The sequence below is a fragment of the Ruegeria profundi genome (assembly GCF_001507545.1).
Taxonomy (GTDB): domain Bacteria; phylum Pseudomonadota; class Alphaproteobacteria; order Rhodobacterales; family Rhodobacteraceae; genus Ruegeria; species Ruegeria profundi.
Genome location: NZ_LQBP01000015.1, coordinates 1 through 49,361, shown reverse-complemented (window position 1 = coordinate 49,361; position 49,361 = coordinate 1). Strand labels below are relative to the sequence as shown.

Below are 49,361 nucleotides of genomic sequence, written 5' to 3'. Positions count from 1 at the left end.
CCAATCGTCAGGCAGACGCGCCCATCTACAAAATCTCTGTGCCCCAATCAGTGCCCAGCGAACGCCACCAGCGCCAATACCGCGAGAGCGGTTTCGTCCTCGTCCGCAACTCGGACCTAGACCATTTTTCGAAGAAGGTCTGCTTAAGACGGGTAAGCAGACATTAGCCAACAAAGGCGCTGATCAGCGACTTGCAACGACCGCTTTCGTTGGCACCGGACGTTCAGAAAAATTCGGCGAAGGCCCGAGATGCGGGACGAAGCCGTTGCTCGCTGCACCTGCAACCAGGTCAGATCCGAATTTCGGGACTGCGCAGAAAGCAGACTTTGCAAAGATCGAAATATCGACTCTATCAGCCATTTCATACTACTCAGCGACCACGGCATAGATTTCGACCGGCTCCCTAATGCCCTTGATCTTTGCCTCTCCCCGGCTTTCTGCTTCAAACTCACCTTCAATTGCAGCCCAGGTTCGAGGGGAAACAAGGATCTCATCGTTGTCCGCCATGTCGCAAAGCCGTGCAGCTGTGTTGATCGACGTCCCGGAGGCAGTGTAGTCGAAGCGGCCTTCGGAGCCGACGATACCGACCGTGGCATAGCCGTAAGAGATCCCGATGCCGAAGCCAAGCCGGTGGCCCAGTTTCTTCCAGTCGGCGCAAAGTCTTCGCATCTTTCGGCGCATTGCCACGGCTAAACGCACTGCGTCGCCTGCCGGATCATCAACAGTGATTGGATCGTTAAAAATAACCATTATCCCATCGCCGGCCCGCTGATCTACACCACCGCCATACTCGTCGATCAACATGGACATCTCCTGATGGTAGGTCTGAAGAACGTCGATGGTTTCTTCAGGCTCAGCGCTTTCACAAAAGGCTGTGAACCCACGCAGATCACAGAAAAGGGTCGCAACAAGCGCACGATGCGAAGTGAGCAGACTTTCGTCGCCAGAAGTCACGACAGCATCGGCGACAGCAGAGGGAAGAAAGCGTTTCAATCGGCCCATGCGCTCGATCTCTTCGACTTGTTGATCGACGCGCTCGCCCAATTCTGCGTTCAAAGCCTCTAGGTTTCTAAATTGGTTGGTGTTTTCGATTGCAATCACCGCTTGGGCAGCGAAGGTTTCAACGAGCTTGATCTGATCATCGGTAAATGGCGCGACTTCGAGCTTATAGAGCGCAATGACCCCTATCGCCTTATTTTCTTGGTGCAGTGGCACTTGCAAAACTGTGCGCATTCCTTCGAGATCCAAGGCTACTTTGATTTGGGGGACATGTTCGGACAAGGATTTGGCCTCGCGAAGATCTGGAATATGTAGAACTCGCTTTTCCTTTACCGCACGCACAGCATAGCTTGCTTCATTGTCAAGCCGATGCGGCGTCTTCCTGAGGTGATCAATAAACGCTGATTGCGCTGCATTGTTCGCTGCGACCACGAGATGTTCGTCATTCTGGTCACGTAAAAGCAGAATTGCGTGCGGCGCTGAGCAAAGTCGCGCTGCGTTTTCCAATATCGCGCTAAAGACCGGCTGTGCGTCCGAACGGCTTTGACTGATGACGCTCAAGACCTCTCCAGTGGCCGCTTCGCGCTCAAGCCGCGATTGGATCTCCCTAAATTGCCGCACATTCTCAATGGCGATGACGGCTTGTGCAGCAAAGGTTTCCACTAACTCAATTTCATCGGTGGTAAAGGCATTAACTTCGCGTCGAAAAAGCGTGATGCAACCAATTGCTTTGCCATTTAGAATAAGTGGAACACCCACGATGGTCCGCATGCCTTCCATTTCAACCATCGCGACCCGGCCAGGGTCACCTTGCCGGTAAAGTTCCGTGTCCACCAAATCTTCAACCTCGACGACAGAGGCCGCCCGCATCGATTGGGCCGGGACCAAGTTACTGTCCGAAAAACGGGTTGTCTGCCCTACGCTTAAATGACGCAATCCTTCTCCATAGTGCGCTTCTAACGTCCAATAACTACGGTCATCATTGAGGACGACCAGATTGGCCGAAGGCGCGTTTGCAAGGCCTGCTGCATTTTTTATGATCGTTTCGAATACAGGCGTAGGATCAGTCCGAGAGGCGCTAATCAAGTGCAGAATGTCACGGATCGCCGTTTCGCGTTCGCGCAAAATCGCAACTTCGGCCCTCACATTTTCTAAATCGGCAGTCACTGTAACCTCTGATCTTCTGCAACGAAGTCGCCATCAATCAATAACACATTTTGCGTCGCCGCTCGTGCTGCCTAGTTAACATTCTACGGGCGTCGTTGCTCTTGCTTAGCTCGCTATCCACGGTGAGGTCTTGGATGGCCAGTTTTAGCAGGTCTCAGCTTATGCAGAACCCAGCAATGAAGGTCTTCTATGGGCTGCCTGCGGCCGAATGCGCTCGCAGCGTTTAAGCCGCATTGCGGTGGCGGCTTCGGGCTCGACTCGGTCATCCGAGCATTTTTCTCAAGTGACTGGTAAGTGCCGCTGAGCGCTCGTTCGTCACAGAAAAAAGAACTTTCAGCCGTGAATGACAGCATCGCACGTTATCAGGCAGTACCCAATCAATGGATCAATTTCTGCAGTATTTTGTCTGCTCGGATCAGGTCGTTGACGGCCTTACGTGATTCTTCGGTCTCTCGCGATCGTTTTCCATGCTTCCATGATGGATGGCTCGGTCCAGCAGCGTGTCCACCGCCTGCACCATGAACTCGGCAAACACACCAACCTCGAACCGCCGGTGCTTTGCATCGTCGGCCCGTGGACTTCGCTGTGGCAGTACATCTCGGCGCATCTCTGAGCCGTTTTGTTGGGTCCATGAGGTTGTCGTCACTTTTTGACACCACCCCGCCCCCCGTTGTGGACATTGCCGACTATAGCCTGACCACCTTCCTTAACCTCAACGCGCTCGACCCGAACTGTCTGATCTGCCTTTGACCTATACTTTTTCAGTGTCTCAACCTGGCCTGTGAACGTTCTCGCTAGCTTGTTTAGCGCCCGTTCCGCCGCATCCTGTTGCTGAATGGTTTCAACGTGATTGAGCCTGCGCGCCATCATCATCGTAGCCTGATGGATCGCCCCCATCTGTATCGCGAGCATTGTTTCGATTTCGTCCTGTGGCTGCACACCTCTTACGACGGACAAAACAAAGTTCGAGGACGCCTCGGAAATTGGGCTACCCTGTTTTCCGAGAGCGGCCACTTGTTCCAGTACACCTTCGAAGAACCTCGTATCGACTGTACCAAGCTCGTGCATTGCCAAAGCAGTAGCGTCGGATGGTTCCTTATCCTGATGTCCGACTGTCAGGTTTCGCTTCTCCTCATCGAATTCGAATTTCAGATCGGGTGCTCGTACCTGGTTTTGGTACTTTTCTTGTACAGCCAAAACGGCGGTTGTTTCCGCCTCGGTGAGTTCTTGGTGTCTGGGCTGCAATTCGTTGTCACTGTCATTATGTGCTTTGCTCATGTCCGCCTCTCGTAGCAGGGAGTGGTTAGTATTAGTGTTCCGATTCAGAACCGAAGGACCGACGAGAAATCGGCCTGACGGGTTCTGATTTGGAACCAAGGATGGTCTTTGGGTTCTCAAACGGAACCACAGAAGATGCTGACGGGTCCGTCTCAGAACCGCGTTTTATTTTTTTGGACTGCCAGAACCGCCAGTCGTTGGTGGCGGCTTTCTTGCCGGATCGGGTTTGCGTCGCCTTGGTCGTCAACCGCCATTCGTGGGCGCGACGGTGATACCAGTTTCCTTCCTGCTCCAGCACTAGGAAGCCTTTGTGCTGCAGATCCTCGAACGCGCGCTGAACCGTGGCCTTGCCCAAGCCCAGGATATCTGCCGCTTCGTTCATCGACAGAAACACCTTGCCGTTGTTGCCACCGTTGTAGCGGGTGTGAAGCTCCAGCCAGAGCTTCACTGCAGGTCCAGACAGGGCACGCCACGCCGGGGATTTCAGGATCGCATAGGGCAGCTTAACGTATTGGCCCTCATCCGACCTTTTACCCTTGGGAGATCGACGCCTACTCATCGCAACACCTCCGCTGGAAATGCGCGGACAATACATCCAGTTCGGTTATGTTACAGCCGATATGCGCCCGGACGAGTCGGGTCAGGCCAGATTTGGACACACAGTACCCGAGTGTGTCCCAGGCCGCTCCCCCGGCCGGAAACTGGGGTCTCTGCCGCTGAAACAGCCATTGGATGCCATCCCTGCAGACGGCGACGCGGTAGACACCATGGCGAAACAGCTCTCCGCTATAGTTCTCAGCGGTTTCCCGATGATCGGCTCGGGTAATTGGGCCAGTTACAGGCCCCTTGTTGTGACTTTTGTTGCGCGGTGTGGAGTAGGAGAAATCAGCCATGCTCGATCTGTCCTTTCCGTACGATCACCCGTTCGACTGATTGGCTTAGGGGCGACCAGTAATACCGGCGCTCGTTTGGTTTTCTTGATTCGGCCCGCTTTGAGTTGTAGTTTCTTACTATTGTCATGTACTCTGTCCTCGCTTGCGCGAAGGGACGAAACACGATAAATTCCGCATACAGACTTGCTATAATGTGAAAACGAAATCGCCCGTGCCCAATGTCGTCCCATTGGCGCGGGTTTTCGTTTAAACGCTCTGAGTTTCGCCCGTGATCCAGGCATCAATTTGATGCGTGTCCACGAACGCGGCACGACCAACGGTGTGCTTGGTAATCGCACCCCTTTTAACCGCACGGTCAAAGGTGGACCGACTTAGTGAATACCGCTGAATAGCGTCTGTGAGACGGATCAGGTTTTTGGATTTAGTGTTAGGTTCTGCCATATGAGATACCTCTTAACTGGCAGAAGGCTCGGATAGATTTAACTACATTCCGGGTGGCTAACCTGTCAGCGAAGCACGCTCAAACCGTTCGCTAAATGCGAAACTTTAGCTGTTGCGTTTGTCACGACAGGTTCCATATAGTGTGGAATGTGACGAAAGTTGTTTGTCGCATGCGGGAGACTATTACGGACCAACCGAATTTAACTGACGGCGTAATCCGTTTGTCTTCCTGAGTGCATTTTATTCCGGGCCTTCTACTCGTTGGTTTCGGTTTGAGTAGATGGGACGCCGGAATTGTAGGAGAGGATGGCGTCCCTCTGCGGGTATTTACACTCATGAGCCATCATGACCCGTAATAAGTGGTCTACTCATAGTAGAGCCACCACATAAGCACCGCAACATCTTGATGCACCTTCTATGCGATTGACCGTGCGGGGATAAGTATACGTACGTTTGCGGGGACTAATTCCGGATAGCTCTATGTATAAGTTGTGGATAAATGAACCGGAATCACGCATTCCCTGTACCTCGAATCAGAACAACCTTGGCCTCTTTGCCGGTCACATGTGCCGCCCAGCGCTCAACCAGTAACAAGCGTTCATCAAAGTAGTCGGATCTCTGGTAGGCCCGTGAAACGGTTGATCCGACCTTGTGGCCTATCGCGGTTTCCTTGATTTCATAGTCTGTATTGGTTGCCTCATCGGCCCAAGTCCTAAAGCTAGCCCGAAACCCGTGAGGTCGTGCATCAAGTTTTAAACGCTCCATATGGCGCGCCATACTGGCGTCACTGATGACTCCTTTTCGGACACCGGGGAATAAATATCCATCACGGGCGGTTTCGATGGCCTTTTCCACGATCCACTGCGCCTCTTTTGACAGGGGTACTCGGAAATCGTCGGTCTTACCGCGTGGCCCCTTCACCAGTTCTGCGGGTACCGTCCAGATGTTGCCCTTTATCTGATCCACATGTGCAAACCGGATAGGCTTGGACCGTAATCCGGTCAGGATTAGAAGTTGCAGGGCGAGATGAACGATGCCGCCGCCTTCGAGGCTCTGATAGAAAGCAGGGATATCCCGCCAGTCCATCGATGGGATGTTCTTAGCCTTGTGGACCTGCTTACCCAGCAGTTCGCGGGCGTCCTCGATGGCGTGGCGGTCAATCTCGTATTTCTGGGCGCTGGCGTAACTCAGGCAGGCTTTGAGCCGGGTTATTGCTTTTCTGGCCACGTCTGTCTTGGTGTGCCAAATCGGGCGGAGTGCGTCGGCTATAACAGTGCCGGTGATATCCTCAACCGGCTTTTCGCCCAGTGCTGGGAGTATGTGTGTCTTAATCGGGCTATACCAGCGTCCTGCCTCCCCATCACCTTTAAGCTGGGCCTTGCGGGCTTCAAACGCCTGTGGCGCGATGTTCTTCAACAGGCGTTTTTCGCGGGCCTTGGGGTCGTTGGCCACCTGATCCGCTGCCGCCTGCGCCTTCTCAGCGTTGCGAACCTCAATCGGGTTGCCACCGCGCTTGACGATCCCGCGATGGGCGTCAGCCATTTCACGCGCCTGGGCCAGTGTAACGCTGGGGAATCCTCCCAAACCCATTTCCTTGCGTTTGCCTGAGATAGTGAACCTAAACACCCACTGGTCACCAGACGCCAGCCGATACAGGTACAGGCCGCCGCCGTCACTATGCTTGCCGGGTCCGGCAGACCGAACTTTCGCGGCGCTCAGTTTGTATAGTGATCCGGCCATATCCCCTCACAGCAACTTATATCCCCCGTTTTATCCCCTGTTTTTTCTGCGGTATCAAGACGCCTTGTGAGGCATAATGAGGGGTACACGCTCTAATACCTCTGATATTATTTGATAAAAATATCATCACTGATGCACTATGAGGCATTGAGATAAAGTGTTCAGTGCCTCTCCTGGGCACCAAATTTCCGTTCGATCTTTGAGCAAGTTCTAAAAGTCTGAATGGATTGGTGAGTTACGGAATTCAAACTCCTTTACTTCTAATGAATTCAAGAAATTTGCTAAAAACGAACTTTATGTGGGCTCGTTTTTTGTAGCCAACTCTCAATTTATCTAAATATCACAGGGTCTTGCAGAATAGTATTGAGAACCCGAACACTTCATCCAGAGTGCGATCTAGTATTCGGCGCTGATCCGCACATTGATTGAGTTTCGCTTTTCCAGTTCAATTTCCGAAATTCGCTTCGCGTAGCCTACAGCAGCCGCACTGTTTCGAGACTGAACCAACGCAGCCAACAAGGCGCTAACCTTCTCATCTGGGTCTTAAACCCGGATTCCCGGCCATCTTACTTTTATCTGGCGCGGGTCGGTTCACTCTCTGCCTCAGCTAAAGACGCTGCCTCGTCCTCGCCAACGGCAAGGACGGCGGTCTCGGGCGTGACGCCACGGGCCGGAGCGCTGACACGAAACGCTGTTTTCTCACTCTCAGGCACGGCGGATTTGGCAAAGATGCGCCAGATAGTGAACGCGATCATCAGGCAATGCGCGGCAACCGTCGTCATGAACAGCCCCTGCGGCCCAACGCCAGCCATGGCCACACCAGCGATCAACGGGCCAATAATCGAACCCAGGCCAAAAACCATCAGCAAACCACCTGAAACCTGGATCGAGGTGCCCGCAGGCGCATGGTCATTCGCGTGGGCGACGATAACCGGGTACATCGCAAAAATCGCTGCACCAAACGCGCCGACAAGAACAAGGTTCATGAACCGGGACTCCGGTACCAGGATGACGAATGCCAAATCGGATGCAAGGGCCAGTACAGCCGTGAAAAGCAGGACCTTCCGTCGGTCCATGCGGTCGCTGATAAATCCGATTGGCAACTGAGCCAGGGCTCCGGCCAGAACCGGGATACTCGCAAACAACGCAATGGCAGTAAGCGACAGACCCACGCGGTCTGCATAGACGGCAGCCAACGTGCCGAAAGCCGCATTCGAAATCCCGACAAGAAAAACCGCTGCGACCGCAACGGGTGAGTTTCGCCACAGCGCGGGCAGGTCTAGCCTTACGGATGTCAGCGGTGCGGGCGAAGCCGAGGTGGACAAGGCGGTTGGAATAAGAGCCAGGCAATACACGATTGCTCCGATCGCAAAAAAGACAAATCCCGTTGCGTCGCCTAGGGAAATAGCCATTTGTCCGGCTGTAACTGCCCCTAAATTCACCATCGTATACACGCCGAAAATCGTTCCGCGGTTGTTCGGCGCAACCCGGTCATTCAACCACGATTCAACGATCATCGCGGCGCCGGCAAAACAAAATCCAGAAATTGCGCGGGTCGGTATCCATGCCCATGCGTTGATGAATATGGCTTGAAACAGGATCGTTACTGCAGCCAGCGCGCACATTACACCAAAGGTGCGTATATGACCGACGGCCCCGACCAGCCTTGGGACGACAAGACATCCGCCAACATAGCCGATGGCCCATCCCGTTCCCAAAAGACCAAGAGCGCTTGGGGAAAAGCCCTCCATTGATCCCCTAACCGGGAGGATGAGGCCGTGCACGCCACCCGCGAACAAAAGAAGACCCGATCCAAAAAGCAAGGATGAGATGGGAAAAAGATGTCGGACCATGCTGTGCAGATTAACGGGCAACGGGCCGTTGAGAAACATGAAAACGTTCCAAAGGGCACCTGTTGGCAATGTTTAAACTTTGAAAAAATACTCTTGTATTTTCACTGTGTCGATCAACCGACGCCTCATGACATCAGCAAGATTGCGGTGAGTCAGAAGCTGGAAAGAAGCAACTAAAAACGCTGGTGGCAAAGCGCTCTGAATGATACGCGATGAGCCAGAAGGATCTCCCATTTTGATGCGTTGTAGGGGCCAAAGTGCAAAGTGCGGAGGTATACGTCGGAAGTCCGTGAATGTCCTATTCTCAGTCTGACCTTTGCAAATGCGGCACCAGGTCAATGAAAGGCAGGACCTGAAACTGCCGACAAATAGTGCCTAGGTGGTCTTCTCACCGCTTAAAAGGCGGTGAGAGACCGTCGTGCGCGCGATCTAGATAGCTTTTCAACTATGAAGTTGCTTGGGTTCTAACCAGCTGGATTGCGAGCAATTTCTTTGTACCCAACGGCGCAACGTCAGGATGCCACAACAGCTTTTAGCATCCAAACCGCCTCTTCGTGTTTGACCATGCGTGCATTCATCAGGTCTTCGGTCGCTCCATCGCCGTGTCGAGACGCAAGCGCCGCCGTTTCTCGCAGGTTGCGCACGATTGTTTCGTTATCTGCAATCAGTTGTTTGATCATACCATGAGCGTCTTTGACGGTCTCTTCTTCCGCCAGCGTCGCTTGGCTTATCATGTCAGTGAATGAAATCGGCGCAACATGACCCAACGCGCGGATACGTTCCGCCAAGTCATCAACAGCCTCAAAAAGATCACGGTACTGGCGCTCGGTCAGCTCATGTATCGGTAAAAACAGCGGACCTACGACATTCCAATGGCACCCTTGGGTTTTCACCATCAGCAGCATGCTGTCGGCCAGCACTTCAGTGACGGCATTGGCGATCCAAGTGTTTTTGCCGATGCCCGTATCATGGGTTTGGTCTTGCGCTTCGGGTTTCAGAACTTGATACGTCATATTCAATCCTTTTTGTTGACCAGCTGTCGTCAACATGGATGTGGATACTATTAAAATCAAATAAAAACATATGCTTAACAGACGTATACGCCATCAGCCACCCAGGTTCATGAGGCGCCATGAACAAGGTGTCGAACAGCGCTGACGCATGCGGTTGTAGAAATGGAGATGCCCTGTCATACATATTTGGAGTAAGTGACGTATGTAATTGAGGGTGTTTCAGTGTCTGACCAATCCAGGCCGCCGAAAAGAACTGAAAAACTCCAGCTGATGCTAGACTTGGAAGAGCTGAAAGCGATCGATGACTGGCGGTTTGAAAACCGCCTGCCATCCAGAGCGGCCGCAATCCGCGAGCTTATCCGCAGGGGGCTCATCTCGCAGGAGTTTGATGAACCTCCGACTGATGCAGCGTCAGGTGAGTTCCGTGTCACGGATGACTAAGGCAAAACGTTTTGCCTGACCTTTGCAAACTGCTTTCTCAAAAGCTGAAACTGGTCAACGGGTCGTTCACTGACCTTCACTAACAATTGCGTATCGCTTTGGCTTCAGGCGTTTGGCCGATCCGAGGGTTTGCGAGCCATGCCCCTGAGCACCGCCAGTTCAAGCTCATCCTCTTCATGGATGCGCGCAAGGATTTCCTTGCTGCTCACCACAGTTAACGGATCGCCGCGCTGCGTAATCACAAGATTGCGGACCTCGTGCTTGGCCATCAGGTTCAGAGCGGTGGACAGCTTAGCGCCAGTCGGACAGGCAACCGGGTTTTCGGTCATCCAATCATTTACGGTTTGCTCGTAAAAGGACGAGCCGGAATCCGCAAGGCACAGAAGGATATCATGATCCGTGATAATTCCGGCCAGTTGCCCATCCTCAATAACAGCCAACGCGTTGACTTCGAGAAGGGCCATCGTCACGGCTGCATCAAAAACGGTTGTGTCGGTATCACAGAAGGGGCGACGCTTGAATTTCTGCGCGTCAACTATGCTGGCGATGGACATGGCTATGCCTCATTTGAGAGTTCTCGGTTCATGGCACCATTTCTGAATAACACGGGACGACATCCCGCGCCCCGTGTCATTCTAAACGATCGTGTACTGTTTTTGGCTCACCAACGCCTCCCACGCGGCAAGCGCAATCAAAACCGAACCGGACACCCACGCATTGGCCGCAGCCACATGGTGTCCGGTGAAACCCAGCACCGTTGGCACAGCAATCAAAACACCCCCTGTCGCCACGACCGGAGCCACCCGCATGAAAAGGTGGCCTTGGGTAGCTCTGCTGCACATGAGCAGGATGCCAAAACCGAAGATCATGAAAACAAGCATTTCCCGATCAGCCAAACCCCGTAGCAGAACCTCTTGGCTGAACAGAAGAAATGGAGACATGACCAACCAGATACCCAACGCTGCAAGCATCCACCTGTAGGGTGGGATTGGCTTTCTCATAGCTTGATCGCCCCTGGCTTACTGATCGGTGATGAACGCGGGCAGAAGGTCGGTCTCAACGGCGACCAGCAATTCGACTTCGTTGATGAAACCATCCGCATTCGCGTCTATATCAAGGAAAATATCCTCGGTTATCTGAGGATACTTCGTCTGCAGCTCTGCCAAAGAGGCAAGCCCGTCGCCATCCATATCGGGATCGGCAGGTACGGCGAACGCAGGCAGCGCGAACAGCGGTGAGAGCAGATAACAATTGAAACTCGACCCATTTTTGGTCTCCGGGAAACATGGGCAGCTTGCCCGTTTCAGGGTTGGTGTAGCGCGCTGGTGTCAGTGCATCACAGGGTGTTCAGGTTGCAACGGCTCCGCAGGTCGGGATCTCCACTACAAAATGAACTCCGTTGATTGGTGTTCCGATCTGGTGGGGGCACTTTTGCGCTACGCCGGCACTATGACACAGTCGTATCGTATTGAATAACGAATTTATGTCGTCGATAATATCGGATATTCAAATAGGTGAACCGTGGATATAGAGCTTGCCCGAACATTTCTGGCCGTTGTTGAAACAGGCACCTTTTTTGATGCGGCAAACAAGGTGCATGTCACGCAATCGACGGTCAGTATGCGCATTCGAACGCTCGAGCAACAGCTGGGACAAGCGGTATTCGAACGTGGCAAATCGGGCGCAACCCTAACACCGGCAGGGCGGCATTTTATGAAACATGCTCAGGTCCTTGTGCGTACCTGGACGCAGGCAAAACTGGATGCGGGCCTACCCGTGACAATGGCCGCCGCGCTAGAAATCGGGGCCGCTCCTAGCCTTTGGGACGGGTACCTTATCGATGCCTTACCCGATCTAATGGCAGCACTGCCAGATGTCGCGATACGGGCATCGGCTGCATCCCCTCAAACCCTTTCACGCGAAATTGCAGAGGGCGGCCTTGATCTTGCTATCATGTACCGCCCGCGCAAAGCCTCCGGCCTCTCTGCCCTTCAACTTTTTCAGGATGAGTTTGTCCTGGTGAGTAGTGGACCACATGCACTGCCCACCGAACTGGGTGAAGCATACGTTCTGATAGATTGGGGTCCGGAATTCCGGGCTGACCATTTGCTGAATTTTCCCGAACTTGATGCGCCACGCCTGCAATTGGGGATCGGCACGCTTGGCCTGCAGTACCTGAGGTCTGTGCCCTCGGCCGGTTATTTTCCGCGACGTGTTGTTGAACCGGCACTGAGTGAAGGCTGGTTAAGCCTGATCGAGGAAGCGCCCCGATTTGCATATGCTGCCTACGCGGTATTCGACGAGGGCGAGGAAGAAGGATTTCCGGGACAAGCCGCAAGAAGGCTTCTCCACGCTGCAAAAGCGTTTGAAAACGCATCACGTACGGTTCGGCGGATCACTGACTAGGAACGTCAGACTGGTTCGATGCGTGAACAGCATCGGCCAAACCGGGCGTATTCTGCAGCCTTCAATCTAGCATTCGGGAAAAGGGCCCGATCAATGCCGGCCCGCATGCGCACGACACCCGTGGTGCGCTAAACCGTCGCTATTTTCGGTTCCTCACCGGACTTCTCAACAGCGCTCGCTATCTGCTGTCAGATCAATAATCGGGAGACTGCTATGAAAACGACATTGCTCGCTATCGCACTCAGTGTGGCATCTGCCGCACCTGCGCTTGCTGACATCATCGAGATCGAGATGTTGAACAAGAACGAGGACGGAGACCGAATGGTCTTCAGCCAGGAACTGATCCGTGCCGAAGTCGGTGACATTATCCGTTTCGTTCCAACTGACAAGTCACACAACGCTCAATCCGTAAAAGACGCGCTTCCCGAAGGACAGGAACCGTTCCGAGGACGCGTGAACCAGGCAATTGAGTACGAAGTAACAGAAACCGGCCTTACTGCTGTTGTGTGCTTGCCGCATCAGGCCATGGGTATGGTCGCATTGGTTGTAGTCGGGGATGACCTGTCAAATGCCGATGACATCCTGAACGCACGCGTGCCCGGAAAAGGTGGTGATAAGCTTGAGGCACTGGTGGAAGAAGCAAAGTCTTTGATCACCACCGACGAAAGCAGCACTGATCAAAGCAGCTAAAGAAATGGCACAAATGGCAGCGGGACGCACAGGTCCTGCTGCACGATGGACGGAGAACCCAAAACAGTTATCAGCAACGTAAGGAAGGAATGACATGCCGAGCGACATGACGGTAAACTCAAACTCATCGAAACGTCAGGGACTTGCACAAGTGGTCTATACGATTGGGCGGCGCAAGGGCCGTGTGCCCGGCTTCGATTGGAGTGATCGCATCGCGCACTGGACAATCCGCATCCCACTTGCGGGGCTACTGTTCTATTACGGCCAACAAAAGTTTCCGTCCGTGTTCACGTCACCGGGGGATTTTGGCGTACCGGCTGCATTGTACATCCTTGCCGCATTTGCGGAAATACTTGGCGCTGCCGCACTGATCGTGGGTGGTGTAATCGAAACGTTCAGACCGCAACTGGGTAAGTTCCGGCTCGCTGGCGATGCCCTGACCCGTATTGGCGGCTTTGCAGGTGTGGCGGCTGTTACCGGGGTCATCATTTATTTCTACTGGGGTGCGCTTACAATCGCTGACCTTCAGGTGATGGCGTTGGGGCTGTCAGCATTCATGCTTCTGCGCGGCAACAAATACGGGCGCAAAGCCACACAGCGCGCCTGATGAAGCCAGCATATCCCTAAACAGCTATATCCAAAGTCCGACGTGCACGCCGCGTCGGGCCTTCTGTAAGGTGACGGTCACCTCTCAGAGCATGAGATCTCTGCGGGTTTTCGCGCGGGGTACCGCTTGATGCAAAGATCAGTGCAATACAGCAAGCAGAGAAGCACCTACCCTGCGCAACGGTCGTATCATGTGGCTTCCAACCACCGGATCAGGGCTGCTGTCGTATCATCGGGTTTTTCCAAAGTAGGCAGGTGCCCGGCCTCTTCGATGATTTCCAATGTGCTGTTGGGCAGCAATTCATGCATCAACCTGTGCCGCTCGACCGGGCACAGGCCATCCTCGCGCCCACACAGAACCAGTGCGGGACCGGTATAGGTTTTCAGAGTCTCACTCTGGTCGGGGCGATCCATCAAAGCGCGGGATTGGTGCAGGAATACATCGGCGCCAAGATCCATCGCCATGGCCATGCACAGGTCAAGGATGGCATCCCGATCTGGGCCATCGGCCAGATAGTTGGGCTTCATCTCATCCCGCATCACTTGGCGCAGTTGGCCCGCCTTCACCGCAGCCATCTGCGGCCCGCGACGCGCCTTGACCTGCGTCTTTTCGGCCAGCGGGTTGGTGTCTAGCAGGGCCAAACGCTCAACCCGCTCTGGTGCCTGCCGCACCACCTCCATCGCCACGATGCCACCCATGGAAAGACCCGCCAGCGCGAAAACCGGGGGCGCATGGGACAAGACGTAAGCCGCCATCGCCTGCACGCTGTCCTGCGCCGCAAGTGGAAAGGTCATCAATGGCCGCGAACCCGACAAAGCGGCGATCTGCGGCTGAAACAACCGCGCATCGCACATCATTCCGGGTAGAAGAACCAGCGGAGTCATGCCCGGGCCAGCTTTGCGCCCTCGGACAATGCTGTCAGCTTGGCATAAGCGATATCCGGATCAACCGCACCAAAACCCGCAAAGGTACCAAAGCCGCAATCACTGCCTGCAATCACCCGGTCAGCGCCAGCGATATCGGTGAACCGTTCAATCCGCTGCGCCACCAGTTCGGGATGCTCAACAAAGTTCGTCGTGGTATCGACGACACCGGGAACCAGAACCTTGTCGTCTGGAATCTCGCCCTTGCGGTCACGGAACACCGTCCACTCATGCGCATGGCGTGGGTTCGAGGTTTCGAACAACACATAGCGAGACTTTGTGTTCATCAGCGTCGTGAACACCTTGTCCATGGCAATGTCGCAGCAATGCGGGCCTTCGTAATTTCCCCAACATATGTGCACCCGCACCCGATCCTGCGGTACATTCTGCAACGCATGGTTCAGCGCCACAACGTGCATATCGGCGATCTTGACGAATTCCTCGTCTGTCAGATCATTGAACAGCATATGGCGCGACAGCGCAAGGTCGGGACAATCCAACTGGATATCCAGACCGGCGGCCACGATGGTTTCGTATTCATCCTTCATCGCATCCGCCAACGCGGCCAGATAAGCCTCACGCGTTGGGTAGAAATCGTTTTGCAGGAAAAGCGAAATCACGCCTGGGGATGCCGCGTTCATGAATCCGCGCTCGGCCCCGTGCTGCGCCATGGCGGCCTTGAGGTTGGCAATATCCTTCTCAAGCTCTCCCTGCCCTTTCGAGCGCACCTCGCCGGTGCATTGGGGCCGCGCGTATTTTGGTGTGCCACCGTCATCGGCCAGCCGTTTCAGAAAGCCGGGAAACATCTTCAGATCAGCCGGGGCATTGCGCGGGCTGTCGCCTGAAAATCCGGTATAGCGATCCTTGACATAGGTGGCGTAGGAAATCTTTGACGTCTCGCCATCACTGACGATATCCACGCCCGCCTCAACCTGTTTGCGCACAGTCTCGGAAACGGCTTTCGACATGCATGCGTCGAAATCGGTTTGATCGAATGGCTCTTCACGTTCGCGGGCAAAGATAAAATCGACCACCTCTTGCGAGCGCGGCAAAGACCCAACATGTGTTGTTTTTACAGGCATGGCCCCTCCGTTATATCTTGCGCGCCATCAGAACTGTATGGCTTTGGGTTTCCGGATCTTTTGCTAGAAAGCCGGTCATGATCATCCCGTTTTCCTCAAGACAAGTCGCATAGCCTGCGGGCGAAAGGGACGCGTGATACACCGCCTCTCCGCCGACTGTGCCGTGTTCCTCACCTGCGCTTGGGCCTACGGTCAGCATCAGCATACCGCCCGGGCGCAGATGGCGTGACATTCGTGCGATACAGCTTGTCTGCTCATCAGCGGTCAGGTGGAAAAAACTGTTCCAGGCGATGATCCCATCAAATGTCTGGTTCAACTCAAAATCGCGCATATCCGCCTGCCGCCAATCGCAATCGGGCCAACGGCTTTGGGCAATCGCTAGCATGGCGTCCGAGAAATCGACGCCGGTGACAGTGAACCCTTCGGCCATGAACCAGCGCGCGATGGGTTCGCCCGTGCCGCAGCCCAGATCCAGAACGTGATCACCGGGTTTCAGACTGGCGGTGAAGCGCGCAAGCCAGCGCGCTTCGAACAGAACCCGCGAACGTTGCTCATCATAGGTTCTGGCCTGCCGGTCATAGACCGCGCGGGTATTGTCGGGATCAAGGGTCATCCGACCCAGGTGGCTCCGGCGGGATCGTCAGTTGCCGTGATCCGATACAGACCTGCCTGCCCGGTCATGGAGGGCGCTACGCTGTATGCCTCGCCCGGCATGACCAGCGCGGTATCACCGTTGGACAATACCGTCTCGTACCCGTCGACAGAGATGCGCCAATGGCCACTGGCTGGCATCAGAACCACTGGCTTATCGGCCTTGACCGCTTCGGTGACGGACGAGCCACGGGTCAGGAAATCAACCTCAAAACCCGGTTTGTCTTTGATAAGGCCGGTTTCGCCGATCACCAGAGCCGGTTTGTCTGCTGCCAGCGCCATCAGGTCCCAGTATCGAGCCACGTATTTACCAACTACAGCATCGACTGGAACCTCAGGATAGTTTTTCAACTCTTCTTCGGTCAAAACAGGCATCGGGCGGACATTGTGCGGCAGCTCCTGACCCTTCTTGCTGTCGTATAAGACGCCATTGTCACCCAGCATCAGACCATGTGCCTGCGCGTCCTGGATCACCTGCGGTGCCCACGTGACACCCCCGCCCGCATCATCGCCGCCAAGGATCGACATGATCATCCCGTAGTCCTGACCCACATTTTCGAAACCACGGAAGATGCCGGTAGGAATGTTGAAAATGTCACCCTCTTCGGCAATGAACTCACCCGCCGTCCCATAGCGGCCCCAGAAAAACCGCCAGCGGCCTTTGGCAACGAAAAACACCTCGGCCGTGGTGTGGCTGTGCAGCGAGTTTCGGCATTTCGGCGGCTGACCCGCCGCACCGATGTTAAAGCCGATCTTGTCGGTGATATGTACGTGCTGATCCGGCGACTCCGACACGCCACCACCGATAATAGTGAAGTTTTCCTTTTGATCGCTGCCCGGCGTATGCGCATCGATAAAGGCGGTTTTACAGGGCTGCAGTTCGCCATAACGGACGATGCGTTGTTGAATGGTACTCATGGCTGTGTCTCCTTGGGATTGAGGGGTGTGATGGGATCAATCCCCACCCCCGGAGGACGATTGTTCAGACGCCGCGCGCGCAGCGACGCGCGGTACGAATGATATCGCTGCGCCGCCTGACTGGCGTTCAGAGATGATACCATCGCGGTCACTCAGCCCTCTCCACCTTGCAGCAGAATCTGTTTCCAGACCGAGGTTTCATCAAACAACGTGTATTCGCGGCGCAAATGCGGATGGCCCGTGATCAACTCGCCAAACTCGGCATGGCTGATGCCCAAAACATAGACCTGTGCACCAGTCGGCGCACCAAAAACACCCCACCCGTCATGCTTGCCCCACAAGCTCCAGCGGATCGCAGCACGAGGGGCCATGTTCGGATCGTCGCGGCCGATCTGGTGTTCGATTTTGAATTTGGCATTGGGGAAGCTGGCGCGCAGACCCATCCAGAACCGGTCTACCGAGTCCCACCCGTGGCCCGTGACACCGCCGACATATTCGGACTGCACGGCGCGGTCATACTCGGCCTCGATCACGCGCATATCGGCGCTCATAATTCGGGTCAGTATATCGGCATAGCGCTGACCCCATTCATTGTCGTTGCCAGTGCCAGTGTAGGGTCCGGGCTTATCGGTTTCGGGCGTCAGGGGTTTGACGCAGGTGTCCGGCCCACCTTCGCGTGCGATCAGGTCCGAAGCATATTCCTTGGGGTCCCATCCCATCTGCCGCACGATGGCACCCTGATCTCGGATCAACCATTCATCGTTGATCTGATTGTCGATGGCATGGCAATCCGCCAGAATCCGGTAGCGCAGCTTGGTGCCTGTGGGCTTGCCATACACACCTTCGGCCAGATGCGTCGCAGTCGAGATAATCCGGTGAGAGCTCAGCATTCCGTCTTCGGGCGTGCCAGACCAAATCACATCCTCGCCTAGAAGCTGCCGGTCAGGAAACTCGGCCAGCGTCGCCATGGTTGCGCCGATGACATTCTGGTTGCCCACGACCACCGACGCGGGCGACCGTACAACGATATCCTCGCTGTAATAGTCATGCAGTGTGGCTATACCCCGGTCTTCCCAGATTTCCTTGGTGATACCGATGATGTAGTCCGGAAAATCCCGGAACTTCGGATCGAAGCCTTTCATGTCTCTGTCCTTTGTGGTGTCCACCCCTTTGGCAACCGGGCCGAGGTCCGCACGACCAATGGCCCATCAATGGCCACCTTGCGCGGCTCGATCGTCGCGGGGGAGTCGATATGTTCAAAAAGCGCGGCTACGGTTTCGGCCACCATCATGTTGGCCCGCTGCCGGATTGTCGTCAGGTTATAGGCGGGCCACCCTGCGGGCGGCACGTCATCATAGCCCACGACCGAGACGTCCTCGGGCACGCGCAGGCCAAGTTCAAAGCGGATCACATCCATCACAGCCAGGGCCATATGGTCGTTGGCAACAAATACGGCATCCGGTCTTTTATTGGGGTCCACATCGAACATCCTGCGCGCGGCGGCGCGGGCGTTTTCGGTGTGAAACTCACCCACGTCATGGGCAAACAGGTCATGCCCGGCCGCGTTCAGCGCCGCGCGAAATCCGGCCTCGCGGTCACGCTGAGTCGAAGCGCCCTGCCAACCTGCGATGTAAGCAATCCGTTCATGGCCCCCCGCCACCAGGAACTCGGCCACTTTACGACCACCCGCATAGTTGTCGGACGTGACGGTGGTGATCCCCTCAATATCCTGACTACGGTTGAACAGAACCACCGGTACCCCTGCCTGCTGGCAGCGCATGGCGATGTCCGATGACATGGGGACCGAGGCCAGAATGACCCCGTCCACCTGATAATCAAGGATCTCGTCCATCACATCGTCGATATTCCCGGCCGAGCGTGAAGCCATGAAAATCAAAACGTGGTAGCCCCGCTCTTGCAGGGCATTTGAAAGCTTCTCAAGCGCTTCGGGATAAAAGTAATTGTCCAGATACCCGACCACCAAGCCGATGATGCGGCTTTTGCCAGACACCATCGCCCGCGCCAGAACGTTAGGGCGATAGCCCAGTTTTGCCGCGGCCTCGCGCACCTTCTCTTCGGTCTTTTTGCTGACCGACGCACCGGGGGTAAACACCCGGCTGACCGCCGACTGGCTGACACCGGCCAGCTGCGCAACCTGAAGAGAGGTGACTTTCTCGGGCATCAGTCCGCCGTCCACCCGCCGTCAATCAGCATCGAAGTCCCGGTGACAAGCGCCGAGGCGTCCGAGGCAAGATATGTGACCGCACCCATGATGTCTTCAACCTCACCCACACGGTCCAGCTTGATTTTCTCAAGTATCCAGGCGGCCCGTTCCGGATTGTCGAAAGTTGATTGGGTCAGAGGCGTGCGAATAAAGGTCGGGCAGATTGTGTTGATCCGAATGCGCTGCTTGCCCCATTCGATCGCCATGGCTTTGACCATACCCTCAAGCCCATGCTTGGTTGCGCAGTAGAGCGCTCGGTCAACTCCGCCCACGTGACCCATCTGGCTTGAGATATGAATGATCGACCCCGGTTTGCCCGCGGCCATCAATGCTTTGGCTGCATAGGCCGACAGGAAATAGGCGGACCGCAGGTTTACATCGGTGACGGCGTCGAAATCCTCGGGCGTCGTCTCAACCGCCGGGCTGTGGCGCGCGGTTCCGGCAGAGTTCACAACGACATCAAAGGCGCGGTCTTCGAACAGGTGTTTCAGAGCGTTCAGATCACCCTGATCCACAACCGCGGCCTCGGCTGACCAGCCCTGCCCCTGCAACGCGGCAACGGTGTCGGCCAGGCGGTCGGCACCCCGCGCGGCACAGACCACGTGGGCGCCGGCCTCGGCCAGTGCCACGGCGCAGCCCTGCCCGATCCCCGAGGAGGCGCCGGTCACAAGGGCGGTTTTACCCTTTAGCGAAAACGAAGGAGTACGGGGCAGGTCGGTCATCAGCTCATTCCATCGGGCGTTTCAATGCGGCCCAGATTGCGGGCCTTATTGAATTCCCGCAGACGGGCAAAGACGTCAACGCCAAGCTGCCGATACGCATCAAGAAGATCAACCAGAACCCAGTTTTCCCGAATGCGCCCGTTTTCAAGCCGCCAGAAATCGAGGCTGCGCATGGTGATCTTCTTGCTCGAAGGCGCGATCCCCAGCCAACCATCATGGGTCACGGTCTGGATCATGTTGGGCCATCCGGTCACCGCAGCGTACTCGCCGTCACCAAAGAAGTGATAGGTGATGTCATTCACGTATTGCCCACGATCCGGCATACCGTTCAGGAACGGTATCTGGTGCCAGTTGCGAAAGCCTGCATAGCCGCGCCCGGTGCCGATGCCCGATGGGCCGTACCAGTTCATCCGCGGATGCCAAAAACGCTCCATCTCCATAACTTCGGGCCCACCTTGCGACGGGTGCTTTTTCAGGTGTTCCAGCATGTCGATGATGTGCTGACAGGTCGCCTTGCCCTTGGCCGCATCATAGGGACCGGGCACAAAACCGTCCTGTGTCGCCGGTCCGGGCACATGCCATTCATGACCAAGGCTGGGGGCCATCGGCCAGGCGTTTGCCTGCATCATGACCTCAGGAATGTCCCAAAGCGCCTGAACCTCAACAACCTTGCCGTCCACAAACCGGAAGAATTCGTGGAACCGCATGGTCACTTGATGACCGGTTGGCGGAATATCAAGCCACTGACCCGTGAAAGTACCGGTATAGTAACCCCCACAACCGACCCAGTCGGCGCCATCTTCATCCGGTCCGGCCATGACGATGTAGTCGCGCCGTTCGAGATCGGGCCAGGCATCCAGAAGATCCTTGTAGGCGCGGTCATAAAATGCATCGCTGCCAGTGCTGTCGCCGAACGGATGGCACAGGTGAAATACGGCATCGTCAGCCGTAACCTCAGCCAGCGCCTTGCGAACACCGGCCTCGGAAAAATCGTACATCGCGGCCCGAAGCGGTGCGATCAGAGCCTTGTGTCGGCTATGCGCGTCACTCATTCTGCAGCATCCCGATAGGGGGCAGGTTCGCCATAGGGGACATTGATGCCGCCATATCTGCGCACGCGAACATTGCATTGCTCGGCATGGCCAACGAAACCTTCCAGCATGCACAAACGTGAGCCATATTCGCCGATCAGCGTCGCCGCCTCATCCGTCAGCACTTTCTGATAGCTGTGCGTCTTGAGGTACTTGCCTACCCAAAGCCCGCCGGTATAGCGCCCGGCTTTCTTCGTTGGCAGGGTATGGTTTGTTCCGATCACCTTGTCTCCGTTCGAGACATTGGTGCGCGGACCAAGGAACAACGCGCCGTAGCAGGTCATGTTTTCCAAGAACCAGTCATCGCGGTCAGTCATGACCTGAACATGCTCGGACGCGATGTCATCGGCGACCTGCAGCATCTCGTCATAGGTGTCACAGACGATCACTTCGCCGTACTCGTCCCACGACACTTTTGCAGTGCCAGCCGTTGGCAGGATGCCAAGCAGGCGATCGACCTCGGCCATGGTGTCCTCGGCCAGTTTGCGCGAATTGGTCAGCAGCACGCAGGGGCTGTTATAGCCATGCTCAGCCTGACCCAGAAGATCGGTTGCGCACAGTTCCGCATCTGCTGCGGTCTCGTCGGCAATCACCATTGTTTCGGTCGGACCAGCAAACAGGTCGATACCGACACGGCCGAACAGTTGACGCTTGGCTTCGGCCACAAAGGCGTTGCCGGGGCCGACCAGCATGTGAACGGGGTCGATCGTCTCGGTCCCCAGTGCCATAGCACCGATCGCCTGAATGCCACCCATGACATAAATCTCATGCGCCCCGCCCAGATACATGGCAGCAATCACCGCTGGGTTGGGCTTGCCGTTGAACGGTGGCGTGCAGGCGATGATCCGGGGCACACCCGCAACCGAAGCCGTCGCCACCGACATATGCGCCGAGGCCACCATCGGAAACTTACCGCCGGGCACGTAACATCCGACCGATTGAACCGGGATGTTCTTGTGGCCCAGAATAACACCGGGCAAAGTCTCAACCTCAATATCCAGCATCGAGTCGCGCTGGGCCTGCGCAAAGTTTCGCACCTGTTCCTGCGCGAACTTGATATCAGCCAATTCACGGTCCGTCAGTTGACCAATGAGATCGTCGATCTCCTGCTGCGACAGCCGGAACGAGGGCGGAGAATAGTTGTCGAACTTCTCGCTCAGTTCACGCACGGCGGCATCGCCGCGGGTTTCGATGTCTTTCAGCGTGGCTTCAACAACGGCCCGTGTCTTGGCGTCATCCTCGGCCCGGTCGGCGTCAGACTTCCCGCGTTTCAGATACTTGATTGTCATGTTTCCAATCCTCAGTTTTCGGGCCGAGGCGGAGTTTTTTCGCCCCGGTCAAATGCTTCCCAGCCTTGTCCGTTGAACACGTCCACGCCCAACTGCGCCGCAACATGGGCGAAATCGACATTCACCCAATTGTCCACGATCTTGCCGTCGACCACTTTCCAGAAATCCATGTACCGAATCTCGACCCGTTTACCTGTCGGGGCGATACCCAGAAACTCGCCTGAATGAGTGGCCTCCTGACGACCAAACGCAGCCGCCCATTCACCCATGTACAGCCGGGCTTCGTCGATACAGGTCTTGTCCGAGAACGCCGCCTGAAACGGGCGCTGCCAGTTGTCCTGAAACTCTTTCAAACCGGTCTTGGTGCCGCAGCCCTGGTTGCCCATCCAACGAAAACCCTGCGAAAAAAACTCGCCGATATCGTCAATTCGGTGGTCGTTCAGCCCATCGACCATGGTTTCGATGACATGGCGTGTTTCTTCCGTCTTGCTCAGGTCCGTGTCGCGGGTCAGAACCGCTTGTTCGGGGCGGGAGCCTTTCATTCTTCATATCCTTTCAGGTTGTCCGGGGATGAGTTTTGAGGAGACACCCCAAAGCTCAGGAAGTCCCGTGGCAACCTGTTCAAGGCAGGATGGCGCGCCATGGCGTTGTGTCGGGCGTGGTTACTCATCAGCCTTTCACGGCTCCGGCGGTCAGGCCGCTGACGATTTGGCGTTGGAAGATCAGAACAAGAAAGATCAGCGGTGCCGTGATCGATACAGCAGCCGCCACGGCGACGACCTGATCGGTAGTCGTCGTTTCGCGGTTGAACATACCAACAATGGCCGGAACCATCGTCTGGTTCTGCGCGTCCAGAAGCAGAGACGTGACAAGAAAGTCGTTATACGCCAGCAGGAAGCTGAACAAACCCGTGGTGATCACACCCGGCCACATCACCGGCATGATAACACGCCGGAACGCCTGAAAGTGACTGCAACCATCAACCCGCGCAGCCTCGTCCAGTTCGGACGGGATGTTCTGGAAGAATGATCGCAGCATCCAGATGGTAAAGGGCTGGTTTATTGCCACAAGTACCGCAATTACGGCAAATGGTTTTCCGTAAAGCGTAGGCGCGTTTTCCCCAAGGATCGGGGCCAGCCATTCGGCCGAAGAAATAAAGACAGGCAGGTAACCCGAAACCAGCACCGAAGGGGGCAAAGCCCGGAAAATCAGCGCAACAATCAGGATCCAGAACGCCAGTGTCGAGCCTGAACGCGCCAGCCCATATCCGGCCAGTGTACCCACGGTCAGTGACAGCGTGACAACTCCAGTCGTTACGATCAGCGAGTTTTGGAAATTGTCGGAAAAACCGCGGTCTATCCACACTGTTTTGTAGTGCTCGGTGGTCAAACCCAGCACATCTTTTCCGAGCGGGCCAAAAATCGGGTTCAGCACACCCAGAACTGCGGGCAGGATTACGAAAAACACCAACAGGAAGCCGACGATCACAACCAGTACACCGATCACCCACCCAAACCACGCTTGTCCGGGTTTGGTGTATGACCTGACCATAGAGGGCAGCGTTTTCGTTGAAACAAGGATGGTACCCCAGAAAATCGCAATGCCCGCAATAATATCGAGTATCGATATTCCCTGCCCTTTGGCCAATGTTGCTGGCCCAAAGATGACGTTCAGCGCATTGCTGTCAAAAGCATCTACCGGCGATTTGAAGCTCATGACCGTAATCCAAAGGATCGGAAAGACGGCCACGATGCACCAGAATGCAAGGAAGATATTCGACGTCAGCCTTAAGCTAAGGGGTTGGCGAAGCGCACGTGAAGACATCTTAGTGACCTCCTTTATGATCACGCCATGTCCGGCGCAGCGGGAAGATAAGCAGGATGACGACGCCGATCATGGTCAGCATGGCACTGGCCGAGGCCCGGCTGATCGACCGGTTGCCGGCCTGATCAGGCACAAGGAAGTCGTAGGTCAGCCACTGCAGAGAGATGACATATCCCTGGCTTGAGAAGCCGACGATTTCCTCAAACACCCGGTAGCTGTCCATCAGGTGGATCATCGACACGAAGATGATCAGCGGCATCAGATGCGGGATCACGATGTACTTCATCCGCTGCCAGCGGGTCGCACCGTCGATGACCGCGCTTTCAAGACTGTCCTGGTTGACGGTCTGCAATCCGGCGTAGAACACGATGGCAGCAAAGGGCGCGACGTGCCAGACACGGTAGACCATCATCAGGATCTCGATCGTCCAGGCTTGTGCAAACAAGGCGATGTCGCGGTTCAGCCACGTCTCAAGCATCGCGGTCAGAATACCATCGCCCCGAAACAGCCAGTTGATCGACAGTACCCCAATCACGGGCGTGATAATGAAAGGCAGCAACGAGACGAAAATCACGGGCCCGCGAATGGCCCGGGCAGCATTGTTGATAAGGACCGAAATGCCCAGACCGCACCCAATCACCAACGGCAATGTAATCAGGGTGAACGTCAGGGTAAAACGCAACGCCTTCCAGAAGTTAATCGTGGACAACACGTTCCATTCGCCATTGCTGATCGCGCGCCAGGCCCGTTCAGGCTCAAGCACATTGCGATAGCTTTGCAGCCCAACGTATTCTGTTTGTGTGATGATCTCTCCGTGCTCGTCCAGTTTGGGCTGAGAGACCTGTTCCGTTATGCAAGTCTGTGTCAGGAAACCGGGCGTACAGGTTTCTATCTCTACCGTCTCATAAATCGGTTGCGTGATGTAGAAACTCTGCATGAACACGCTGATCAGCGGATACGCGATAAAGAGAAGCATCATAAAGACAGAAGGGCCGACAAAGGCGGCAAATGTCCGGAAATTCATGGCTCTGCCTTTCTCATGGTTCTCAGGGGAAGGCGCAGGAGGGCCGCAGCCCTCCCGCAGGAGGATCAGTTGGAGATCAGACCGGCTTCTTTGGCGGCGGTTGTATAGTCCGCCTCGATATCGGCCAGTGTTGTCTGGGCGTCCTTGGCACCCGTCAGGTAATCGGCCAAGCCGTTGCCCAAAGCGGTGTGCATGATGCCCATCGGTCCCGATGCCGGATAAGCCTTGGCGCCCGCTTCGGCGGATGCGGCAGCACCTGCGGCCAGTTCACCTGCGGAATAGGCAGGGCTTAGCCAGACGGCGGCATCATTGTTGGCACGAACCATGTCTTCATCCATGCCTTCAAGCGCAACGCGGAAAGCGGCATCGGCCTCTTCATCGCTCATGTTAGTGGCAAAAACGACCCCGTCCCACCAGACCGTGGTCGCAGGAGCGACCGAACCCATCGGGGCCGCCGCCATCGTAACCTTGCCAACCACCTGACTTTCGGCCTCGTCATTCATTGCCGCTGCACGGCTTGCCCAAAGGTTCGCCATGGCAATCTTGCCCTGCTGGAACTGCTGCTGAACGTAGGTGGAGTCAGACACAAGGTATTCAGGGTCCATGTATTCGGTCATGGCCTTCATCATTTCCAGCGCCGCGACACCTTGGTCGTTGTTAATCGTCGGCATGTTTCCTTCGCCGAAGAACTCACCGCCTTCACCGAGGTACATGTTGACGAATTCCTGACCGAGGTTCCAACCGGTTTTGAAGGTGGCTCCGATCGGATATTCCATGACGCCTGCCTCTTTGATCTTGGCGGCAGCAGCCAGAACATCGTCATACGACTTGGGTTCTTCGATGCCCAGATCGGCCAGAACATCGCTGCGATACATCAGGTGCTGGGCGTTAACCATCATCGCAATCGCCATGGTTTTGCCGTCGACCTTGATCAACTGGTTCGGCAGGAGGTTCTGACCGTATTTTTCGACCAGGTCATCCACCGGACGAATGGTTCCTGCATTGAGCAGGGGCACCAGTGTCGCGTTCGAGACACCGCCAATCTGGTAAAGCGCCGGATCGGCTGCAAACGCTTCGGGCTGCTTTTCGCGGAACTCCTGGTCCAGCGAAGCACTGAAGTTGCCGCATTCAGCCATCGCATCGGTCACGGCTTTCCAGGCTTCGAACCCTGCCGAAAGCGATTTCAACGGCACGTCATTTTCAAAGGCACAATCGGCCCACGCGCCACCTGCGGCAAGGGACATGGCACCTGCCATGAAAAGTGATTTGAGTTTCATGCGTTTCTCCCTGTCAGGATCGGTCCGTCGTCGACGTCCGGACCGGTGTTATGCCCGAATGGGCTGTTTTGGGGTTACTCCCCAATCCGCGCACCGCTTTCAGCTTCAAAGAGGTGACAGATTTCTGTTGGCACCGAGAACGAGACCGGCTCGCCTATCTCGGCGCGGAAAGATTTATCGGCCTTGACCGAAACAAGGGCACCGCCAACCCGGACCGAGATCATGGTCGCGTCACCCAACAGCTCCAGCGTGTAGATCGGTGCGGAAATTTCACCATCGCCCTCGGCAAGGCTGGCGTCTTCGGCGCGAAAGCCTAACGTCATCGGGCCGTCCGGCGCATCAACCGGTATTTCCACATGCTTGGTACGGAACACTCCGCCTGAGACCTCACCATCCATCAGGTTCATCGCGGGCGAGCCAATAAAGCTGGCTACGAATGTATTGGCGGGTCGGTCATAAATTTCGGTCGGGCTGCCCACTTGCTGCACAACGCCCTGTTTCATCACCACAACACGGTCGGCCAGGGTCATGGCTTCGATCTGGTCATGGGTCACATAGATGGTTGTTACCGCAAGTTCATGGCTGAGGTTCTTGATCTGTGCGCGGGTCGAAACCCGCAGCTTTGCATCAAGATTCGACAGCGGCTCATCCATCAGGAACACGTTGGGTTCACGCACAATGGCGCGGGCCAGGGCCACGCGCTGTCGCTGACCGCCCGACAATTCAGCGGGCTTACGATGCAGGAAGTCATCCAGCTCGACCATCGCGCTGGCGCGGCGGACCTTTTCGTCATGGGTCGACGGATCAATCCCGCGCACCTTCAGCGGAAAGCGGATGTTCTCATAGACGTTCATGTTGGGATAAAGGGCGTAGCTTTGGAACACCATAGCGACATCGCGATCCTTTGGCTCCAGATCGTTGACGACCTTGCCGTCCACAAGAATGTCGCCCTCGGTTACGTCCTCAAGGCCCGCAATCATACGCATCGTGGTTGTCTTGCCGCACCCTGACGGACCCAGAAGGACCAGGAATTCGCGGTCAGCGATGGTTAGGTCGAAATTGTGAACCCCCACGAACGAGCCCCAGCGCTTGCCGACGTTGCGCAATTGAATTTCCGCCATGGTGCCCCCTGCAAGGATTCGATTTGCATACGTGTGCAAAACTGTAATTCGGGTATATCAAATCAGGCAAGACTTTTTTGCATACGTATGCAAGTATAAGCCCGAACACCGAGTCGGATTTACGGTTTTCAAACCTCAAACTACTGAAATGAAATGGAAAGCACTGTGGGATTCCAAGCCGAAAAAAAGTTGATCCTGTCCTTCTACGACGCACTCGACAGTGCAAGCGGGGCCGACCTCACCGCCGTCATGACCCGCTTCTGCGCGCCGAATCTGCTGTGGCGCGGCTTTCATCCGTTTAACGAAATCACCGGCCCGCAAGAGGTGGCACGCAGGTTCTGGCAGCCCTTGAAACACAGTCTCACACGGTTGCAGCGGCGGCAGGATATCTTTTTTGCAGGCGCCAATTCACTCAGCGATGACGGCATATGGGTGGTGTCGATGGGGCACCTCATGGGTCTTTTTGATGCGGCATGGCTGGGGATTCGCCCCACTGGCAAGATGGCGTTTCTGCGTTACTGCGCATTCCACAAGGTCGCGGACGGTCAGATCACCGAAACGGCAATGTATTTCGACATCCCACACCTGATGGTGCAGGCCGGTCAAAATCCGTTTCCGCCGCAAACCGCCGCGCATCTGGTGCAGCCGGGGCCGATAACCCATGACGGTTTGCTATTCGAAGACCAACCCGCAGATGAAGCGCAAAGAACGCTGAACGCCATCAACGCCATGATCTCGGATCTTGGGCAATGGGACAGCGGCCTGTCCCTGACCGACGAGCTGGCGCGCACATGGCATGACGACATGATCTGGTGGGGTCCCGAAGGCGTCGGTGCAACCTATACGATCGAACGCTACGCGCGGCAGCATTCCGGCCCGTTCCGCGCGGCTTTTACAGATAGGACGAAAACCAGGCATATCTGCCGCCTGGCCGAAGGGCACTATGGCGGTTTCTTCGGCTGGCCGAATTTTACGGCGGTACCTTCTGGCGGCTTCATGGGAATGCCCGCCACCGGAAAACCCGGTGAGTTCCGCGTAATCGATATCTATCGTCGGTCAGGTGATAAGCTGGCTGAAAACTGGATATTTATCGACCTTCTCCACTTCTGGAACCAACAAGGGGTGGATATTCTGACCCGCACAACAGGGATCGAAACACCATGAGGATCGACGCGCATCATCACCTCTGGGATCTGAGCACCGTCCACTATCCCTGGCTGATGGAAAAGGGTGCCGTGCGTTTTTTCGGTGACCCAACGCCGATTCAGCGCGACTATCTTCTGCCCCAGTTTCGCAGTGATGCCGTGGAGTTTGATGCGTCGGTCCATATTCAGGTCGGCGCGTCAGACCCATGGGCAGAGGCGCAATGGATACAATCCGTTGCCGACGAAAACCCTGACTGGCCGCTTGTGCAGGTCGCGTTTTGCGACCTGACTTCGGATGATCTGAGCGCACAGCTTGACCGCTTGCAAACACTGCCTTCTGTGCGCGGTGTGCGCCAGATCATCGGTCGCGCACCGGGTGAGGACCAAATATCCGGCACAAATGACCTGCTGGATAACCCCAAGTTTCTGGACGGGCTGAAGCAGCTTGGCGATCGTGGCTTAAGCTTCGATCTGCAACTGCTGCCGGAACTGATGGAACACACCGCAAGCGTTTTGGCGCAATCCCCCGCAACCCAAGTGGCGCTGTGCCATGCTGGCTCACCTCATGATAGGTCAGCGCAGGGGCTGGAAAGTTGGTCACAGGCATTGCGGAACCTTTCGGGTCTGCCCCAGATTACTTGCAAACTGTCCGGTCTTGGTATGTTTGATCACAACTGGAACGTCGACAGCGTCCGGCCCATCGTCGAAACATGCCTGACCCAATTCGGGGCAAATCGCTGCATGTTCGGATCAAACTTTCCAGTGGACAGCCTGTCTGCCACTTATGCGGAACTGCTTGGCCGGCATACCGCTCTTGTTCCTGAAAAACAGCACGACCAGATTTTCGGGGCGACGGCCCGCCGGTTTTATCGCATGTGATTGGCGATGGTCAGGAAACCGACTGTTCCGACACGATCTCACCAAATCGCGTGAAGAACTTGCCTGATAGCTTCTTGGCTGTTCCGGCGATCAAACGGCTGCCAAGCTGAGCGATCTTGCCGCCGACATCGACCTTGGCGGTATAGGCCAGAATGGTCTCCGAGCCGTCTTCGGTCAAAGTGACATCGGCGCCGCCCTTGGCGAAACCCGCTGCCCCGCCCTTACCTTCACCGGTCAGCGAAAACCTCTCGGGCGCGTTGGAATTGTCCAGTGTGACCTCTCCGGCGAATTTTGCCTTGACCGGACCGATCTTGAGAACAACCTTCGCGGCAAGTTCCTCGGGTGAGTTCTGGGTCAGCTCTTCGCACCCCGGAATACACTCCTGCAGTACTTCGGGGTTGTTCAGAGCGCGATACACAACATCACGCGGTGCTGCGATGCGGATTTCATCACTCAGTTCCATTCAGATTTCCTTTGTTCAGCAACATCTCGGATAGACCAAAAGCGCAGTTTCCGTCGCTTCTTTCGGCGTTTGCTCAGGACGCGGGGGCCACAGGACCCGCAGGCGGTTAAGCGCGTTTCTCATCATCAGACGCCTCCGTCGTCTTATCACTGTTTCGCCACAGCACAATCTCGGCCAGGATCGACAAGGCAATTTCGTGCGGGTCAATCGCATGGATATCCAGCCCCGCAGGTGATTTTAGCCGCCCTGCCCGCACCGGGTCCAACCCCTGAGCGATAAGTTTCGTTATCAAAGTATCAGCCTTTTGGCGGCTGGCCACCATGGAAACGCGCAAAGCATCGGTTTGCAACGCGGCTTTCAGGGCTGCGGCATCACCGCGACCCTGAGAGGCAACCACAACGTAGTCGCGCGCCTCGACGCCCAACTGCCCGATAGACTCCTGTGTAAAGCGCTGAAAATCCCCCTCTATCTCGGCACTTTCGCTTACGCAAACACGGAACCCTGATAACGCCCCATGCGCAGCAAGCGCCTTGGCAATCAGCGACTCGCCAAAGATCACAAGCCTTGGTGCGTGTTGATAAGGTTCCACAAGCAGATCGACGGTACCGCCTGACGGGCAGCCGCTTTTGAATGTTTGTACGCCATCAGGATCGGCCATTTTCACCACCTTGTCCGAAGGTTTCACACGGATCATTCGCGGCGCACCACTGCTCAAGGCCTCCTGAGCCGAGGCCCGGACAGCCCGTTGAACGCAGGCCCCGCCGAGATGCCCCAAAATGCGCCCGTCCCGAGTGATGGCGGCTTTGGCCCCTGCCTTGGCCGAGGTTGCATCCGCCGTTCGTAACACCGTAGCGACACAGAACGCCTCATCCGTTTTGCGCAACTGTTCAATGGTGTCGAAGATGTCGAAACTTCCCATACCAGACTCCTCTCACAGCTTTCGGAACTGCGGCTCTAGCGCTGCCAAGGCTTCAAGCGTGTTGGCAGGCAGATGCGCATCCAGGTAGGGTTTGGCCTCCTGCATCGCCGCGGCGATGGGCTGATAGTCCCGCCAGCCTTTTAGCGGGTTCAACCAAACGATCCGCCTTGCCTTGCGGCGGATACGCGCCAGCACATCGCCCAGCGCCTTCGGATCCGAACTGCAATACCCATCAGACAGGATCAGCACGATGGTTCGACCATTCAGTGCCCGCGCACCATAACCTGTCAGAAAGGTGTTGAGGCTCCCCGAGATATCGGTTCCACCGCCGAATCCTTCGGCCATCAGCGACAGCCTCCCAGCCGCGCGCAGAGTATCATGGTCGCGCAAGGCGTCTGTGACCCGCATCAGGCGCGTGTGGAACAGATAGGTATCCGCCTGCGTCCCGCTGCTGATCAACCCTTTGAGAAAGGCCAGAAAGACACGCGAATAAACGGTCATCGACCCACTGACATCACACAGCGCCACGATCTTCATAGGGCGCGGTGGACGAGCGCGGTGAAAGAGGTCAATCGGCTCTCCGCCCCGCGCGAGGCTGGCGCGTTGAATGCGACGAATATCCAGCGCCGGACCACGAAGCGCCTGTTTACGTCTGCGTGAGCGCCTGTCGCGAATTGCACGCGCTATCGCAATTGCAGCCTTTTCTGCCTGCAATAGGCTCTGTTCGTCCAACAACTCGCGCAGGTCTTGACGCGATAGGTCGGCCTGACGGGTTGCAACAAGCTTCCCGTCTATCCCCGTGGCCGACCTATCGCGCGGATCAGCTGTGGCCTTCTGATCCGTATCCGAGTTCGCACCCTTTTCTGTCTGGTCGTTTTGCTGCCAGATCATTGGCTTTGCTGTTTGAACCCGAACATGTGACGTCTGTGCCGCACCTTTGCGTTGTTTGCCCATGTTGAACCAATAGGCATCGAACAAGTCATCAAAGCGCCGCCAGTCTTCGGAATCGCCAGCCAAAACGGCGCGCAGGGCTTGCCGCGCTTGCCGTACGTCGGTCGCGTTGACCGCAGTCAGGGCAGCCAGCGCATCCCCGGTTTCCCGCGGCCCGACACGCAAGCCATTCATGCGAAGATGGGCAATAAACCCCGACATACGGTCAGAAAGACCGTCGGCACGAGAGGGGAAACGCGTAACCTGCATCACGCCACTTTCCCGATAAGCCGGTCCATCACTTCCGGCGGGGCCGCATCATAATCGGCGGCGGTTTTCAGCAAGCAGACAAGGGTTGCCTGAACCTCATCCCTTGATTTGGCAAGATCGTTGACCCCCAGACCAGACAGTGCCGCAGCCCAGTCCAGCATCTCGGCAATGCCGGGGGTTTTCTCAAGCTCTTCTTTCCGCAGCGCCTGCACGACACCGATGATCTGGCGGGCCAGTCTTTCCTCGACCTTCGGCATCCGAGCGCGCAAGATGGCAAGTTCCGTATCACGTGACGGGTAATCCAGAAAACTGTACAGGCACCTGCGCCGTAAGGCGTCGGACAGATCCCGCGTACCATTCGCGGTCAAAATGACGATAGGCTTTACCCGTGCCGAAATTGTGCCCAACTCGGGTATTGTGATCTGGAAATCGGACAATATTTCAAGAAGGTACGCTTCGAACTCCTCGTCCGCCCGATCAATCTCGTCGATCAGAAGAACCGGGGGCTTGTCTTCTGATATAGCCTCTAACAAAGGTCTTTTCAGTAAATACTCATCAGAAAACAGCTGTGCTTCACTGGTCCCACCCTGCGCTTCACTGGCCCGGATCGCTAGTAGCTGGCGTTGATAGTTCCACTCGTAAATAGCGTGGCTGGCGTCCAGTCCCTCGTAGCACTGCAAGCGGATCAATCGCGTGTCCCGCCACGCCGCCAGCGCCTTGGCCACCTCGGTCTTGCCCACACCCGCAGGACCTTCCAGCAACAAAGGGCGGCCCAGGCTGTCTGCCAAATGCAGGGCCATTGCCAGACGGTCATCTGCCACATAGCCCTGTTTTGCCAATCCGTTCTTTACGTCACTCAGCGTCACAACCAGGATCCAATCTTCATCTGGCCAAAAATATCCCGGGGGAGGTTCGGAGGGGGTAGAACCCCCTCCGTTTGATCGGACCGGCTAGGCCGGTTCGAAATCAATTACCCGTGCATCCCAAGCCCACTCGCGATTTTCCAGATCCGCCAATGGTCATGCGGCATGTGGCTTTGAACCAGCCCGAACGGCTTGAACGCATCATGAACCGCATTCGAAAATGCAGGCACGCCACCTACATTCGGGCTTTCCCCAACGCCTTTTGCACCAATCGGATGGTGTGGTGAGGGCGTAACGGTGTGATCAGTCGTGTAGTTGGGCGTTTCCCATGCAGTTGGAAGGAAGAAATCCATCAACGTACCGGTTTTCACATTGCCCATGTCATCATAGGCGATCTCCTGACCCATTGCGATGGCCAGTGCCTCGGTCACGCCGCCATGGACTTGGCCTTCGATGATCATCGGGTTGATGCGGGTGCCGCAATCATCCAGCGCATAGAATTGCCGGACCTCCCATTCGCCGGTATCCACGTCGATCTCCATGACGCAAATATAAGCACCGAACGGATAAGTCATGTTCGGCGGGTCATAGTAGCTGACGGCCTCCAAACCCGGCTCAAGCCCCGGAATAGCCTGGTTATAGGCAGCGAAGGCGATGTCCTTCATGGTCTTGAACCGCTCAGGCGCGCCTTTGACGGCGAACCGGTCCACGTCCCATTCGACATCGTCGTCATGCACCTCAAGTAGATAGGCCGCGATCATCTGTGCCTTGGCGCGGATTTTGCGTGCCGCCATGGCCGTTGCCGCTCCGGCCACAGGCGTGGACCGAGACCCATATGTGCCAAGCCCATAAGGCGCGGTGTCGGTATCGCCTTCCTCCAGCGTGATGTCATCGGCGGGCAGGCCGATCTCACTCGCGATGATCTGGGCAAAGGTCGTGGCATGGCCCTGACCCTGGCTGATCGTCCCCAGCCGCGCGATGGCCGACCCTGTTGGGTGGATGCGAATCTCGCAACTGTCGAACATGCCCAGCCCAAGGATGTCGCAGTTCTTCACCGGCCCAGCGCCCACGATTTCCGTGAAATGCGTCAGACCAATCCCCAACAGTTTACGGGTCTTGCCAGCTTTGAAATCCTCTATCCGCTGCGCCTGTTCCGCCCGCAGACCTTCATAATCGACCGCCTTCAACGCCTTGTCCCACGCGGTATGATAATCGCCCGAGTCATATTCCCAACCCAGCGCAGACTGGTAAGGGAACTGATCAGCCTTGATAAAGTTGATCCGGCGCAGCTCGGCCGCGTCCATGTTCAGTTTGATGGCCAGAACCTCAATCATCCGTTCGATGAAATAGGCAGCCTCGGTCACACGGAAGGAACAGCGATAAGCGACCCCGCCCGGAGCCTTGTTGGTATACACGCCGTCAACAGCCAGATAAGCGGTGGGAATATCATAGGATCCGGTGCAGATGTTCATGAACCCAGCCGGGAACTTGGTCGGATCAGCACAGGCATCGAACCCGCCATGGTCCGCTGTTGTGTGGCACCACAGCCCGGTAATCTTGCCATCTTTGGTAGCCGCGATCTTACCCTGCATCCAGTAGTCGCGGGCAAAGGCGGTGGTCATCAGGTTCTCCATCCGATCCTCAACCCATTTCACTGGCTTGCCGGTCACGATGGAGGCCACGACCGAGCAGACATAGCCCGCATAGGCGCCGACCTTGTTACCGAACCCACCTCCGATATCGGGGCTGATGACGCGAATATTGTGCTCGGCGATACCTGAAATCAGAGACACAACCGTTCGGATCGCGTGCGGCGCTTGAAATGTGCCATAGAGGGTCAGCTTACCCGTCACCTTGTCCATCGAGGCCACGCAGCCGCAGGTCTCCAGCGGACAGGGGTGGGTGCGGTGGTAGTAAACCATTTCCTCGGCGACCACATCGGCCTCGGCCAGAACGGCCTCGGTCGCGTCCTTGTCGCCTTGCTCCCATGTAAAGATGTGGTTGTGATGCTTGCGCGGGCCGTGCGCGCCTTCGGTCTGGCCTTCAAGGTCTTCGCGCAGCACCACGTCTGACTTCAGCGCCTCGAACGGGTCGGTCAGAACCGGCAATTCCTCGTATTCAACTTCCACCAGCTCGACCGCGTCCGCTGCGATGTACCGGTCTTCGGCAACCACATAAGCCACCTCCTGGCCTTGGAACAGCACCTTACCGTCTGCCAGCACCATCTGCTTGTCACCTGCGAGGGTCGGCATCCAGTGCAGACCCAACGGAGCCAGATCTTCGGCGGTCAAAACCGCAACAACACCGGGCAATGCCAGCGCTGCCTCTTTGTTCACGCTGACCACGCGAGCGTGTGCGTAAGGCGAGCGGACAAAGTCACCAAACAGCATCCCGTCCAGCTTAATGTCATCGACATAATTTCCCTTGCCTTGGGTAAAGCGCACATCTTCGACACGCTTTCGGGCGCAGCCCATCCCTTTGAGGTTGGCAGCGCGTTCTTCGGGGGTCAAAGTCTGGTCGTTCATTCCGCGGCCTCCACTTTTGTTTGCCCTACCGCTTCGCTACCTGAGGGCTCTTGAGCGTTCAGAATGTCAGCCGAGGCCGAGATCGCCTTGACGATGTTTTGGTATCCGGTGCAGCGGCACAGATTCCCGGCCATTCCGAAACGGATTTCTTCCTCGGTCGGGTTCGGGTTTTCCTGCAACAGGCGATGCGCGCGGGTGATCATACCCGGCGTGCAGAAACCGCACTGAAGCCCGTGATGTTCGCGGAACATTTCTTGCAACACCCCAAGGCTGCCATCATCATTGGCTAACCCTTCGACGGTGGTGATATCGGCCCCGTTCACCTGAGCCACGAAGGTCGTGCAGGATTTGACTGACTTGCCGTCTATATCGACAGTGCAGGCCCCGCAGTGGCTGGTCTCACAACCAATATGAGGGCCGGTAATTTTCAGATCTTCCCGCAGGAAGTGAATGAGAAGCGTGCGCGGCTCGGCCAGTCCTTCGACCTCTTTGCCGTTCACGGTGAGTTTGACATGCATTTTCGACATTTCTATCTCCCCTCAACCCGCGCGGCTTTGCGCACGGTCGATGGCACGGCGCAGCATCACGGCGGCAACGTGTTTCTTGAACTCGACAGGACCGCGGTTGTCGGCCACCGGATCGATGTCACCCAGCATCGCAGCCACGCTGCCCTCGACATTACCTTCTGCCAAAGCGCTGCTGGCGCTTTCGGACCAGACCGGCGTGTCGGCTAAGTTGGTCATCGCGACCGATGCCGTTCCGTTGCCAACCATCACCGCGGCGGCGGCGGTGGCATAATCACCAATCTTACGTTTCTGCTTTTCATACGCCTGCCCTACGCCCGATCCCGGAACCGGGATCGCGATGCGGGTCAGAATTTCCTCATCCTCGCGGGCCGTGAAATACGCGGCCTCATAGAAATCGCGCGCGGCTACGCTGCGCGAGCCATCCGGGCCGGACAATTCAAACACCGCGTTGAGGCACTGCATCAGCCCCGGCATGTCATTGCCCGGATCGCCATTGGCAACGTTGCCACCTACCGTCCCCATGTAGCGCACCTGAGGGTCGGCGATCTGCAACGCGGCCTCTCGGATCAGCGGAATTGCCTTTGCCAAACCGTCGTGGGTGATCAACTCATGCTGCGTGACCATCGCACCCAGCGAGACTGTGTCAGTGCCGATATCAATGCCCTTAAGCTCCTCGATGGCTTGTAGATCGACAAGATGACCCATCTCGGCCATACGCAGCTTCATCATCGGGATCAGGCTGTGCCCACCCGCGATAACCCGCGCCTCATCTCCGTGTTCCTGAAGAATGCCAATGGCCGAGGCGATGTCGCCTGGCCGGTGATACTCGAAACCGGCTGGTATCATGCTTTTCCTCCCTGGGTCCGGACTCATTTGCCTTGGGGGACCTGACAGCAGGAAAAGACGGCGGGACCGACCAATCCAGCCAGCGGGCACAGGACGCGCATCTTGTTTCACGAAATGCGAACAGGCTGCACGAACTGCGATTAAACGCCCAGCGCGTCGCGGATGGCCGTAAGGCGGGTGCGACTTACAGGCACTTTGGTTAACGCATCGACCCCGCCAAAATAACAGGTGCCATTGTCTTTGTGCCGTTCAAAGCTGGAGACATGGGTCGGATTGACCAGATAACTGCGGTGCGCGCGCAAAAAGCCATCCTGTTTGAGGCGAGACTCTGCCACAGTGATAGACCACGGGCAAAAGAGCTTTTCGGCACCGATGTAAAGGACGGTGTAATGCCCCTCGGCCCGGATGGCGGCAATCTTGTCGGGTTCGGCGAAAAAGGTCTGGCCCTCGCGCTCATACGGAACCCCCGCCCGAAACGCAGCTGGTTTGGGCATCGGGATATCAACCGGGTCGGGGTCGGGCGCAAAGAAGCTGATCCCCGTCAGCAGGAACGCGCCACAGATCATGAAGACCGCGACAGTGACCCCCATTGCCAACACCTGATTGTTCAATGCAGGCCCCGCACGCCCGGCATCTTCACTTGCGATAAAGTCGGTCAGACCGGTGGCGACGAAATGCATGGTAAACACGGCCAATCCGAAACACACCGTCCCCAACAGGATATTGCGTTGCGTGCGTTTGTCGTAAGCTGCCCAGATTGCAAGTGTCGAAAGGACCACGGATGCAAGTGTTGCAAGCGCTACATCCCAGACCGTATAGACGGGGCGGCACAGTTCCATACCCGCCATACCAACATAGTGCATCACAACGATACCAAGACCCACGATCACGCCTGCCGCGATAATGGTCCACATCGTGCGCGGTCGAAAATGCAACAACAGCAAAGCAAGCCCCACCATCAGGATTGCGACCAGGGCCGAGATCAAGGTGATCAACGCGTCATAGTAAAACAGGATTGGAAGTTGTAGGCCCAGCATCGCCACGAAATGCATCGACCATATGCCACCACCCAGAATAATCGCGGCCAAAGCAACAATGAACTTACGGCGCTGAGGTTCCAGCTTGGACGCGCCATGCGTCAGGTAAAGGCCGGTAAAACCGGCCATAAGGGCCACGGCCAATGAGGCCGCCACAAGCCACGCGTTATGCGAATAGTCCAGCATATGGAGTTTCGCGCCCTCCCCTGACGCGAGGGCGACGTTAGCAAACGGATTTGACTGTGCCAATTCACTTAATTGTCTGCAATTCGCAGAACGTGACGGGACCCAGATGACAAAGCACCACAGGTGCAAAAAGTGAGCATGCAGGTTCGCCCACTATACGCCAAACCGTCTGGTCATCTGACGACCCGAACCGTTTCAGCCCAATCTGTACATCAGCAATAAGCCCGGTGCCGGCAGGACCATTGCCGCATACGGTGCTTCTAAGCCTGTTTTTCAACAACAGGTTCGGCATCGGGTTGGACGGACTCTGCCTCCATCTCGATAACCTCGGCGGTTTCTTCCTGTTCGGCCTCTTCCGGCTCAGCGTCAGAGTTGGTTTTGTCCTCAAGCGCACCGACGATCAGTGGCAGCATGTGCACGCCCGTCGCCGTGGCAATTTCGGGTGTCATGGGTGTTTGCCAGCTAAGGGTATCGAAGCTGCCGCAGTTCTGACAAACCGGGCCCCATTCAGGTTGAATGTCGTGGCAGTTGTCGCATACCCATTGCGGCCCGCGTGGCGCAGTCAATGCCTTGGCCAGCCAACCCTGCACCACCGCGTCCGAAGCGCCCTCACCACGCTCGATGGCCGCCATAAGGGTATAAGCCCGGGCATCGGCCTGCTTTTCAACGACATCGCCCAGGGCGCGGCGGGCTTCTGGGAAATCCTCGGCCACGATGTTCAACTCAGCCAGAATCAGACGTGTTTCGGGGTTTTCAGGTTGAATGCGCGTCAACGTTGTAAAGCGCTTGATCCGTTCTGACGGAGTTTCATTTGGCGCGATCTCGGCAAAGGCATGGGCCAAGTCCGGGTGCGGCTGAACCTCCCATGCTTTTTTCAGGATCTTGCTAGCGGCACGCGGTTTGCCCTTTTTGATATAAGCGCGCGCAGCCAAGGCTGCGGCAGGCACCAGATCTGGCGAAAGGCGGTTGGCCTCAATCGCAAGCTCCCGCTGTTCCAGCGTGGCACTTTCATCAAGAATGCCCTTGGCCTCAGACAAAGCCAGCACAGCGTCACGGCGCTTGAACACATCGCGCGGCAGATGGCCGGCCTTGAGCTTGGCCGTCAGGGTCGAACGCGCGCCGGTCCAATCCTGCGACTTGGTCTGCAAGCCCAGCAGGATATCCTGCGTTTCGGCATGCCGTGGTTTGATTGCCAGCGCTTTTTCAGCCAGTTTACGGGCCGTGTCGTCATCACCCTCGACCAGTTTCTGCTTCATGATCCCGCGCACGCCCACAAATCGCGTGGCGTTGTTCGTGACCAGCTTTTTATAGGTCTCGGATGCCTTTTTGGTATCGCCGTTCATCTCGGCCGCCTGGGCCACCAACAGGTTGGTCAGTTCCGGCTTGTTCAACAGCTTTTCAGCCTTTGTGGCCTTGTTCATCGCCACGCGTCCCTCGCCCGAGGCCAGCGCCATCAAACCATCGGCCAGTGCCTGATAGCCGCGCCGTTCCCGGTTGCGGTCGAAATAACGCGACAGCGCCGTTTCATCACCGTTCAGGAACTTCAGGGTCGCAATCAGCAAGGTCAGCAGCTTGAAGAATACCCAAATAGCCAGGATCAGAACACCCAGCGCGATCACAGATTGCAGCGGCCCCAGCGTATATTCCACTCCGCCTGCCGTGATCTGCACACCGCCACTGGTTTCCATCAGGAACATGGCGCCCACGGCCAGCAGGCCGATAATCGCTACAAAAACTACAATCTTAAACAATGACCACAGCATGGCAGGTCCTTCAGTTCGAGTTTACGCTGGATTGCAGCGCGTTTGCGGCATCAACGGCAGCCACCCGGGTCAATGCCGCCTGCTCCCAATCCATCAGTGCCGCCTTTGCCTCATCAGGCAGGGAATTAAGTTCGGTCAATGCCGCAGCAACGTCACCATCTGCCAACGCGGCCTCTGCCCGAGACAAGATCGCATCGGGGCTGTCGCCGTCCTGCGGCGTCACCGATCTTGCCCCAGTCTGGCGTTGCAAGAAGGCAACCAACCCAGTGGTCTTGTCCGCGTCGCGTGCATCAGCCAATGCAGTACGGGCTGCAGGCGCAAAAGATTCGCGCAATTCAGTTAACGTTTCAACGCCTTTATCCGCTGGGGCTGACAAGGCTTCGGGCACCGTCAGGCCACCCGCCGTCAACTCGGCCAACAGATCACCATAAGGCTGGCCCGCATCCAGTTGATTGCGAAGCTGGGTCAGGATTGATGCATTGGTCGCGGCCTGTGCCTTGGCGGCAGCTTGCGCTTCCAACGCTTGTGCGTCTGACACCATTTTTTCAACTTCGGCTCGCTGCGTTGCAAGCGAGTCCTGAAGTTTCTTTAGCTCGGCCTCGAATGCCGCAGAAACCTCAGCAGACGCGCCTTGCGTCAGGGCACTGCCTTCCAGATCGGTCAGGCGGCTTGCCAGAGGATCGATTTTGCCCGCCAGCTCTTCGAGGCTGGACTTCAAGGTCTCCAGCTCCGCAGTCACTGGCGCGACCTGATCTGTCAGCGCGGCGATTTTGCTGTCTATATCCGAGGTGTCGGCCAGAGAGTTCGTCAGCGTCTCAATCCGGTTGGACTGATCGTTCAGCTGAGCTTCCAGCGCCGCAAGCTCATTGGTATCGCCTGAGCCGAAAAGACCTGCACTGCCTGCTGCAAAACCGATCCCCGCTGCCAGCACCCCGCCAAGCAAAGCCGGTATAAATCCGCCGCGGTTTTCCTCTTTCTGTGCGTCTTCGCGCGGCGCTTTTTCCGCGTCTTCCGGGCGCGCAGGCGCTTCCTGCTCGTGTTCCACAGCGGCTTCGGCTTCGGCTTCGGCTTCGGCTTCGGCTTCGGCTTCGGCTTCGGCTTCGGCTTCGGCTTCGGCTTCGGCTTCGGCTTCGGCTTCGGAAAGGGCCTCTTCTACCTGCTTCTTCGCGTCAACAGCCGCAGTTTCGCGTGCAGAGGTAAACGCCACTGTTTCTTCTGGCTTAGGGTCATCTACCGGCTTTTGATCGGTCTTTTTCTTACGCGCCACCGCTACATTCCCCTTATCGAATCCGATTTCACATGAATAACAGCAGGGTCTAAGTTAGTCGGTGGTCTCGTTGCCCTCAACCCGCATCGCATGTTTCACAAGCTTTTTCACGGCTTTCTGCATTTTTTTCGGAGTCGGCTCCTTGGCGATTTTCAATCGCGCGTAGTCCAAGGAATAAAGGGGGTCTGCCGTTGCTTGGCTGATCGCGGCCAGCCAAAGCGGTGCCGATCCGGTCCAGATATCGGCAAATTGTCGCGCTGTCCGAGGGGAAAACAAAGGCGCAATCACGGGTAAAAGGCCATCCGCGGCGGCAGTTGCCTCAGGCGTCAACGGTAGCAGTCTTTGCTGATACACGGCTTGTTCGCGCACTGTCAGGCCCGACTCAGTCAGGCGGAGGGCGATATTTCCCCGCGTGTGTTCACCGCGCAGGTGCAATAGCGGGCTTTCGGGCCGGTGTTTCAGCAAGAACGCCACCAGTTCTTCGGCGGTTGCGCCAACCATCGTCGCCTCCCAACCGGCGCCCTTCGCGGTGCCGGTGGTTGCGGGACCCACACAAAAGGCGGGCAAGTGACGCGAAACGCCCAGCGAAACAGCCGCATTTACTGCATTCGCCGAGGTAAGAATCAGACCCCGCACGCCGCTGGTGTCGATCTTGACCGGTAGCGGCTTGATTTCAAGTATCGGGGAATAGATGACCTCGACCCGAGATCTCACACGGGTTGGCAGCTGCGCGACAAACCTCTGCGAAGCAGCGCGCGGGCGGGTCATCAACAAATACAACAGTCGGCGCCTTCCGCCTTGGGATTGTTTGCATCCGCGCAGGGTGATACCCCGCTTGACACTTATGTGTGTAGCGGATCAGGCCAATGGTGCAAACACTTACCGTACTTGGGTTGGAAAGCAGCTGTGATGACACGGCTGCTGCCGTCGTGCGCCAAACCGTTGGTACCGGGGCCGAGGTACTGTCTTCAATCGTGTACGGACAGACAGACCTGCACAGCGCCTTTGGAGGCGTCGTGCCTGAAATTGCTGCCCGTGCCCATGCAGAGAAACTGGACACGTGCGTTGTGCAGGCGCTTGAAGCCGCAAACCTGACCCTTTCCGGGATCGACGCCATCGCCGTTACTGCCGGGCCGGGCCTTATTGGCGGGGTCATGTCCGGCGTCATGTGCGCCAAGGGTCTCAGCGCGGCAACCGGCCTGCCCTTGATCGGCGTGAACCATCTGGCAGGCCATGCCCTGACGCCGCGCCTGACCGACGGCATCGCGTTTCCATACCTGATACTACTGGTGTCAGGCGGGCATTGCCAATACCTGATCGCGCATGGACCGGAAGAGTTCACCCGACTGGGCGGCACGATCGACGATGCGCCGGGTGAGGCGTTTGACAAAACCGCCCGCTTGCTGGGCCTGCCGCAACCCGGTGGCCCCTCGGTCGAGGCTGAGGCGCGTTCAGGCGATCCTGAGCGTTTTCGTTTTCCCCGGCCATTACTGGATCGGCCAGGGTGTGACCTGTCCTTTTCGGGGCTCAAGACGGCTTTGATGCGGATGCGCGACCAGATCGTCGCTGAAAAGGGCGGTTTGACCCGTCAGGATCGCGCCGATCTGTGCGCCGGGTTTCAGCAGGCCATCGTGGACACCTTGGCCGAGAAAACGCGCCGGGCGATAGATCAGTACCTGGAACTTGCGCCCTCTGATCCGGTAATTGCAGTGGCGGGTGGTGTCGCTGCCAATACAGCGATTCGATCTGTGCTAGAGACTGTTTGTTGTGCCAAGGGCGCTCGCTTTATCGCTCCACCGCTGAATCTATGCACCGATAACGCGGCAATGATCGCCTATGCCGGGATCGAGCTTTTTCGTGCAGGGGCGCGTGACGGTCTTGATCTGACCGCCAGACCCCGCTGGCCGCTGGATCAATCCAGCCCGGCCATGTTGGGCAGCGGCAAGAAGGGCGCCAAGGCATGAGCGTCGCCGTCCTTGGGGCGGGTGCGTTCGGCACGGCGCTGGCCATTTCGCTGGCCGGGAACGGATTCGTTACCCTTTGGGCACGCAGCGCCGAGCATGCCATCCACATGGAGAACAGTCGCGAAAACTCCGCCCGTCTGCCGAATGTCCCCCTGCCGCCAGCGATTTCGGTGACGTCCGATATCAAGGACGTAGAGGCCGCGGATATCGTGCTACTGGCGGTGCCCATGCAGAAACTGCGCGCGGCCCTTACTGAGCACGCGTCGAACCTTGCCGGAAAAACGCTGGTCGTCTGCTGCAAGGGGATCGAGCTGACCACGGGTCTGGGGCCCATCTCGGTGGTGCGCCAGACGATCCCGAATGCAAGTCCGGCGCTGCTGACCGGGCCCAGCTTTGCCGACGATATCGCACGCGGATTGCCGACCGCGCTCACTCTGGCTTGTGGGGATGCCGATTTGGGCAAGGTGCTGCAAACCGAACTCACCACCGCCAACCTGCGCCTTTATCGCACCACCGATGTTATCGGTGCGGAACTGGGGGGTGCATTGAAAAACGTCATCGCCATTGGATGCGGGGCCGCGATTGGCGCCGGGCTGGGCGATAGCGCCCGCGCTGCCCTGTTGACTCGTGGATTTGCTGAGATGCAGCGCTTTGCCCTGATGCGCGGCGCAAAGACAGATACCCTGATGGGTTTGTCAGGTCTGGGCGATCTGGTGCTGACCTGTTCATCCGAACTGTCCAGAAACTATCGTTTTGGCCTTTGTTTGGGTCAAAATCGTCCGTTTGATACCCATACCACAGTCGAAGGGGTCGCCACCGCGCGCGCCATGGCTGAAATTGCTGTTGCCGAGGGGCTGGACATGCCCATAAGCGTTACTGTGGCTGACCTGAGCCATGGCGCCTATAGTGTGCCCCAAGCCATTCAATCCCTGCTCAACCGTCCCCTGAAGGAGGAATAAATGCTGATAGCCCTGATCGCCAAAGACAAGGATGGCGCCCTGCAAACCCGCAAGGACAACCGCGCCGATCACCTTGCTTATATAGAGCAAACCGGTGTCGTATCGCAAGCCGGACCGCTATTGGACGGGGACGAGATGATCGGGTCGCTTGTCATCCTCGAAGTCGAGGACATAACAGCAGCACAAACCTGGGCGGAGAATGATCCGTATGCCAAGGCAGGGCTATTCAAATCGGTCGAGCTGATCCCGTGGAAGAAGGTCATCGGGTGATGGCATACTGGCTGTTCAAATCCGAACCCTCGACCTGGAGTTGGGACCAACAGGTTGCCAAAGGCGAAGCAGGGGAAGAATGGGACGGCGTGCGAAATTATCAGGCGCGCAATTTCATGCGGCAGATGAAGATCGGTGATCGCGGATTCTTCTACCATTCGCAAAAGGACAAGGCGATCGTTGGTATTGTCGAGGTCTGCGCCGAGGCGCATCCCGACAGCACAACCGATGATGAGCGCTGGGACTGCGTGGATATCAAGGCGGTGCGGCCGTTCGCAACAGCAGTAACGCTGGATGACATCAAGGCAGAGGAACGTCTGGCCGAGATGGTTCTGGTCAAAAACTCTCGCCTGTCCGTACAGCCGGTCACCGATGCGGAATGGCAGGTGATTTGCGATATGGGCAACACGCAGGCGGGTTAGCCCGTCGGCTCGTCCCACCCCGGATCACCGTTACAAGACAGTCGGGATTGCGGTAGTTTCATCCTTTGATCCCGCCCGAGCGGCACAGCCAATTTCAAGATGTTGAGGATCACGCAGGCTGGAAGAAGGTGCTTGACCAGACAGCATCCGTAACCCGAAAATAAGGGAAGGCCCCGACGAATGCAGAACCTTCCCTTCCCCGCGTGCTCCCAACTCACCACACGCGTATGGATTTTTTTGGCTCTGACCGTCCTGGTCACACTATGATACGTATCGAATACCGACGGTCAGTGCAAATGCCGCTTGCTTAAAATTGGAAACGCTCGGCAGTGCCCTTACGAGCGCAGAACCCAAGCAATCAGCCGTAAACCGACTCTTTTCCGAAATGCTTGGTGAGCATGTAATAAACCACCGCACGGTATTTGTTGCGCTCGGACATTCCGTATTTCCCTAGCACTGCATGGATTGCTTCCATCAACTCTGGCCCGTCAGACAGACCCAGCTTTTTGACAAGGAAGTTGTCCTTGACCGTCTCAAGTTCGGACTCCTGTGTAGCAGCTACGGTCGACGCGTCGGCGTCATAGATCGCCGGACCACAGCCGATCGTGACCTTGGTCAGCAGATCCATATCGGGATCCATCCCGCATTTGTTTTTCAGATCATCAGCATATTTGGCGATCAGCTCGTCGCGTTTTCCCATGTCGCAATCTCCCATTGTTGTGATGCAACGGCCCAAATTACCGTCTTCATCAAGGTTAGCCGCGACGGCAAATTTTCCGAAAGGAAAAATTTATGGGATTTCTCCCCCCAATTTTAACCAGATCCGCGATACCCGTTCATGTCAGCGGTTCATGGCCAACAGCACTGCGTGTGGGGATCTGCCACACGCCGCCACATACGACGATGAACATGGCAACCGGTACAAAAAACGCCGCCAGTTGCATAACCGGCGGCGTCCCACACGCTTTTGTTTATCAGCTCTGAAATCAGTAGCGGTAATGCTCGGGTTTGAACGGACCTTCCGGCTTAACCCCGATGTAAGCGGCCTGTTCATTGTCCATCTTGGTCAGTTTCACACCGATGCGATCCAGATGCAGACGGGCTACTTTTTCATCCAGATGCTTGGGTAGGATATAGACCTTGTTTTCGTATTGGTCGCCCTTGGTGAACAGCTCAATCTGCGCCAGTACCTGGTTGGTGAACGAGGCTGACATCACGAAGGACGGGTGGCCGGTCGCGTTGCCAAGGTTCAGCAAACGGCCTTCTGACAGCAGGATGATCCGGTTGCCCGAGGGCATCTCGATCATGTCCACCTGTTCCTTGATGTTGGTCCATTTGTGGTTCTTCAGGCTGGCCACCTGAATTTCGTTGTCGAAGTGACCGATGTTGCCGACGATGGCCATGTCCTTCATCGCGCGCATATGCTCGATGCGGATCACGTCCTTGTTGCCGGTGGTGGTGATGAAGATATCGGCTGTCGCGACTTCGTCTTCCAGCAGGGTGACTTCGAACCCGTCCATCGCGGCTTGCAGCGCGCAGATCGGGTCGACCTCGGTCACTTTCACGCGGGCACCTGCGCCACGCAGCGAAGCAGCCGAGCCTTTGCCGACATCGCCGTAACCGCAGACCACGGCGACCTTGCCTGCCATCATGGTGTCAGTGGCGCGGCGGATACCGTCGACCAGCGATTCCTTGCAGCCGTACTTGTTGTCGAATTTCGACTTGGTGACGCTGTCATTCACATTGATCGCAGGGAACGGTAGGTGGCCGTCTTTCACCAGTTGATACAGACGGTTCACGCCAGTGGTGGTTTCCTCGGAAACGCCTTGGATCTGGTCGCGCATCTTGGTAAACCAACCCGGCGATGCCGCCATCCGTTTCTTGATCTGGGCCTTGATCACCTCTTCCTCTTCCGAAGTCGGAACAGGAATAATGTCCTCGCCCGCTTCGGCGCGGGCCCCCAGAAGGATGTACAGCGTTGCGTCGCCGCCATCGTCCAGGATCATGTTCGGCCCGTCTTCGAACAGGAAGGACTTATCCAGATAGTCCCAGTGTTCCTCAAGCGTCTGGCCCTTGATCGCAAAAACGGGAATGCCAGCCTCGGCAATTGCGGCTGCCGCGTGGTCCTGGGTCGAGAAGATGTTGCACGACGCCCAGCGCACATCCGCGCCCAGTGCCACCAGTGTTTCGATCAGAACAGCGGTCTGGATGGTCATATGCAACGAACCAACGATCCGCGCACCTTTAAGGGGCTTACTCTCACCGTATTCCGCGCGCAGAGCCATCAGCCCCGGCATTTCGGTCTCGGCAATGTCCAGCTCTTTGCGGCCGAACCCGGCAAGCGCAATGTCTTTAACAATATAGTCCCCGGCCATCGTATGCTCCATTCCGGTAAACAGATCCGCGCTGCCCCTATCATTCTACGGGGCAGGTGGCAACTCGGATGACCTGGAACAGATTAATCCGCTGTAAATATCAGCTGGGTTCGCCCTTCAGCTTATCCTTTGGCATCGCTTCAAAAAAATCGGTACCAACTGCAACAATGCACGTCATGCCGTTCGCGTGAGTGACCAGAACCGTGTAGCTTCCGGTTTCTTTCGAGGTCCAGACCTCCATCACCGCCTGCGCACCACTGGTTTTCTGCAATCCGCCAAAAACCAGTTCTTCTGAATAGCTGTCCTGCAGCTTGGCGATCACGTGCTCTCGCTGCGCACAGTTTTTGGCAAAAGCAGGGGGGGCAGTAGCGGCCATTCCAAAGGCCAGGGAAATTCCAATCAGTCGCTGAAACATAACTAGCTCCTTTCGATACGCGTTACGTTCCGAGAGGGGCACACCGGGAGGAGCATGCACCCCCCTCAGCACAAATGTCGGAACCACCAAGCGCCGGTTCAAAGCACGACTGGTCAAGAAATTGTTGGCAGCTGGTGATCTCGACAGGTAAACGATACCACAAAAACACCCGTTCGTCGCGGGCCGATCCGAGGGGCATGGCAGAATGGCAACACAACCCAGAGCATGGCAGAGGATGCTGTCGGGCCGCCGGCTGGATTTACTAGATCCGACGCCAGTGGACATCGAAATCGAAGATATCGCGCATGGACTGGCATTTGTGGCCCGTTGGAACGGTCAAACAGCGGGTGATTTTGCCTATTCCGTAGCGGAACACTCCCTTCTGGTTGAGCAGCTGTTTTCTCGGATTGCCCCGAAGGCACCGGTTAAATGGCGGCTGGCAGCATTGTTACATGACGCGCCGGAATACGTGATCGGAGATATGATCTCACCCGTAAAATCCGCCGTCGGACCCGACTACGGCGCGCTGGATGACCGTCTGAGTGCGGCGATCCACATCCGGTTTGGTCTGCCTGCAGCAGTGCCGAAAACGGTGAAACGGCAGATCAAAAAAGCCGACAAGATCAGCGCCTGGATGGAGGCAACGCAGATTGCCGGGTTTTCGGAGGCCGAGGCGACAAAGTTCTTCGGTCGTCCGGACAAGGCGGTGATGGAGGGGTTGGAAATTTCATTGCGCCCACCGGTTGAGGTTCGGCAGGCGTATTTAGAGCGGCATGAGGCTTTGATAACTCTGCTATAGAATACCAATGTCATTCAGCGGCGGTTCTGAGCCCAAGCCTACCGAACTTCTTGTGCCAGCTTTCCAGCAAACCCAAGAAGTACAATCCCGGATAAAACCCGAAACCCTCGGTATCTGGACTGGGTCAGCATACGCGCGCGCAATAATCCGGCAAGTGCCGCGTAGGTCGTCAGAGAAGCGAGGGATATTGCACTATAGGTGGACACCAGCACAAATGCCTGCGGCGCGGCGGGCAGATCCGGTTGAATGACTTGCGGGAAGATCGCCACGTAAAAAAGAACGGCCTTCGGGTTAGATACCGCCAGAGTAAACGCCTCCAGAAACAGTGCCGTGGTCGACACAGACGGTCGGGCGGATGTTGACGGGCCAAGGTCAAGCGTTTCGCGCACGAAAATCAGGCGGAGCCCCAAGTAAGCAAGATAGAGCACCCCCGCCCAACGAAACAGGAACCATAGCCACTCAGAGGCAAGAACAAACGCAGCGACGCCAAACGCGCATGCAAATCCGGCGACGGCGAGCCCGACCGCGTTTGCAGCAATCGTCGGTAGACATTGCTTGAAGCCGAGTTGCGCGGCCCGTCGGATCGTATTCAAGATCGCGGGACCCGGTGTCACGATGTTTGCAGCGGAAATCAACGTAAACGCGAGCCATGCTTCAAATGACATTTTTTCTCCGCCAGCGAAACAAATCAAACATTGAAGGTGATCTAAAGACCGTCCGGCGGCTCCCTCGCAGAATTTCAGCCTAAAGGCAATGTCCACTATGTCTAAGGTTTGTGGCTGCTGTCAGCGTGAGCTGCAGCGGCGATAAATCTGACAAGGAGGAAAGCGCGGGCAGATTTCGGTGCTATGGGGATTGTGGCT

51 protein-coding genes are annotated in these 49,361 nt (G+C 56.6%); 12 read left to right on the top strand and 39 right to left on the bottom strand.

Going from position 1 to position 49,361, the window contains the following annotated elements:
• Nucleotides 1-366: 366 nt before the first annotated feature.
• The 7 genes from AVO44_RS19645 to AVO44_RS19610 all read right to left on the bottom strand — a co-directional run bounded on the left by AVO44_RS19645 (nucleotide 367) and on the right by AVO44_RS19610 (nucleotide 9,384).
• Nucleotides 367-2,166, bottom strand: a complete 1,800-nt coding sequence (locus AVO44_RS19645) for a GAF domain-containing protein (RefSeq protein WP_068340921.1) — start codon at nucleotides 2,164-2,166, stop codon at nucleotides 367-369.
• A 415-nt stretch (nucleotides 2,167-2,581) separates the two neighbouring features.
• Nucleotides 2,582-2,773, bottom strand: coding sequence for a hypothetical protein (locus AVO44_RS21410; RefSeq protein WP_169794890.1), 192 nt, complete (start codon nucleotides 2,771-2,773; stop codon nucleotides 2,582-2,584).
• Nucleotides 2,774-2,808: 35 nt separating this feature from the next.
• Nucleotides 2,809-3,444 (bottom strand): hypothetical protein, encoded by a 636-nt coding sequence (locus AVO44_RS19635; RefSeq protein ID WP_068340913.1) that lies wholly within the window; start codon nucleotides 3,442-3,444, stop codon nucleotides 2,809-2,811.
• A gap of 31 nt (nucleotides 3,445-3,475) precedes the next feature.
• Nucleotides 3,476-4,003 (bottom strand): helix-turn-helix domain-containing protein, encoded by a 528-nt coding sequence (locus AVO44_RS19630; RefSeq protein ID WP_068340911.1) that lies wholly within the window; start codon nucleotides 4,001-4,003, stop codon nucleotides 3,476-3,478.
• Nucleotides 4,004-5,288: 1,285 nt separating this feature from the next.
• On the bottom strand, nucleotides 5,289-6,518 hold the full coding sequence (locus AVO44_RS19620; protein ID WP_068340905.1) for a tyrosine-type recombinase/integrase: 1,230 nt from the start codon (nucleotides 6,516-6,518) through the stop codon (nucleotides 5,289-5,291).
• Nucleotides 6,519-7,090: 572 nt separating this feature from the next.
• Nucleotides 7,091-8,371, bottom strand: coding sequence for an MFS transporter (locus tag AVO44_RS19615; RefSeq protein ID WP_068340923.1), 1,281 nt, complete (start codon nucleotides 8,369-8,371; stop codon nucleotides 7,091-7,093).
• A gap of 512 nt (nucleotides 8,372-8,883) precedes the next feature.
• Nucleotides 8,884-9,384 carry a Dps family protein gene (locus tag AVO44_RS19610; protein ID WP_157770059.1) on the bottom strand — a complete coding sequence of 167 codons (501 nt, stop codon included), beginning with the start codon at nucleotides 9,382-9,384 and terminating at the stop codon, nucleotides 8,884-8,886.
• Nucleotides 9,385-9,654: 270 nt separating this feature from the next.
• Between AVO44_RS19610 and AVO44_RS21405 the strand changes: the two genes are divergently transcribed.
• Entirely contained in the window at nucleotides 9,655-9,825 is a 171-nt protein-coding gene (locus AVO44_RS21405) for a hypothetical protein (protein WP_169794889.1), read from the top strand.
• Nucleotides 9,826-9,929: 104 nt separating this feature from the next.
• On the opposite strand, the gene AVO44_RS19605 is transcribed toward AVO44_RS21405, so the two are convergent.
• The gene (locus AVO44_RS19605; RefSeq protein ID WP_068340899.1) at nucleotides 9,930-10,379 is read right to left on the bottom strand and encodes a CBS domain-containing protein; all 450 of its coding nucleotides are present in this window, start codon (nucleotides 10,377-10,379) and stop codon (nucleotides 9,930-9,932) included.
• Between the two features lie 81 nt (nucleotides 10,380-10,460).
• Nucleotides 10,461-10,826 (bottom strand): hypothetical protein, encoded by a 366-nt coding sequence (locus AVO44_RS19600; protein ID WP_157770058.1) that lies wholly within the window; start codon nucleotides 10,824-10,826, stop codon nucleotides 10,461-10,463.
• A 3-nt stretch (nucleotides 10,827-10,829) separates the two neighbouring features.
• Here AVO44_RS19600 and AVO44_RS21400 point away from each other — a divergent pair, with 3 nt between their 5' ends.
• The 4 genes from AVO44_RS21400 (at nucleotide 10,830) to AVO44_RS19585 (ending at nucleotide 13,528) form a co-directional block, all read left to right on the top strand.
• The gene (locus AVO44_RS21400) at nucleotides 10,830-11,063 is read left to right on the top strand and encodes a hypothetical protein (RefSeq protein WP_169794888.1); all 234 of its coding nucleotides are present in this window, start codon (nucleotides 10,830-10,832) and stop codon (nucleotides 11,061-11,063) included.
• Between the two features lie 283 nt (nucleotides 11,064-11,346).
• Nucleotides 11,347-12,231 carry a LysR family transcriptional regulator gene (locus tag AVO44_RS19595; RefSeq protein ID WP_068340893.1) on the top strand — a complete coding sequence of 295 codons (885 nt, stop codon included), beginning with the start codon at nucleotides 11,347-11,349 and terminating at the stop codon, nucleotides 12,229-12,231.
• A 213-nt stretch (nucleotides 12,232-12,444) separates the two neighbouring features.
• Nucleotides 12,445-12,921, top strand: coding sequence for a pseudoazurin (locus tag AVO44_RS19590; RefSeq protein ID WP_068340892.1), 477 nt, complete (start codon nucleotides 12,445-12,447; stop codon nucleotides 12,919-12,921).
• A gap of 94 nt (nucleotides 12,922-13,015) precedes the next feature.
• Nucleotides 13,016-13,528 carry a hypothetical protein gene (locus tag AVO44_RS19585; protein ID WP_068340889.1) on the top strand — a complete coding sequence of 171 codons (513 nt, stop codon included), beginning with the start codon at nucleotides 13,016-13,018 and terminating at the stop codon, nucleotides 13,526-13,528.
• A 188-nt stretch (nucleotides 13,529-13,716) separates the two neighbouring features.
• On the opposite strand, the gene AVO44_RS19580 is transcribed toward AVO44_RS19585, so the two are convergent.
• The 15 genes from AVO44_RS19580 to AVO44_RS19515 form a co-directional block, all read right to left on the bottom strand.
• Nucleotides 13,717-14,412 carry an alpha/beta fold hydrolase gene (locus AVO44_RS19580; RefSeq protein ID WP_068340886.1) on the bottom strand — a complete coding sequence of 232 codons (696 nt, stop codon included), beginning with the start codon at nucleotides 14,410-14,412 and terminating at the stop codon, nucleotides 13,717-13,719.
• Nucleotides 14,409-15,533, bottom strand: a complete 1,125-nt coding sequence (locus AVO44_RS19575) for a cobalamin-independent methionine synthase II family protein (RefSeq protein ID WP_068340885.1) — start codon at nucleotides 15,531-15,533, stop codon at nucleotides 14,409-14,411. Before AVO44_RS19575 ends, AVO44_RS19580 begins: the two co-directional genes overlap by 4 nt.
• A 10-nt stretch (nucleotides 15,534-15,543) precedes the next feature.
• Nucleotides 15,544-16,146, bottom strand: a complete 603-nt coding sequence (locus AVO44_RS19570; protein WP_068340883.1) for a class I SAM-dependent DNA methyltransferase — start codon at nucleotides 16,144-16,146, stop codon at nucleotides 15,544-15,546.
• Nucleotides 16,143-17,102 (bottom strand): cupin domain-containing protein, encoded by a 960-nt coding sequence (locus AVO44_RS19565; protein WP_068340881.1) that lies wholly within the window; start codon nucleotides 17,100-17,102, stop codon nucleotides 16,143-16,145. The genes AVO44_RS19570 and AVO44_RS19565 overlap by 4 nt, the downstream gene beginning before the upstream one ends.
• Nucleotides 17,099-17,254, bottom strand: a complete 156-nt coding sequence (locus tag AVO44_RS21395; protein ID WP_169794887.1) for a hypothetical protein — start codon at nucleotides 17,252-17,254, stop codon at nucleotides 17,099-17,101. Before AVO44_RS21395 ends, AVO44_RS19565 begins: the two co-directional genes overlap by 4 nt.
• The gene (locus tag AVO44_RS19560; RefSeq protein WP_068340878.1) at nucleotides 17,255-18,244 is read right to left on the bottom strand and encodes a nuclear transport factor 2 family protein; all 990 of its coding nucleotides are present in this window, start codon (nucleotides 18,242-18,244) and stop codon (nucleotides 17,255-17,257) included.
• Nucleotides 18,241-19,284, bottom strand: a complete 1,044-nt coding sequence (locus tag AVO44_RS19555) for a LacI family DNA-binding transcriptional regulator (protein ID WP_068340866.1) — start codon at nucleotides 19,282-19,284, stop codon at nucleotides 18,241-18,243. Before AVO44_RS19555 ends, AVO44_RS19560 begins: the two co-directional genes overlap by 4 nt.
• Nucleotides 19,284-20,048: an SDR family NAD(P)-dependent oxidoreductase gene (locus AVO44_RS19550; protein WP_068340862.1), complete on the bottom strand. Its 765-nt coding sequence runs from the start codon at nucleotides 20,046-20,048 to the stop codon at nucleotides 19,284-19,286. The genes AVO44_RS19555 and AVO44_RS19550 overlap by 1 nt, the downstream gene beginning before the upstream one ends.
• Nucleotides 20,048-21,100 carry an ester cyclase gene (locus tag AVO44_RS19545; RefSeq protein WP_068340858.1) on the bottom strand — a complete coding sequence of 351 codons (1,053 nt, stop codon included), beginning with the start codon at nucleotides 21,098-21,100 and terminating at the stop codon, nucleotides 20,048-20,050. The genes AVO44_RS19550 and AVO44_RS19545 overlap by 1 nt, the downstream gene beginning before the upstream one ends.
• Nucleotides 21,097-22,428: a histidinol dehydrogenase gene (hisD, locus tag AVO44_RS19540; RefSeq protein ID WP_068340855.1), complete on the bottom strand. Its 1,332-nt coding sequence runs from the start codon at nucleotides 22,426-22,428 to the stop codon at nucleotides 21,097-21,099. Before hisD ends, AVO44_RS19545 begins: the two co-directional genes overlap by 4 nt.
• 11 nt (nucleotides 22,429-22,439) lie before the next feature.
• Nucleotides 22,440-22,970 carry an ester cyclase gene (locus AVO44_RS19535; protein WP_068340853.1) on the bottom strand — a complete coding sequence of 177 codons (531 nt, stop codon included), beginning with the start codon at nucleotides 22,968-22,970 and terminating at the stop codon, nucleotides 22,440-22,442.
• 127 nt (nucleotides 22,971-23,097) lie between these two features.
• The gene (locus AVO44_RS19530) at nucleotides 23,098-24,252 is read right to left on the bottom strand and encodes a carbohydrate ABC transporter permease (protein ID WP_068340850.1); all 1,155 of its coding nucleotides are present in this window, start codon (nucleotides 24,250-24,252) and stop codon (nucleotides 23,098-23,100) included.
• Between the two features lies 1 nt (nucleotide 24,253).
• On the bottom strand, nucleotides 24,254-25,276 hold the full coding sequence (locus tag AVO44_RS19525) for a carbohydrate ABC transporter permease (RefSeq protein ID WP_068340847.1): 1,023 nt from the start codon (nucleotides 25,274-25,276) through the stop codon (nucleotides 24,254-24,256).
• A gap of 65 nt (nucleotides 25,277-25,341) precedes the next feature.
• Nucleotides 25,342-26,553, bottom strand: a complete 1,212-nt coding sequence (locus AVO44_RS19520; protein ID WP_068340844.1) for an ABC transporter substrate-binding protein — start codon at nucleotides 26,551-26,553, stop codon at nucleotides 25,342-25,344.
• Nucleotides 26,554-26,627: 74 nt separating this feature from the next.
• Nucleotides 26,628-27,674 carry an ABC transporter ATP-binding protein gene (locus tag AVO44_RS19515; protein WP_068340842.1) on the bottom strand — a complete coding sequence of 349 codons (1,047 nt, stop codon included), beginning with the start codon at nucleotides 27,672-27,674 and terminating at the stop codon, nucleotides 26,628-26,630.
• Between the two features lie 153 nt (nucleotides 27,675-27,827).
• Between AVO44_RS19515 and AVO44_RS19510 the strand changes: the two genes are divergently transcribed.
• Nucleotides 27,828-28,838 (top strand): nuclear transport factor 2 family protein, encoded by a 1,011-nt coding sequence (locus AVO44_RS19510; RefSeq protein WP_068340840.1) that lies wholly within the window; start codon nucleotides 27,828-27,830, stop codon nucleotides 28,836-28,838.
• Nucleotides 28,835-29,698, top strand: coding sequence for an amidohydrolase family protein (locus AVO44_RS19505; RefSeq protein WP_068340838.1), 864 nt, complete (start codon nucleotides 28,835-28,837; stop codon nucleotides 29,696-29,698). Before AVO44_RS19510 ends, AVO44_RS19505 begins: the two co-directional genes overlap by 4 nt.
• 10 nt (nucleotides 29,699-29,708) lie before the next feature.
• On the opposite strand, the gene AVO44_RS19500 is transcribed toward AVO44_RS19505, so the two are convergent.
• The 11 genes from AVO44_RS19500 to AVO44_RS19450 form a co-directional block, all read right to left on the bottom strand.
• Entirely contained in the window at nucleotides 29,709-30,161 is a 453-nt protein-coding gene (locus AVO44_RS19500; protein ID WP_068340835.1) for an SRPBCC family protein, read from the bottom strand.
• Nucleotides 30,162-30,267: 106 nt separating this feature from the next.
• Nucleotides 30,268-31,080, bottom strand: a complete 813-nt coding sequence (locus tag AVO44_RS19495) for an XdhC family protein (protein WP_068340832.1) — start codon at nucleotides 31,078-31,080, stop codon at nucleotides 30,268-30,270.
• A 12-nt stretch (nucleotides 31,081-31,092) separates the two neighbouring features.
• The gene (locus AVO44_RS19490; RefSeq protein ID WP_068340829.1) at nucleotides 31,093-32,280 is read right to left on the bottom strand and encodes a vWA domain-containing protein; all 1,188 of its coding nucleotides are present in this window, start codon (nucleotides 32,278-32,280) and stop codon (nucleotides 31,093-31,095) included.
• Nucleotides 32,280-33,146 carry an AAA family ATPase gene (locus AVO44_RS19485; RefSeq protein WP_068340828.1) on the bottom strand — a complete coding sequence of 289 codons (867 nt, stop codon included), beginning with the start codon at nucleotides 33,144-33,146 and terminating at the stop codon, nucleotides 32,280-32,282. The genes AVO44_RS19490 and AVO44_RS19485 overlap by 1 nt, the downstream gene beginning before the upstream one ends.
• Nucleotides 33,147-33,250: 104 nt before the next feature.
• Entirely contained in the window at nucleotides 33,251-35,668 is a 2,418-nt protein-coding gene (locus AVO44_RS19480) for an aerobic carbon-monoxide dehydrogenase large subunit (protein WP_068340827.1), read from the bottom strand.
• Nucleotides 35,665-36,195, bottom strand: coding sequence for a (2Fe-2S)-binding protein (locus tag AVO44_RS19475; protein ID WP_068340826.1), 531 nt, complete (start codon nucleotides 36,193-36,195; stop codon nucleotides 35,665-35,667). The genes AVO44_RS19480 and AVO44_RS19475 overlap by 4 nt, the downstream gene beginning before the upstream one ends.
• A gap of 12 nt (nucleotides 36,196-36,207) precedes the next feature.
• The gene (locus AVO44_RS19470) at nucleotides 36,208-37,041 is read right to left on the bottom strand and encodes an FAD binding domain-containing protein (protein WP_068340825.1); all 834 of its coding nucleotides are present in this window, start codon (nucleotides 37,039-37,041) and stop codon (nucleotides 36,208-36,210) included.
• Between the two features lie 140 nt (nucleotides 37,042-37,181).
• Nucleotides 37,182-38,264: an MHYT domain-containing protein gene (locus AVO44_RS19465; RefSeq protein ID WP_068340824.1), complete on the bottom strand. Its 1,083-nt coding sequence runs from the start codon at nucleotides 38,262-38,264 to the stop codon at nucleotides 37,182-37,184.
• Nucleotides 38,265-38,524: 260 nt separating this feature from the next.
• Nucleotides 38,525-40,027, bottom strand: coding sequence for a heme biosynthesis protein HemY (locus AVO44_RS19460; protein WP_068340812.1), 1,503 nt, complete (start codon nucleotides 40,025-40,027; stop codon nucleotides 38,525-38,527).
• A 10-nt stretch (nucleotides 40,028-40,037) separates the two neighbouring features.
• The gene (locus AVO44_RS19455) at nucleotides 40,038-41,294 is read right to left on the bottom strand and encodes a COG4223 family protein (protein WP_068340810.1); all 1,257 of its coding nucleotides are present in this window, start codon (nucleotides 41,292-41,294) and stop codon (nucleotides 40,038-40,040) included.
• A 54-nt stretch (nucleotides 41,295-41,348) separates the two neighbouring features.
• Nucleotides 41,349-42,062 carry a uroporphyrinogen-III synthase gene (locus AVO44_RS19450; RefSeq protein WP_068340808.1) on the bottom strand — a complete coding sequence of 238 codons (714 nt, stop codon included), beginning with the start codon at nucleotides 42,060-42,062 and terminating at the stop codon, nucleotides 41,349-41,351.
• A 98-nt stretch (nucleotides 42,063-42,160) separates the two neighbouring features.
• On the opposite strand from AVO44_RS19450, the gene tsaD reads away from it, so the two are divergent.
• Genes tsaD through AVO44_RS19430 form a run of 4 tightly spaced genes read left to right on the top strand, consistent with a single transcriptional unit; the run spans nucleotide 42,161 to nucleotide 44,909 of the window.
• A complete protein-coding gene (gene tsaD, locus AVO44_RS19445) occupies nucleotides 42,161-43,258 on the top strand; it encodes a tRNA (adenosine(37)-N6)-threonylcarbamoyltransferase complex transferase subunit TsaD (protein ID WP_068340806.1) in 1,098 nt (365 codons plus the stop codon).
• Complete coding sequence (locus AVO44_RS19440) at nucleotides 43,255-44,217, top strand: NAD(P)H-dependent glycerol-3-phosphate dehydrogenase (RefSeq protein WP_068340804.1); 963 nt, start codon at nucleotides 43,255-43,257, stop codon at nucleotides 44,215-44,217. The genes tsaD and AVO44_RS19440 overlap by 4 nt, the downstream gene beginning before the upstream one ends.
• On the top strand, nucleotides 44,218-44,487 hold the full coding sequence (locus AVO44_RS19435) for a YciI family protein (protein ID WP_068340802.1): 270 nt from the start codon (nucleotides 44,218-44,220) through the stop codon (nucleotides 44,485-44,487).
• On the top strand, nucleotides 44,487-44,909 hold the full coding sequence (locus tag AVO44_RS19430) for an EVE domain-containing protein (protein WP_068340801.1): 423 nt from the start codon (nucleotides 44,487-44,489) through the stop codon (nucleotides 44,907-44,909). The genes AVO44_RS19435 and AVO44_RS19430 overlap by 1 nt, the downstream gene beginning before the upstream one ends.
• A gap of 358 nt (nucleotides 44,910-45,267) precedes the next feature.
• Here AVO44_RS19430 and AVO44_RS19425 read toward each other — a convergent pair whose 3' ends face one another.
• The 3 genes from AVO44_RS19425 to AVO44_RS19415 form a co-directional block, all read right to left on the bottom strand.
• Nucleotides 45,268-45,609: a DUF2853 family protein gene (locus AVO44_RS19425; RefSeq protein WP_068340800.1), complete on the bottom strand. Its 342-nt coding sequence runs from the start codon at nucleotides 45,607-45,609 to the stop codon at nucleotides 45,268-45,270.
• Between the two features lie 286 nt (nucleotides 45,610-45,895).
• Nucleotides 45,896-47,284 (bottom strand): adenosylhomocysteinase, encoded by a 1,389-nt coding sequence (gene ahcY / locus AVO44_RS19420; protein WP_068340799.1) that lies wholly within the window; start codon nucleotides 47,282-47,284, stop codon nucleotides 45,896-45,898.
• Nucleotides 47,285-47,384: 100 nt separating this feature from the next.
• Entirely contained in the window at nucleotides 47,385-47,699 is a 315-nt protein-coding gene (locus tag AVO44_RS19415) for a hypothetical protein (protein WP_068340798.1), read from the bottom strand.
• Nucleotides 47,700-47,904: 205 nt separating this feature from the next.
• Here AVO44_RS19415 and AVO44_RS19410 point away from each other — a divergent pair, with 205 nt between their 5' ends.
• Nucleotides 47,905-48,498 carry an HD domain-containing protein gene (locus tag AVO44_RS19410; RefSeq protein WP_068340797.1) on the top strand — a complete coding sequence of 198 codons (594 nt, stop codon included), beginning with the start codon at nucleotides 47,905-47,907 and terminating at the stop codon, nucleotides 48,496-48,498.
• Between the two features lie 38 nt (nucleotides 48,499-48,536).
• Here AVO44_RS19410 and AVO44_RS19405 read toward each other — a convergent pair whose 3' ends face one another.
• Nucleotides 48,537-49,163: a LysE family translocator gene (locus tag AVO44_RS19405; protein WP_068340795.1), complete on the bottom strand. Its 627-nt coding sequence runs from the start codon at nucleotides 49,161-49,163 to the stop codon at nucleotides 48,537-48,539.
• Nucleotides 49,164-49,361 lie beyond the last annotated feature (198 nt).

Coding starts and splice junctions, on each gene's coding strand:
- AVO44_RS19465 (WP_068340824.1), bottom strand. CDS start 38,264: ATGCTGGACTATTCGCATAACGCGTGGCTTGTGGCGGCCTCATTGGCC.
- AVO44_RS19520 (WP_068340844.1), bottom strand. CDS start 26,553: ATGAAACTCAAATCACTTTTCATGGCAGGTGCCATGTCCCTTGCCGCA.
- AVO44_RS19435 (WP_068340802.1), top strand. CDS start 44,218: ATGCTGATAGCCCTGATCGCCAAAGACAAGGATGGCGCCCTGCAAACC.
- AVO44_RS19410 (WP_068340797.1), top strand. CDS start 47,905: ATGGCAACACAACCCAGAGCATGGCAGAGGATGCTGTCGGGCCGCCGG.
- AVO44_RS19525 (WP_068340847.1), bottom strand. CDS start 25,276: ATGAATTTCCGGACATTTGCCGCCTTTGTCGGCCCTTCTGTCTTTATG.
- AVO44_RS19610 (WP_157770059.1), bottom strand. CDS start 9,384: ATGACGTATCAAGTTCTGAAACCCGAAGCGCAAGACCAAACCCATGAT.
- AVO44_RS19565 (WP_068340881.1), bottom strand. CDS start 17,102: ATGAGTACCATTCAACAACGCATCGTCCGTTATGGCGAACTGCAGCCC.
- AVO44_RS19635 (WP_068340913.1), bottom strand. CDS start 3,444: ATGAGCAAAGCACATAATGACAGTGACAACGAATTGCAGCCCAGACAC.
- AVO44_RS19620 (WP_068340905.1), bottom strand. CDS start 6,518: ATGGCCGGATCACTATACAAACTGAGCGCCGCGAAAGTTCGGTCTGCC.
- AVO44_RS19430 (WP_068340801.1), top strand. CDS start 44,487: ATGGCATACTGGCTGTTCAAATCCGAACCCTCGACCTGGAGTTGGGAC.
- AVO44_RS19405 (WP_068340795.1), bottom strand. CDS start 49,163: ATGTCATTTGAAGCATGGCTCGCGTTTACGTTGATTTCCGCTGCAAAC.
- AVO44_RS21405 (WP_169794889.1), top strand. CDS start 9,655: ATGCTAGACTTGGAAGAGCTGAAAGCGATCGATGACTGGCGGTTTGAA.
- AVO44_RS19515 (WP_068340842.1), bottom strand. CDS start 27,674: ATGGCGGAAATTCAATTGCGCAACGTCGGCAAGCGCTGGGGCTCGTTC.
- AVO44_RS19590 (WP_068340892.1), top strand. CDS start 12,445: ATGAAAACGACATTGCTCGCTATCGCACTCAGTGTGGCATCTGCCGCA.
- AVO44_RS19575 (WP_068340885.1), bottom strand. CDS start 15,533: ATGCCTGTAAAAACAACACATGTTGGGTCTTTGCCGCGCTCGCAAGAG.
- AVO44_RS19440 (WP_068340804.1), top strand. CDS start 43,255: ATGAGCGTCGCCGTCCTTGGGGCGGGTGCGTTCGGCACGGCGCTGGCC.
- AVO44_RS19560 (WP_068340878.1), bottom strand. CDS start 18,244: ATGAAAGGCTTCGATCCGAAGTTCCGGGATTTTCCGGACTACATCATC.
- AVO44_RS19550 (WP_068340862.1), bottom strand. CDS start 20,048: ATGACCGACCTGCCCCGTACTCCTTCGTTTTCGCTAAAGGGTAAAACC.
- AVO44_RS19630 (WP_068340911.1), bottom strand. CDS start 4,003: ATGAGTAGGCGTCGATCTCCCAAGGGTAAAAGGTCGGATGAGGGCCAA.
- AVO44_RS19510 (WP_068340840.1), top strand. CDS start 27,828: ATGGAAAGCACTGTGGGATTCCAAGCCGAAAAAAAGTTGATCCTGTCC.
- AVO44_RS19475 (WP_068340826.1), bottom strand. CDS start 36,195: ATGTCGAAAATGCATGTCAAACTCACCGTGAACGGCAAAGAGGTCGAA.
- AVO44_RS19480 (WP_068340827.1), bottom strand. CDS start 35,668: ATGAACGACCAGACTTTGACCCCCGAAGAACGCGCTGCCAACCTCAAA.
- AVO44_RS19605 (WP_068340899.1), bottom strand. CDS start 10,379: ATGTCCATCGCCAGCATAGTTGACGCGCAGAAATTCAAGCGTCGCCCC.
- AVO44_RS19600 (WP_157770058.1), bottom strand. CDS start 10,826: ATGAGAAAGCCAATCCCACCCTACAGGTGGATGCTTGCAGCGTTGGGT.
- AVO44_RS21410 (WP_169794890.1), bottom strand. CDS start 2,773: ATGCGCCGAGATGTACTGCCACAGCGAAGTCCACGGGCCGACGATGCA.
- AVO44_RS19505 (WP_068340838.1), top strand. CDS start 28,835: ATGAGGATCGACGCGCATCATCACCTCTGGGATCTGAGCACCGTCCAC.
- AVO44_RS19530 (WP_068340850.1), bottom strand. CDS start 24,252: ATGTCTTCACGTGCGCTTCGCCAACCCCTTAGCTTAAGGCTGACGTCG.
- AVO44_RS19615 (WP_068340923.1), bottom strand. CDS start 8,371: ATGGTCCGACATCTTTTTCCCATCTCATCCTTGCTTTTTGGATCGGGT.
- hisD (WP_068340855.1), bottom strand. CDS start 22,428: ATGACAATCAAGTATCTGAAACGCGGGAAGTCTGACGCCGACCGGGCC.
- AVO44_RS19580 (WP_068340886.1), bottom strand. CDS start 14,412: ATGACTCCGCTGGTTCTTCTACCCGGAATGATGTGCGATGCGCGGTTG.
- AVO44_RS19555 (WP_068340866.1), bottom strand. CDS start 19,284: ATGCCCGAGAAAGTCACCTCTCTTCAGGTTGCGCAGCTGGCCGGTGTC.
- AVO44_RS19450 (WP_068340808.1), bottom strand. CDS start 42,062: ATGACCCGCCCGCGCGCTGCTTCGCAGAGGTTTGTCGCGCAGCTGCCA.
- AVO44_RS19470 (WP_068340825.1), bottom strand. CDS start 37,041: ATGATACCAGCCGGTTTCGAGTATCACCGGCCAGGCGACATCGCCTCG.
- AVO44_RS19490 (WP_068340829.1), bottom strand. CDS start 32,280: ATGCAGGTTACGCGTTTCCCCTCTCGTGCCGACGGTCTTTCTGACCGT.
- AVO44_RS19460 (WP_068340812.1), bottom strand. CDS start 40,027: ATGCTGTGGTCATTGTTTAAGATTGTAGTTTTTGTAGCGATTATCGGC.
- tsaD (WP_068340806.1), top strand. CDS start 42,161: ATGGTGCAAACACTTACCGTACTTGGGTTGGAAAGCAGCTGTGATGAC.
- AVO44_RS19570 (WP_068340883.1), bottom strand. CDS start 16,146: ATGACCCTTGATCCCGACAATACCCGCGCGGTCTATGACCGGCAGGCC.
- AVO44_RS19535 (WP_068340853.1), bottom strand. CDS start 22,970: ATGAAAGGCTCCCGCCCCGAACAAGCGGTTCTGACCCGCGACACGGAC.
- AVO44_RS19415 (WP_068340798.1), bottom strand. CDS start 47,699: ATGTTTCAGCGACTGATTGGAATTTCCCTGGCCTTTGGAATGGCCGCT.
- AVO44_RS19585 (WP_068340889.1), top strand. CDS start 13,016: ATGCCGAGCGACATGACGGTAAACTCAAACTCATCGAAACGTCAGGGA.
- AVO44_RS19495 (WP_068340832.1), bottom strand. CDS start 31,080: ATGGGAAGTTTCGACATCTTCGACACCATTGAACAGTTGCGCAAAACG.
- AVO44_RS19425 (WP_068340800.1), bottom strand. CDS start 45,609: ATGGGAAAACGCGACGAGCTGATCGCCAAATATGCTGATGATCTGAAA.
- AVO44_RS19500 (WP_068340835.1), bottom strand. CDS start 30,161: ATGGAACTGAGTGATGAAATCCGCATCGCAGCACCGCGTGATGTTGTG.
- AVO44_RS19545 (WP_068340858.1), bottom strand. CDS start 21,100: ATGAGTGACGCGCATAGCCGACACAAGGCTCTGATCGCACCGCTTCGG.
- ahcY (WP_068340799.1), bottom strand. CDS start 47,284: ATGGCCGGGGACTATATTGTTAAAGACATTGCGCTTGCCGGGTTCGGC.